Origin of the sequence: Lysinibacillus sp., assembly GCF_032093475.1 — a bacterium.
Lineage (GTDB): Bacteria > Bacillota > Bacilli > Bacillales_A > Planococcaceae > Lysinibacillus > Lysinibacillus irui.
The window spans coordinates 8834-62045 of record NZ_DAMDAY010000002.1; the positions used below are offsets into that span (position 1 = coordinate 8834).

At 36.0% G+C, this 53212-nt stretch carries 53 protein-coding genes; 15 read left to right on the top strand and 38 right to left on the bottom strand.

The window, feature by feature from the left end; all coding sequences use genetic code 11:
• The 4 genes from RT445_RS00750 to RT445_RS00765 form a co-directional block, all read right to left on the bottom strand.
• The coding region (locus RT445_RS00750) for an efflux RND transporter permease subunit (RefSeq protein WP_313469342.1) at positions 1 to 831 on the bottom strand (831 nt) is incomplete at its 3' end.
• A gap of 188 nt (positions 832 to 1019) precedes the next feature.
• A complete protein-coding gene (locus tag RT445_RS00755; protein WP_313469343.1) occupies positions 1020 to 2597 on the bottom strand; it encodes a peptide chain release factor 3 in 1578 nt (525 codons plus the stop codon).
• Between the two features lie 135 nt (positions 2598 to 2732).
• Positions 2733 to 4199 (bottom strand): UDP-N-acetylmuramoyl-L-alanyl-D-glutamate--2,6-diaminopimelate ligase, encoded by a 1467-nt coding sequence (locus RT445_RS00760; RefSeq protein ID WP_274795729.1) that lies wholly within the window; start codon positions 4197 to 4199, stop codon positions 2733 to 2735.
• 313 nt (positions 4200 to 4512) lie between these two features.
• Positions 4513 to 5901: an aldehyde dehydrogenase gene (locus tag RT445_RS00765; protein WP_313469344.1), complete on the bottom strand. Its 1389-nt coding sequence runs from the start codon at positions 5899 to 5901 to the stop codon at positions 4513 to 4515.
• A gap of 209 nt (positions 5902 to 6110) precedes the next feature.
• Between RT445_RS00765 and RT445_RS00770 the strand changes: the two genes are divergently transcribed.
• Entirely contained in the window at positions 6111 to 6266 is a 156-nt protein-coding gene (locus RT445_RS00770) for a hypothetical protein (RefSeq protein ID WP_274795727.1), read from the top strand.
• 333 nt (positions 6267 to 6599) lie between these two features.
• Here the strand turns inward: RT445_RS00770 and RT445_RS00775 are convergent, their stop codons facing one another.
• The 6 genes from RT445_RS00775 to RT445_RS00800 all read right to left on the bottom strand — a co-directional run bounded on the left by RT445_RS00775 (position 6600) and on the right by RT445_RS00800 (position 13301).
• Complete coding sequence (locus RT445_RS00775) at positions 6600 to 8666, bottom strand: catalase (protein ID WP_312504807.1); 2067 nt, start codon at positions 8664 to 8666, stop codon at positions 6600 to 6602.
• 141 nt (positions 8667 to 8807) lie between these two features.
• Positions 8808 to 9383, bottom strand: a complete 576-nt coding sequence (locus tag RT445_RS00780) for an RloB family protein (protein WP_274795725.1) — start codon at positions 9381 to 9383, stop codon at positions 8808 to 8810.
• The gene (locus tag RT445_RS00785; RefSeq protein WP_313469346.1) at positions 9380 to 10657 is read right to left on the bottom strand and encodes an AAA family ATPase; all 1278 of its coding nucleotides are present in this window, start codon (positions 10655 to 10657) and stop codon (positions 9380 to 9382) included. The genes RT445_RS00780 and RT445_RS00785 overlap by 4 nt, the downstream gene beginning before the upstream one ends.
• Before the next feature lie 103 nt (positions 10658 to 10760).
• Positions 10761 to 11702, bottom strand: coding sequence for an NAD-dependent epimerase/dehydratase family protein (locus RT445_RS00790; RefSeq protein WP_312504810.1), 942 nt, complete (start codon positions 11700 to 11702; stop codon positions 10761 to 10763).
• Positions 11703 to 11887: 185 nt separating this feature from the next.
• Positions 11888 to 12415: a YceI family protein gene (locus tag RT445_RS00795; protein ID WP_274795722.1), complete on the bottom strand. Its 528-nt coding sequence runs from the start codon at positions 12413 to 12415 to the stop codon at positions 11888 to 11890.
• A gap of 313 nt (positions 12416 to 12728) precedes the next feature.
• Entirely contained in the window at positions 12729 to 13301 is a 573-nt protein-coding gene (locus tag RT445_RS00800) for a manganese efflux pump (protein WP_274795721.1), read from the bottom strand.
• Positions 13302 to 13523: 222 nt separating this feature from the next.
• Here RT445_RS00800 and RT445_RS00805 point away from each other — a divergent pair, with 222 nt between their 5' ends.
• On the top strand, positions 13524 to 14399 hold the full coding sequence (locus tag RT445_RS00805) for a glycine betaine ABC transporter substrate-binding protein (RefSeq protein ID WP_312504814.1): 876 nt from the start codon (positions 13524 to 13526) through the stop codon (positions 14397 to 14399).
• 113 nt (positions 14400 to 14512) lie between these two features.
• On the opposite strand, the gene RT445_RS00810 is transcribed toward RT445_RS00805, so the two are convergent.
• A complete protein-coding gene (locus RT445_RS00810) occupies positions 14513 to 14692 on the bottom strand; it encodes a thermonuclease family protein (RefSeq protein ID WP_313469349.1) in 180 nt (59 codons plus the stop codon).
• A 305-nt stretch (positions 14693 to 14997) separates the two neighbouring features.
• Between RT445_RS00810 and RT445_RS00815 the strand changes: the two genes are divergently transcribed.
• Both RT445_RS00815 and RT445_RS00820 read left to right on the top strand, forming a co-directional pair.
• Positions 14998 to 15903 carry a PucR family transcriptional regulator gene (locus tag RT445_RS00815; RefSeq protein ID WP_313469351.1) on the top strand — a complete coding sequence of 302 codons (906 nt, stop codon included), beginning with the start codon at positions 14998 to 15000 and terminating at the stop codon, positions 15901 to 15903.
• 83 nt (positions 15904 to 15986) lie between these two features.
• Positions 15987 to 17084, top strand: coding sequence for an ABC transporter ATP-binding protein (locus RT445_RS00820; protein ID WP_313469354.1), 1098 nt, complete (start codon positions 15987 to 15989; stop codon positions 17082 to 17084).
• 450 nt (positions 17085 to 17534) lie between these two features.
• Here RT445_RS00820 and RT445_RS00825 read toward each other — a convergent pair whose 3' ends face one another.
• From RT445_RS00825 to RT445_RS00885, 13 genes are all read right to left on the bottom strand, one after another.
• Positions 17535 to 18410, bottom strand: a complete 876-nt coding sequence (locus RT445_RS00825; RefSeq protein ID WP_313469356.1) for an ROK family protein — start codon at positions 18408 to 18410, stop codon at positions 17535 to 17537.
• Positions 18411 to 18498: 88 nt separating this feature from the next.
• Positions 18499 to 19494, bottom strand: a complete 996-nt coding sequence (locus tag RT445_RS00830) for an SIS domain-containing protein (protein WP_313469358.1) — start codon at positions 19492 to 19494, stop codon at positions 18499 to 18501.
• Positions 19495 to 19534: 40 nt separating this feature from the next.
• On the bottom strand, positions 19535 to 20464 hold the full coding sequence (gene pfkB, locus RT445_RS00835) for a 1-phosphofructokinase (RefSeq protein WP_313469360.1): 930 nt from the start codon (positions 20462 to 20464) through the stop codon (positions 19535 to 19537).
• Positions 20461 to 21303: a class II fructose-bisphosphate aldolase gene (locus RT445_RS00840; RefSeq protein ID WP_313469362.1), complete on the bottom strand. Its 843-nt coding sequence runs from the start codon at positions 21301 to 21303 to the stop codon at positions 20461 to 20463. Before RT445_RS00840 ends, pfkB begins: the two co-directional genes overlap by 4 nt.
• 66 nt (positions 21304 to 21369) lie before the next feature.
• On the bottom strand, positions 21370 to 22101 hold the full coding sequence (locus RT445_RS00845; RefSeq protein ID WP_313469364.1) for a GntR family transcriptional regulator: 732 nt from the start codon (positions 22099 to 22101) through the stop codon (positions 21370 to 21372).
• Between the two features lie 69 nt (positions 22102 to 22170).
• Positions 22171 to 23349 carry an N-acetylglucosamine-6-phosphate deacetylase gene (gene nagA, locus RT445_RS00850; RefSeq protein WP_313469366.1) on the bottom strand — a complete coding sequence of 393 codons (1179 nt, stop codon included), beginning with the start codon at positions 23347 to 23349 and terminating at the stop codon, positions 22171 to 22173.
• Positions 23346 to 24011: a YesL family protein gene (locus RT445_RS00855; protein WP_313469368.1), complete on the bottom strand. Its 666-nt coding sequence runs from the start codon at positions 24009 to 24011 to the stop codon at positions 23346 to 23348. Before RT445_RS00855 ends, nagA begins: the two co-directional genes overlap by 4 nt.
• 216 nt (positions 24012 to 24227) lie before the next feature.
• A complete protein-coding gene (locus tag RT445_RS00860; protein WP_313469370.1) occupies positions 24228 to 25841 on the bottom strand; it encodes an extracellular solute-binding protein in 1614 nt (537 codons plus the stop codon).
• A gap of 19 nt (positions 25842 to 25860) precedes the next feature.
• Complete coding sequence (locus tag RT445_RS00865) at positions 25861 to 26739, bottom strand: carbohydrate ABC transporter permease (protein WP_313469372.1); 879 nt, start codon at positions 26737 to 26739, stop codon at positions 25861 to 25863.
• Between the two features lie 13 nt (positions 26740 to 26752).
• Positions 26753 to 27745 carry an ABC transporter permease gene (locus RT445_RS00870; RefSeq protein ID WP_313469374.1) on the bottom strand — a complete coding sequence of 331 codons (993 nt, stop codon included), beginning with the start codon at positions 27743 to 27745 and terminating at the stop codon, positions 26753 to 26755.
• A 19-nt stretch (positions 27746 to 27764) separates the two neighbouring features.
• Complete coding sequence (locus RT445_RS00875) at positions 27765 to 28916, bottom strand: Gfo/Idh/MocA family protein (RefSeq protein WP_313469377.1); 1152 nt, start codon at positions 28914 to 28916, stop codon at positions 27765 to 27767.
• A 568-nt stretch (positions 28917 to 29484) separates the two neighbouring features.
• Positions 29485 to 30267 (bottom strand): thermonuclease family protein, encoded by a 783-nt coding sequence (locus RT445_RS00880; protein ID WP_313469379.1) that lies wholly within the window; start codon positions 30265 to 30267, stop codon positions 29485 to 29487.
• 363 nt (positions 30268 to 30630) lie between these two features.
• A complete protein-coding gene (locus RT445_RS00885) occupies positions 30631 to 32370 on the bottom strand; it encodes an ABC transporter ATP-binding protein (RefSeq protein ID WP_313469381.1) in 1740 nt (579 codons plus the stop codon).
• Between the two features lie 121 nt (positions 32371 to 32491).
• Here RT445_RS00885 and RT445_RS00890 point away from each other — a divergent pair, with 121 nt between their 5' ends.
• Genes RT445_RS00890 through RT445_RS00900 form a run of 3 tightly spaced genes read left to right on the top strand, consistent with a single transcriptional unit; the run spans position 32492 to position 37256 of the window.
• Entirely contained in the window at positions 32492 to 33922 is a 1431-nt protein-coding gene (locus tag RT445_RS00890; protein ID WP_313469383.1) for an ABC transporter permease, read from the top strand.
• A 13-nt stretch (positions 33923 to 33935) separates the two neighbouring features.
• On the top strand, positions 33936 to 35432 hold the full coding sequence (locus RT445_RS00895; protein WP_313469385.1) for an ABC transporter permease: 1497 nt from the start codon (positions 33936 to 33938) through the stop codon (positions 35430 to 35432).
• Positions 35433 to 35444: 12 nt separating this feature from the next.
• Positions 35445 to 37256 (top strand): ABC transporter substrate-binding protein, encoded by a 1812-nt coding sequence (locus RT445_RS00900; protein WP_274795715.1) that lies wholly within the window; start codon positions 35445 to 35447, stop codon positions 37254 to 37256.
• A gap of 70 nt (positions 37257 to 37326) precedes the next feature.
• On the opposite strand, the gene RT445_RS00905 is transcribed toward RT445_RS00900, so the two are convergent.
• Entirely contained in the window at positions 37327 to 37908 is a 582-nt protein-coding gene (locus tag RT445_RS00905) for a phosphatidylglycerophosphatase A family protein (protein ID WP_274795714.1), read from the bottom strand.
• Positions 37909 to 38020: 112 nt separating this feature from the next.
• On the opposite strand from RT445_RS00905, the gene RT445_RS00910 reads away from it, so the two are divergent.
• From RT445_RS00910 to RT445_RS00920, 3 genes are all read left to right on the top strand, one after another.
• Complete coding sequence (locus tag RT445_RS00910; RefSeq protein WP_274795713.1) at positions 38021 to 38740, top strand: alpha/beta hydrolase; 720 nt, start codon at positions 38021 to 38023, stop codon at positions 38738 to 38740.
• An 83-nt stretch (positions 38741 to 38823) separates the two neighbouring features.
• Positions 38824 to 39339: a YjcG family protein gene (locus RT445_RS00915; protein ID WP_274795712.1), complete on the top strand. Its 516-nt coding sequence runs from the start codon at positions 38824 to 38826 to the stop codon at positions 39337 to 39339.
• A 3-nt stretch (positions 39340 to 39342) separates the two neighbouring features.
• On the top strand, positions 39343 to 39771 hold the full coding sequence (locus tag RT445_RS00920) for a GNAT family N-acetyltransferase (RefSeq protein WP_274795711.1): 429 nt from the start codon (positions 39343 to 39345) through the stop codon (positions 39769 to 39771).
• A 190-nt stretch (positions 39772 to 39961) separates the two neighbouring features.
• Here the strand turns inward: RT445_RS00920 and RT445_RS00925 are convergent, their stop codons facing one another.
• From RT445_RS00925 to RT445_RS00950, 6 genes are all read right to left on the bottom strand, one after another.
• Positions 39962 to 40210 (bottom strand): stage VI sporulation protein F, encoded by a 249-nt coding sequence (locus tag RT445_RS00925; RefSeq protein ID WP_274795710.1) that lies wholly within the window; start codon positions 40208 to 40210, stop codon positions 39962 to 39964.
• Between the two features lie 138 nt (positions 40211 to 40348).
• The gene (locus tag RT445_RS00930; protein ID WP_274795709.1) at positions 40349 to 40525 is read right to left on the bottom strand and encodes a YjcZ family sporulation protein; all 177 of its coding nucleotides are present in this window, start codon (positions 40523 to 40525) and stop codon (positions 40349 to 40351) included.
• A 65-nt stretch (positions 40526 to 40590) separates the two neighbouring features.
• Positions 40591 to 40950, bottom strand: a complete 360-nt coding sequence (gene spoVAE / locus RT445_RS00935) for a stage V sporulation protein AE (protein WP_274797271.1) — start codon at positions 40948 to 40950, stop codon at positions 40591 to 40593.
• A gap of 16 nt (positions 40951 to 40966) precedes the next feature.
• The gene (locus RT445_RS00940; RefSeq protein ID WP_274795708.1) at positions 40967 to 41962 is read right to left on the bottom strand and encodes a stage V sporulation protein AD; all 996 of its coding nucleotides are present in this window, start codon (positions 41960 to 41962) and stop codon (positions 40967 to 40969) included.
• On the bottom strand, positions 41956 to 42411 hold the full coding sequence (gene spoVAC, locus RT445_RS00945) for a stage V sporulation protein AC (RefSeq protein WP_274795707.1): 456 nt from the start codon (positions 42409 to 42411) through the stop codon (positions 41956 to 41958). The genes RT445_RS00940 and spoVAC overlap by 7 nt, the downstream gene beginning before the upstream one ends.
• Entirely contained in the window at positions 42412 to 42816 is a 405-nt protein-coding gene (locus RT445_RS00950) for a YhcN/YlaJ family sporulation lipoprotein (RefSeq protein ID WP_274795706.1), read from the bottom strand.
• A 133-nt stretch (positions 42817 to 42949) separates the two neighbouring features.
• Between RT445_RS00950 and RT445_RS00955 the strand changes: the two genes are divergently transcribed.
• On the top strand, positions 42950 to 43474 hold the full coding sequence (locus RT445_RS00955; RefSeq protein ID WP_008174263.1) for a CotY/CotZ family spore coat protein: 525 nt from the start codon (positions 42950 to 42952) through the stop codon (positions 43472 to 43474).
• A 63-nt stretch (positions 43475 to 43537) separates the two neighbouring features.
• Here RT445_RS00955 and RT445_RS00960 read toward each other — a convergent pair whose 3' ends face one another.
• The 6 genes from RT445_RS00960 to RT445_RS00985 all read right to left on the bottom strand — a co-directional run bounded on the left by RT445_RS00960 (position 43538) and on the right by RT445_RS00985 (position 48480).
• Positions 43538 to 43939 carry a hypothetical protein gene (locus RT445_RS00960; RefSeq protein WP_312504825.1) on the bottom strand — a complete coding sequence of 134 codons (402 nt, stop codon included), beginning with the start codon at positions 43937 to 43939 and terminating at the stop codon, positions 43538 to 43540.
• 53 nt (positions 43940 to 43992) lie between these two features.
• Positions 43993 to 45369, bottom strand: a complete 1377-nt coding sequence (mgtE, locus tag RT445_RS00965) for a magnesium transporter (protein WP_312504826.1) — start codon at positions 45367 to 45369, stop codon at positions 43993 to 43995.
• A 300-nt stretch (positions 45370 to 45669) separates the two neighbouring features.
• Positions 45670 to 46578, bottom strand: a complete 909-nt coding sequence (locus tag RT445_RS00970) for an RluA family pseudouridine synthase (protein ID WP_396631786.1) — start codon at positions 46576 to 46578, stop codon at positions 45670 to 45672.
• Position 46579: 1 nt separating this feature from the next.
• Positions 46580 to 47374 carry an NAD kinase gene (locus tag RT445_RS00975; RefSeq protein WP_274795702.1) on the bottom strand — a complete coding sequence of 265 codons (795 nt, stop codon included), beginning with the start codon at positions 47372 to 47374 and terminating at the stop codon, positions 46580 to 46582.
• Positions 47371 to 48042, bottom strand: coding sequence for a GTP diphosphokinase (gene yjbM / locus RT445_RS00980; RefSeq protein ID WP_274795701.1), 672 nt, complete (start codon positions 48040 to 48042; stop codon positions 47371 to 47373). The genes RT445_RS00975 and yjbM overlap by 4 nt, the downstream gene beginning before the upstream one ends.
• Positions 48043 to 48096: 54 nt before the next feature.
• Positions 48097 to 48480: a UPF0738 family protein gene (locus tag RT445_RS00985; RefSeq protein ID WP_274795700.1), complete on the bottom strand. Its 384-nt coding sequence runs from the start codon at positions 48478 to 48480 to the stop codon at positions 48097 to 48099.
• A 126-nt stretch (positions 48481 to 48606) separates the two neighbouring features.
• Between RT445_RS00985 and RT445_RS00990 the strand changes: the two genes are divergently transcribed.
• From RT445_RS00990 to RT445_RS01005, 4 genes are all read left to right on the top strand, one after another.
• Positions 48607 to 49194 (top strand): CYTH domain-containing protein, encoded by a 588-nt coding sequence (locus RT445_RS00990; protein WP_313469394.1) that lies wholly within the window; start codon positions 48607 to 48609, stop codon positions 49192 to 49194.
• Positions 49195 to 49226: 32 nt separating this feature from the next.
• On the top strand, positions 49227 to 50009 hold the full coding sequence (locus tag RT445_RS00995; RefSeq protein WP_312504830.1) for a lytic transglycosylase domain-containing protein: 783 nt from the start codon (positions 49227 to 49229) through the stop codon (positions 50007 to 50009).
• A 308-nt stretch (positions 50010 to 50317) separates the two neighbouring features.
• Positions 50318 to 50725: a globin domain-containing protein gene (locus RT445_RS01000; protein WP_012292959.1), complete on the top strand. Its 408-nt coding sequence runs from the start codon at positions 50318 to 50320 to the stop codon at positions 50723 to 50725.
• Complete coding sequence (locus RT445_RS01005) at positions 50718 to 51527, top strand: DsbA family protein (protein ID WP_312504833.1); 810 nt, start codon at positions 50718 to 50720, stop codon at positions 51525 to 51527. Before RT445_RS01000 ends, RT445_RS01005 begins: the two co-directional genes overlap by 8 nt.
• Before the next feature lie 399 nt (positions 51528 to 51926).
• Here the strand turns inward: RT445_RS01005 and pepF are convergent.
• Positions 51927 to 53212: oligoendopeptidase F (gene pepF / locus RT445_RS01010; protein ID WP_313469397.1), on the bottom strand; the 1286-nt coding region annotated here is incomplete at its 5' end.

Genomic DNA, 53212 nt, shown 5'->3' on the forward strand with positions numbered 1-53212 from the left:
TGGATACTCATTTGCGCGTGTTGTCGTACTAGATTGTTGCTCTGTTCTTTCCACTGTTGAAAGATCACCAACAGTTATGGCTTCACCTGTTAAAGGGTTTACCGAAACGATTAAATCAGCAATGCTTTCTGGTGAAGATAATGTACTTACAATACGTGTTGTTAACATCTTGCCATCATCTGTTGAGACAGGATCACCAGGAAGAGAAACATTATTGGCTTGAACTATTTGCACAATGTCTGTTTGTGTTAGACCTTTTTCTACTAGCTTTGCTTCATCTAATATGATTTGTATTTCCTCTATCAATTTGCCAGAAACATTTACACTAGCAACACCCTCTGTCCGTCGAAGCTCTTGCTCTAAGTCCTCCGCTAACAAACGCACATCTACATTTTTATTTTCAGCACGCAATGATAGTTGAATAATAGGGAATTGTGATGGATCAAATTTTAAGAAGCTAGGCTTCCCTGCATCATTTGGCAGTGGTGTCATATCTATTCTTTGAAGAATATCAAGTTGGACATCTTCCAGGTTCGTAGACCAATTGAACTCAAGTACAATTAAATTAGAACCTTCTTGAGAGGTTGATTGGATTTTTTTGATACCTGGTAAGGTGGCAAGTGTAGCTTCTAAAGGCTTTGTTATCTTCTCATTTACCTCTGCTGGACTTGCACCAGGATAAGAAGTGACAACAACACCAATAGGGGGATTTAACTCTGGAATTAGTGTAATTGGTATTTTTAATAAAGATACGCCTCCTAGTAAGATGACAAGAAGCATTGTAACAATAGTAAAGACGGGTCTTTTAATTGAAAAATGACTAATATTCATATAAACAAACTCCTTTTTCTACCTCTTCCTTTCAGGATAGCCGAAAAGGAGATTATTTTATAAATAGACTAAGCTCCCTTCGAGTAATTTGTGTAATATATTTCCTCATACTGTTTTATTCTACAAACAGTGTCAATTTCCCTTGCAAAAAAACACGAATCGCAAAATTGTCGACTCGTGTTTCACTATTATAAAAGACTATATAGTTTAATGTTTTCGTTTTTATCTGCAAACCAACGCATAGCAAATTCATTTTCAAATAGGAAAACAAGATTGTCAAATCGGTCTTTCACTAGCATAGATCGACCTGAAGACATAGACTCTTTCACGTCCTCTTCATTTTCAATCCAACGTGCAATTTTTGAACCAATTGGCTCCATCTTCACTTCAACATTATATTCATTCTTCATGCGATGCTCAAATACTTCGAATTGTAATTGACCAACTGCTCCAAGAATAACTTCCTCTGTATGCAATGTTTTATAATATTGAATGGCGCCCTCTTGTACCAGTTGTAAAATCCCTTTATGGAATTGCTTCGACTTCATAACGTTTTTCGCTGTGACACGTACAAATAACTCTGGTGTAAATTGTGGTAATTTCTCAAATTGGAATGTTTTCTTACCACCTACAACCGTGTCACCAATTTGATATGTTCCTGTATCATATAAACCGATAATATCACCAGCAACGGCTTCATCCACAGTCTCACGGTCATCTGCAAGGAATTGTGTAGATTGTGTTACTTTAAATGATTTACCTGTACGAGATAGTGTCATATTCATACCACGTTCAAATTTCCCTGAAACGATACGTACAAAAGCAATACGGTCACGGTGTGCAGGATTCATATTCGCTTGAATTTTGAAAATGAAACCTGAAAACTCTTCATGTTCAACAGGGTCAATAAATTGCTCATCTTCCGTAATTCTAGGTTGTGGTGTCGGTGCAAATTGTAAATACGTTTCTAAAAATGTTTGCACACCAAAGTTTGTTAATGCTGAACCAAAGAAAACAGGTGTCAATTCCCCACGACGAATTTTTTCCTCTGAATATTGATTCCCAGCCTCATCAAGCAACATAATATCGTCCATTGCTTGCGAATAGTAATAAGTTACTTTCATCGGGTGCTCCACAGCAAGCTCTCCATTGTCGTCAATTGGTAGGAAACGTTCAGCTTCTTCCGTACGGAATTGCTCTATGCGCTTATTGTATCGATCATAAATACCAAGGAACTCTTTACCCATACCAATTGGCCAGTTCATTGGATAGGCATGGATTCCAAGAACTTCCTCAAGCTCTTCAATTAGCTCAAGTGGCTCTTTCCCTTGACGGTCTAATTTGTTAATAAATGTAAAAATAGGAATACCACGCATTTTACAAACTTTAAATAGCTTTAATGTTTGTGCCTCGATCCCTTTGGCAGCATCTACTACCATGACAGCACTATCAACAGCCATTAATGTACGATATGCGTCCTCAGAGAAATCTTGGTGACCAGGTGTGTCTAAGATGTTTACTCGTGAACCGTTATAATCAAATTGCATAACTGAAGAGGTAACTGAAATCCCACGTTGCTTTTCAATTTCCATCCAGTCAGATGTTGCAAACTTACCTGTTTTTTTCCCTTTTACTGTCCCTGCGTCACGAATGGCGCCACCAAATAGTAAAAGCTTTTCTGTAATCGTCGTTTTCCCAGCATCAGGGTGACTGATGATGGCAAAAGTACGACGCGATAGTATATCTTTTTCTAAATTTGAATTCATCTCGTCATTCTCCTTTTTTCATACTTAATAATAATAAAAGAAGACTTGCCTTTCGTACAACCTTTTTACATGAAATCTCCAAAAAGAAAACCCTTTAGTTACAACTAAAAGGGTTTCCAAGGATTTTCTCTTTCATTAAACGAATTTTAATCGGCCAGCTTCTATTGCAATTTCTGCATCACTATGTGGGAATTTTGTATTCTCAATGATTTGATAATCCTCATGGCCTTTTCCAGCAAAAATAATCATGTCTCCAGGTTCTGCAACCTCTATGGCATGACGAACAGCCTCTGCACGATCGCCAATACATGCATAATTATCATGAAGCATCCCTTTAGCAAGATCACTTGTAATACTATCATAGTCTTCATAGCGTGGATCATCTGTCGTCAAAATAACATACTCCGCAGCTGACGCTTTCTCAGCCATCGCAGGACGTTTTGATTTATCCCGATTACCACCTGTTCCAACTAAGAATATTAATTTGCCCTTTTTATAAGGCTGCGCTGCTTCAATCGCTTTTTCAATCGCGTCTGGTGTATGAGCATAGTCAATAAACATTTGCACTGGAAGATCTGAACATACTTTTTCCATACGTCCTTTGACAGGTGGTAGTTGTTCAATTTGCTCAATAATAGTTTCCATAGAATAACCTCGTGCATAAAATGCAACCATTGCCGCCAACACATTGTAAATATTGAATTCACCAAGTAAATTCATTTTCACACGATAAATTCCCTCTGGCATTTCCACATCAAATGATGTCATATAATCGTGATATTCACAATTAATGGCACGGAAATCTGCCGTTTCGTTTTTTAAACCATATGTCCACACTGGAAATGGTGTCATCGCTGCATACCGCTCTGACCAGGCATCATCTGCATTTAACACAACAAATTTATTCTTTTCTAAATCTTGTCCAAGTTGGGAGAATAATAAGCCTTTTGCATGGCCGTATTCCTCCATCGTACCATGGAAATCAAGATGATCATGCGTTAGATTTGTAAAAATAGCAACATCATAATCAACACCTGCTAAACGTCCAAGTGCTAACCCATGTGATGAAACCTCCATTGTCATTAACCGACAGCCTTCCATTTTTGCTCGAAAAATCATTTGCTGTGTCGATAGCGCATCACTCGTAGTATTGGCTGATTCATATAAAATACCATTTAAATTAAAGCCAATTGTACCAGATAGGGCGGATTTTTCACCCATCCCATGCATGATATTTTGTATAATCCCTGTGACGGATGTTTTACCATTCGTTCCAGTTACCCCAATCATCGTAATGTCCTTAGAAGGATAATCAAAGAACTTTGCTGCAAGTAAGCCTACTGCGCGATCTGTATCTTTTACAATTACTTGTGCAATCGACTCTCCTAATGGTAATTTTCGTTCCGTTACCACAATTGTTGCGCCACCATCAACAGCTTTTTGTGCATAATCATGCCCATCCACTGTGTAGCCTTTGATACAAACAAACATGCTATTTGGTTGCACACTTCTAGAATCCACTACGATATCACTAACTTGATCTGGCAGTACGCCAATTATTTTTTTCAAAGGTAATGCGCTTAACAATTCCTCTGCATACATTTCATAGTCCTCCAATCAATCTCTACACTCATGTCATCATTTTTGAACATTCGACAAAAAACGACAATATGAATCCCCCCACGTTCTATTGAACTTATTTTACTACTTATTTCACGATAAATAAAATGCCTCCGGTCTGTTTTTTTAACGAAAACGCTTTCATTTGAAGAAAAAATCCTATTTTCCTCGAAATTTTCATTTATAATCACAAATCGGCATTTTTCGACATTTGAAGGATGGTTTATTAGAGAACAATTTTACATGCACATGAGGCTTATAAAGGGAGACATCCAAAGATATCTCCCAAATTAATCTATTTCATAATGGATCGTACAATTTTCACTTTTTGTTTATACGGTGGGAACAATACATTCGTCTCGAGCTTGGAGGATTTCTTTAAGATAGATTTAGGGTGTGTAAAGTTTTCAAAGCTCGCTTTCCCATGGTAAGCTTTCACGCCAGATGGTCCAACGCCACCGAATGGTAAGTGTAAATTTCCAACATGGGTGATGGTATCATTTATACATCCCCCACCAAATGGTAATTCCTCTAAAAAATATTGTATTGCTTTTTCATGTTCCGAGAAGAAATACGCCGCTAAAGGCTTTGGTAACTGACGAATTTGATGAATTGCAAGTGGTAAATCATTATACATCATCACAGGTAAGATAGGACCAAAGAGTTCTTCTTGCATAGATGGACTTGTCCATTTTACATATTCGATGATTGTTGGCTCAACATATAAATCATCACGATCAATTCTTCCACCAAATGTAATGGCATCGCGTTCTTCCCTAATAATTTGCTGTAGTCGATCGAATTGTCTTAAATTCACAATCCGACCGTAATCAGGACTTTTCAAAGGATTTTTGCCATAAAACGAACGGATAGTTTCTTTTAATATTTTCATAAAGCGGTCATAAACATCTTTATGAACAAGCAAATAATCGGGTGCCACACACGTTTGTCCAGTATTTGTGAATTTGCCCCATACTATTCGCTTCGCTGCTACTTCAAGGTTAGCTGTTTGATCGACAATCGCTGGACTTTTACCACCAAGTTCTAAGGCAACTGGTGTCAAACGTTCTGCCGCTGCCTTGGCTACTACTTTTCCTACAGCTACGCTGCCTGTAAAAAAGATATAATCAAATGAAGCATGAATCAGAGCTGTAACTTCTTCTTTCTCACCTTCAACTACACGTACAAAGGAAGGATGGAATGTTTCTTCAATTATTTTTTTGACGATAGAAGCTGTGTGTACAGATGTTTCTGACGGTTTCACAATTGCTGTATTTCCTCCAACAATGGCACCAATCAGTGGCTCCATTACGAGTTGAAAAGGATAATTAAAAGGTCCAATAATTAAAGTAACACCATATGGTTCACGAACGATAAAACTTTTACCCATCTGATATTGAATCGGTGTTTTAACTGCTGTTGGCTCCATCCATTCTTCCACATGCTTCACCATATATGAGATACTATCTAATACAATACCAATTTCTGTTGCATAGGTTTCGAATTCACTTTTACGCAAATCTAAATACAACGCGTTCAATATGTCCTTCTCATATTTTAAAATGGAAGCTTTTAATTTCTTTAACTGCTCTTTTCGAAATTTCGCACTTTTCGTTGCGCGAGAAAAATAAAATTGACGTTGCTCTGTTATCATATTTTCCACATCTTGAGACGTAAAATTCATCAATAAAGCACCCCTTTTTTAAAAATGGCATACATAGTTTTTTCGTTTTGAAACAAACTATCTTTGTCTATACGATACAACATCGAGAGGCAAAAATCCTCTTTCTGCATCAGGGGGTGAACTGGCTTTATGTCAAAATAAATGTTTTAGTTTTTTCATCTCGGGAAATATACAACTACATATTAAAACCGAAACGGGGGCGTAGATGAATGACAACAACAACTGGAACATGGTGGGAGTCCATTTTTTCTGGACCATTATCACATGGAATTTGTGAAGAAAAGATAGCGCTATTGCAAGATGAAGCTTTCTTATATCTCTCTACAACACCTGTAGAGAATGATGAAAATTCAGAAGTTAATTAAAAAAAGCGCATTATAGGGAGGACTATCCTTATAATGCGCTTTTATCATGTTTAAATACTGCTAATTCGATTGTGCGGGTATTCGCCTCGCTTCCGCGGGTATTCCCCTCACTTCCGCGCGTATTCGCTTCGCTTTCGCAGTATTTGCCTCACTTCCGCGGGTATTCACTTTACTTCCGCGCGTATTCGCCTCGCTTCCGCGGGTATTCGCCTCACTTCCGCGGGTAATTGCCTCGCTTTCGCGGGTATTCGCTTCGCTTCCGCGGGTATTCCCCTCGCTTCCGCGGTATTCGCTCCGCTTCCCCAAGTATCCAATCCTAACGTCTAAAGATATTTAATAAATATTTCGTTGCCAAAATCGTTGTTGAGCAATGGCATCTACAAACTTTTTTGCAAAATCTTTATTACCAGTAGCTAACACAATACCTGGCCCTACATTAGCATTCGACATATTGAAAAATGTTGTGCCAGTTGTAGCGAAACCTATTGGCTTATAATGACGATAGGCTTCATTTATATAATTGACGATATACGTATTGAATTTTGCTTGATTACTTCCCTTAACACCAACAACATATAACGAGTCAAATAATACTGCATCGGTTGTGATAAAGGTGTCACTTGCCGTTAATTGAACACCGTTATTACCTGTGACAACACCTAAACGATCAGAGATAATACTGTAGCGTACACCTTGTCTTGTTAAGTATTTTAATACTTCACCGACCTCATTGGCATCAAAGCCATCCCCAATTAAGACCCCTACTTTAAGTGTGTATGGTAATTTAATCGTATTGGCTTGACTAAGTGCAGGTGAGGAGGCTGTAACCTTAGACTGTTCTCCAGTAGGGCGATTTACACCGACATTGTCCGCAACAATTGTAGCCATTTCTTTATCCACACGGACAAACATATCGACTACCTGCTGTCGAACTGCTTTGCTTTTTACTTTTCCAACTTCAAAGCTAAAGGCATCGATAATATGTTGTTTTTCGGGTGGGGACATACTGTTCCAAAATAGTCTTGCTTGTGAAAAATGATCATCAAAGGATTTACTTCGTGCTCTTGTAATTCGTCCCTCAACTTTTTCCTCATAATGAACGTACCCTCCTTCTCGTGCAGTAGAGGTAGCAGGCGTATTATTTGCTAGGGAATTTTTATGATAACTAACTCTTCCTAAGTTAATTGTCTGTCGACTAAAGCCATTTCGCTGATTATTGTGAACGGGACAAATCGGGCGATTAATAGGAATTTCTGTAAAGTTAGGTCCCCCTAAACGAATCAACTGAGTGTCTAAATAAGAGAAGAGTCGACCTTGTAACAGTGGATCATTGGTAAAGTCAATGCCTGGAACAACATTCCCTGGATGAAACGCAACTTGTTCTGTTTCCGCAAAGACATTATCCACATTGCGATTTAATGTCATCTTGCCAATTTTTTTCACCGGTACAAGTTCCTCGGGCCAAAGCTTTGTCGCATCTAAAATATCAAAATCAAATTTAAATTCATCCTCTGGTTCAAGTATTTGTACACCTAACTCAAACTCCGGGTAATCTCCAATTTCAATGGCTTCCCATAAATCACGTCGTTGAAAATCGGGGTCCTTCCCAGCAATAATTTGTGCTTCATCCCACACGAGAGAATGCACACCTAACACAGGCTTCCAATGGAATTTAACAAATCTTGATCTTCCTTTATCATTAACAAAGCGGAATGTATGCACACCAAATCCTTCCATCATGCGGAAGCTTCTAGGAATTGTTCGATCAGACATATGCCACATAATCATATGGGCAATTTCCTGATTGTTCGCCACAAAATCCCAAAACGTATCATGGGCTGAGGCTGCTTGTGGCATTTCATTATGTGGCTCTGGCTTGACAGCATGAATTAAATCAGGAAACTTCATGGCATCCTGAATAAAAAAGACTGGAATATTATTCCCTACTAAATCATAATTTCCTTCATCCGTATAAAATTTCGTTGCAAACCCGCGTACATCACGAGCTGTATCCATTGACCCCAAACTCCCTACTACTGTCGAGAATCTGACAAAGACAGGCGTTTTCTTTTTGGTATCCTGTAAAAACTTTGCCTTCGTATACTCTTTCATCGATTCATACAATTCAAATTCACCGTGCGCCGCAAATCCTCTTGCATGCACGACACGCTCTGGAATACGTTCATGGTCAAAATGGGTAATTTTCTCTCGAAGATGAAAATCCTCCATAATGGTTGGTCCACGAACTCCAGCTTTAAGGGAATCCTCATCATTGGACACCCTTAGCCCTTGATTCGTTGTCATTTTTGTTCCATCGTTCTCAACACGAAACGGCTCTAATTGATGATCCTTGGCATTTCCCTCTATATTTTTACGTTGATTTGGCTTTGAGTTATCCACGCAATCCCCTTTCAGTCATTACTACTATCGCTCCATATCCACTATATGTTTTTAAAAAATAAACATGCCTTCATTCGACAAAGCTCTCCTTCAAAAATAAAAGAGTAGGTTTCTATTCAAAAATAGAAAACCTACTCATCCTTAAAATATGTATCGTATCATTTCATGTATGTTACAGTAGGGGTTATCACGGCTCTCCGTCTTTCGAAGAGCCATCATGTCTGTGCAATTTTTAATGGCTACCTCATGTCGTAATGCTATGGGCGCAATGACGGACTCATCAGCCTTATGACGAAAATAACGACTGACGCCTAGATGCTGTTCCATTTTGTCATTTAAGACCGCACGAGGATACTTTTCTGTACTGTCAACTTCCTCAAAGTGCAAGAGTAACCACAATTCAAATGCTTCATTTGTATAGGCAATATGAATATTTTTTTCCGCGCAAAATTGATTGACTTCCTCTAATTGCCTTTCGGTTAAATCATCCTTATCAAATACAATCCAAACCTCATCAAAATATTGATAGCTAGAATCTCGATAAGCATGTTGAGCAAGCTTAATTGCGGAACGTTTGACGTTTTTTATTTTGACACTTACCATTTTAGAGCGTTTTAATATACGCATTTGTTCAAAATAAATTCTTTCTGTTTCACCTTCACAATAAATTAAAACGGTTTTACGTAATGTTCGGCTCCCTTGTTGACGTATTCTCACGGCTCCGATACCTCCGCTTCTTTTAAGTATTGGTCAGATAAATACTCATTGATGATAGGCGTTGCACCAAATTCCCCTTTTAGATAACGTTTTGCATATGAAAGATCTCCACGTTTCTTTTGTAAGTCTGCAAAATCAAATAAAGAGTACAGCTCCGATTCATTTTTAAAACTTTTATTCACAAACCAAATTTGGTCTGAGCGCAGCGGCTGATCTAGCAGTTCTATTTCATGACTGGTCACAATAAATTGATTATTCCTATTACGATGGCTGTTCATAATAGCCATTAAAAACTCACAAATTGATACATGGAATGCCGTATCAAATTCGTCTATCAGAATCGTCTTTCCTTTATCGTAAGCATCCACCATTACACAAGCTAAATGTAGCATTCGCACTGTACCTTTTGAATCCATTGTCCAATTAATCGTTTCTGTCCCTAACGGTGCACCGACTTCGTCAAATGATAAATAATGTAAATCGATATCTACTTCTTGAATGACTTCTGATGAATCAAATTCATAGCCGATCGTATTTTTCTCTCTGCGTTCCACACGTCTAGCTGTGACGTCTTGGATTGACAGATCTGCAATTTTTAGTAGTTTGATTACTTCCTTTTTAAAGGGTTCTTCTTCAAGTTTACGAATCAGAGGATGACTTGATAACCGATTTGCTTCATCAAGAAACAGAATTTTATGTAAAAACCAATCGAATATTTTTAAAGCATCTGGATCATTAAATACATGTAATACTGACAAAAAGGCGGTATTGTTGCGAGTATATTTTGTCAATTCCTGTGCTGTTGTTTGGGCTGTTGTATACGCATACTGTGTACCATCCCATTGTCTACTAAACAACTCCTCTTTTAATGACTTGCTTGTTTTCACAAGACGCTCATAGAGAACTTGTGATGCATTGTACTGGATTTCATAATCATATAAAGCCCCGTCTAAAAAAAGTGATATCATAAATTCTGTTGGTTTACCTTGCTGCCGCCCTAGCTTAAATGGTTGATAGGGTAGACGTAACTGTTTTACATTATTTAAATTTTCAAAATTAAATAGTAAGGTACGTAACACTTTTATAGCCGTAAATAGATTAGATTTTCCACTGCCATTTGGACCAAAAATAAATGCACTTTTCACAAGGCGCAGTGATTCAAACTGCATTGTGTGGGTATCCTTCCATTTTCGCAGACGACTGCCCGCTACCATTGAAAATAATGTATCATCTTTATAACTTAAGCAATTTTTTACTCTAAAATCTACAAGCATCCGTAAACCTCCGTCCACAACCATTTCTTTAATGAATTATTATACTATAGACATTGAAAAAGACATATTACGCAATGTAATATGCCTCCATTTTGAAGCGCCTTTAGCCACTTTTTTGTTGAATTTCTGCTAGTCTTTCATTTTCGATTGCTTGCAATGTACGTTCAATTCCCTCTGCAAAAGAAGTTTTAGGTCTCCAACCAATGGCCTTGGCCAATTTATCATTATTTAAGAAAGAATGTTCAATATCTCCTTCTCGTGCTGGGGCATATTGAATCTCAAGTGGATGATTTAAATGTTGGAGAAGTAAAATAACTTGGTGAATAGACCAAGCTTCATTTGTGGAAACATTATACGTACCTTGTAAACGGGCGGATACACCAGCATAAATAGCATCTGCTATATCATCGACATAAATGAAATCACGCGTTTGTTCACCATCACCATAAATGGTAAAGGGTTTCCCCTCCATACTGCTTTTTAACATACTTGGGATCACTGCTGCGTCGCCTTGCATTGGTTGTCTTGGCCCGAAAACATTAGCGAATCTGTAAATAAGAATAGGTAAACGATAATCTTTTTGCCATTTTTCACAATAGGTTTCGCCAATGCTTTTATTTAATCCATACATAGATATTGGTTCACAGACATCTGATTCTTCTAATGGCGGATAATGACTATCCCCATAAACAGCTGCCGATGAGGCAAAGACAAAGTGCTGAATTTTATATTTGGATGATAAAAAAAGCATTTGGCTAAGTCCAACTATATTTGTCAAAATATCTTTTACTGGCTCTTGGATGGATTGTTGTACGCTCGTTTGTGCTGCACAATGGACGACCACATCAAAGTGAATTTCTTTAAAAAGGTGTTCACAAACCTCATCCTCTACATTTAAGAGATAGGATTTATGCTCAAAGTCAACATTTCGCAAATGACCCGTACTTAAATTATCAATAATATAAACCGTGGCACCTTCTTCAAAAAAACGCCTTCCTACCGCACTCCCAATAAAACCATAGCCACCTGTCACTAATACATTCATCCTATCGCCCCCAAAAACAATATGATGATTTATATGCAGTATTTACTAAAAATATGCAAGAAACTTATTTGATAGTAATTTTTCCCACAATAGTATTACTAGACATTTTATTTAATAACCTTCTATGTTTTTATATAAAAAAAGCATGCTTGAATATTATTTCAAGCATGCCCGAATCCCTATTATTAAGCTGGGTTAATTTCTAATTCAACAGATACTTTAATATCTTTACCAACTAGAACTCCACCAGTTTCTAAAGCTGCGTTCCAAGTTAAGCCAAAGTCTTCACGGTTAATTGTTGTTTCAGCTTCGAAACCATATACTTCTTGACCCCATGGATTTGTACCTTTTCCATTGAACTCTGTATCAAATGTTACTGATTTTGTAACGTCTTTAATTGTTAAATCACCAGTTACTGCATATTTATCGCCTGATTTTTTAGTAATGTTTGTAGATTTAAACGTAATTGTTGGATATTGTTCAGCATCAAAGAAATCTGCTGCTTTTAAATGATTATCGCGATCCTCACTACGCGTATTAATGCTTGCTGGATCAATTGTAAAGCTAATGTTAGCCGTTGTTAAATCTGCAAGATCTGTTGCTTCAATATCTGCTGAGTAGCTGTCAAATACACCTTTAACTTTTGATACCATCATGTGCTTCACTTGAAAGTTAATTGCTGAGTGTCCTAAATCAATATTCCATTTTGCCATTTTAAATTCCTCCAATAAGTTGATTTTATCTCGATTTCGAGATATATTTTAAAATATGAAGCAACTACATAATTTATGTTACCCAAAATTTAATAGGATAAACATTTGTAGTTACTTTATTGTAAGAAACGAATGTAATTAATTACTTTCTGTAACCTACTATATATTAATAATTAAGTTACGTCAAGTAATTAAATAAAATTATTTAAAAAGGATGTCCGAATTTTCGGTACATCCTTTATCTTAGATTTTATTGCCTTGTACTATGAGACGATTCTCACTTTCCATCTTTAAATTTAAAATGATACATTATTTACTTAGCAAAAATCTCAAAAATACCTATCATAATAAGCAACCATCCTGATATCGCTGTTGAATGCTTACCAATAAACGTTTTTGAAAGTAAAGAGCCGCATCGACTACCCACTCCCACCGTTATAAACGAGAACACACCAATCGAAATAACAGTCCAAAGGGCAGATATACCATTAGCTCCAATAGCAATGCCTCCTGCTAAACAATTCGCTGATAAAATGAAGCCTAGTGCCATCGCCTCTCGAGTTGAAATCACTAAGTTTTTATCTTCATCAAATAATTCAGGATTTCCAGCTATCCGTTGATTAGAAAAATTTTTGGACATCAAGGTCCATATACCAATTACACACAATAGTAAACTTCCTAATAAATTGGCAGTATGCGGTGAAATATATTCAACAACCGTGCTGCCAGCTGTTACTGCAACATATGTGATAATCATTGACATGATAGCAATCACAGCATTTGATAAAATCGGAATTTTAACTTGTTTAACTCCATAAGCCAAGCCAATCCCCAAATTATCTAAATTTGCTGCAATTCCTATTAGAATAATGGTAACCCAATGCATACTAAGCCTCCTCAAAGCCCAATCTCCATTTTCACCTATCATATGTTAACGCTTGAAATATTTATGGGCAGCCCAATATAGCTTTCGTCGAATCTCATCTTAAAGGCTGAGTTATTTGAAAATTGCAATTTGACAAAAGTAACAACTTGTATATAAACTTAAGTTGTTACTTGTTAATTTAATTTTCACTAGAAAGTAAGAAAGGATGGTAAGGGTATATTTATGAGATATTTGAAATTATGGAAAATAGGATTAGCTATAGCATGTCTACTAGTTTTAACTGCATGTAGTTCAGCAGGTGCAGATTCAAAAAGTAGTAATAAAAATGCAATAAACTTAGCCTATGTTGAATGGGATACTGAGGTAGCTTCTACCCATGTAATAGGACAAGTTTTAGAGGATTTAGGATATGAGGTGACATTGACACCACTCGATAATGGCATTATGTGGGAAGCACTTGCAAACGGAGAAGTCGATGGTATGGTATCTGCCTGGTTGCCCCAGACACATGCCCCACAAGTAGAGAAATACAAAACTAAGATTGATAATCTAGGAGAAAATCTAACGGGTGCAAAGATTGGCTTAGTTGTTCCGAGTTATATGGATGTAGATTCAATTGAGGATTTAACAAACCAAGCTAATCAAACTATTACTGGTATTGAGCCAGGAGCTAATATGATGGCCACAACGGAAAATGCTTATAAAGAATATAAAAATCTGGAAGGCTGGAATGTATTGACCTCTTCAGCTGGGGCAATGACGGCTGCCTTGAGTCAAGCCATCACTAATAATGAAGAAATTATCATTACTGGCTGGTCACCACACTGGATCTTTAATGCATACGATTTAAAATATTTAGACGATCCAAAAGGTTTATATGGTACGGAAGAGTATATTGGTACCTTTGCTCGCAATGGCTTAAAAGAAGATTCCCCTGAAGCCTACAATGTCCTTGATCGTTTCCACTGGACCCCCGAGGATATAGAAAGTGTGATGTTTGATATTATGGAGGGAATGAGTGCCACGGAAGCTGCAAAAAAATGGATTGACAACAATCAGGACAAAGTAGCCGATTGGACACAAGACGCAAAAGCATAAATGAAAAAATCCATTTACTAATCACTAGTAAATGGATTTTATGTTGTTAAAAAGGATGGTGTCACTAGCAAATAAAGAACGTTTGGCAAGGACTAGTTGATTTTTGTTCCTTTTTAGTCAATGACTTCTGGATGGAAGCCATCTTTTTGGAAGTAATCATCATGTGACCAAATATTTAACTTTGCCTCTTGTGCCTTTTGTTGAATAGCTCTGAAATCATCTTCAAATGTATTATTTGGTTTATGGATATAACGTACAACAGCAAGACCTTCATCTAATAAGGACTCCTGCAAGAGCTAATTTTCTGTTTCGGTTCCAACAACATTCGCCTCATTTTTTTTTACAGCATTTAGCTGGGCATCGCTTTTTTGAGGAAACAGTCATGAGAAGTTGAATTTTCCGTTTGGCACCATTAATATTAGTGGCTTTCTTATTAACTTTTTTTAACCCACCACTTATTATTATAGTAGGAAATTCTTTAAATAAATATTTTATATTTGTACATATTTTACCTAGACTATGCCCTTTATGATTTTTCAAGGTAAGAATTTTAATTGTTGTATATTTTTCTACATTTTAAAATGAAGAGGTGTATTTAATGAACCTAAATCTCAAAGCATTGTTTCCTTCATATCAGTATTATCGAACAAAACCAACTCAGCTACCAAATAGCACTTTCATTTTCTATCATCATCAAACTAAAGAATGGTTTTCTGTCTCCAAGCATGAGGTTACACAGCGAGATTACCAATGGCTTACCGTTTTCTATACTGAAGTTACCTCGTCACTATTTCAGTCATCGGATACTTGGTACAACTTTATTTATTCAAATGGTAACATACCATCTAATTTATCCTTTAACAAAGCTCGAATTATTCAACTAACTTTTATAAACGAAAACCCTCCTTTAGAGGAATTAAAAGAAGCACTTTATAATTTTTTTCAGGAAGATACGATATTAATACAAGTTGCTACTAATCATTTTTTACTTATGGAACCTGCGAGTCGTTCAATGAATGAGAAAGAAGATTTCATCGCACTTATTCGTACCATTGAAACAGATTTTTATATCAGAATCCATTTGTATGTGGGTGAGTATTATGAAATCAACAAAGAGTTCCCAATTAAATTCCAAAGAGAAGCTCAATGGTTCAAGGAATGCTTAAATTTAAGATTCGCTGAACCTTATTATTCATTTCAATCAATATTTCCTATTTTTTTAATACAACAATTGCCTGTTTCTATACTAAAATTTATAGAAGAACAAATTATTATACCTTTGAAGTCTGACAAAGAATTACTTGATACTGTTAAAACTTTTTATGAATGCGGTTTAAATATTACGTTGACATCCAAGGAACTACATATGCATCGCAATACATTAACTTATCGTTTATCAAAATTCCAAGAAATTACGAATATTAACACGAAAAATTTAGATGGTGCTATACTTGTTTACTTTGCTAGTTATCTTTGGTCATCTTTACAAAATGCACAAAATTAATTGACTGAAAATTATGCATTTTAAACATTGGTTTTCTTCTTCACTTTCTTTAAACTGTAAAAAAAGAACAAAGGGGATTGAACATGGAGAAGATTATACTTAATAATATTTATAAAATATATGACGGTGGTGTAACGGCTGTATCCGACTTTAATTTAACTATTCAAGATAGAGAGTTTATTGTACTTGTTGGTCCCTCGGGTTGTGGGAAATCAACAACATTGCGTATGATAGCCGGCTTAGAAGAAATTTCAGAAGGAGATTTTTTAATTGATAACAAGAAAATGAATGATGTGCCTTCAAAGGAACGTGATATTGCAATGGTTTTTCAAAACTATGCACTCTACCCACATATGACGGTATACGACAACATGGCATTTGGCTTAAAGCTTCGAAAATTTTCAAAACAACAAATTAAGGAACGTGTCCACAATGCTGCAGCCATTCTTGATTTAGAAAATTATTTAGATCGCAAGCCAAAAGCTTTATCTGGAGGTCAGAGGCAAAGAGTCGCCCTAGGTAGAGCAATCGTCCGAGATGCTAATATTTTCTTAATGGACGAGCCATTGTCCAATTTAGATGCAAAACTACGCGTACAAATGCGTGCAGAAATTACCAAACTTCATCAGCGTTTAAAAACAACTACAATTTACGTAACACATGATCAAACAGAAGCAATGACAATGGCAACACGCCTTGTTGTGATGAAGGATGGTATTGTTCAACAAATCGGTACGCCTGAAGAAGTATACGGCTTACCTGAAAATAAATTTGTTGGCGGTTTTATAGGCTCTCCATCAATGAACTTCTTTAAAGGGGTTTTCCATGAAAAGGGATTTCAAATAGGTAATATTTTATTAACTATTCCAGCAGAAAAATCTAAGTTATTAAAAGAACAAGGCTATTTACAAAAAGAACTGATTCTCGGCATTCGTCCGGAGCATATTTATGAAAATTCTTCAGTAATTTCTGAACTGCCCCTATCGTCTATCGAAGCTATTATTGAAGTATCCGAATTAACGGGTGCTGAGCTGATGTTACATGCACAGTTAAATGGACAACCCTATATTGCACGTGTTAATTCTGATAAAAAAATCACACAAGGTCAAGTCGTAAATCTACTAATTGATATGTCTCGAGCGCATTTCTTTGACTTAGAAACAGAAAAACGGATTCGTTAGGAGCAATAAATTGCACAAGTATTATCTTCAAAGATAGGGATTCAGACAAATTGTCTGTTCCCCTTCTTCGACTTTTTCAACTTAAACTGGTTTACAAGTTGTGCTGGTCCAATTTTAGAAAATAACCAATAATTATTTTCACAACAAATATTTTTCCCTTTCTAGATGAAACTTTGCTAGTACTTTTTATTAGAAAAGACAGAAATTAATCAACAAAAGCTTTGATAATAAAATTCTAACTATTTTAACAAAGATTCAAATGCTACCTCTTGTGAAATAAAATACAATTTTCTACACATTATAAAAAAAGATATAAATCCTATTAGCTTCAGCAATAAATAAAAAACCAACTTTCTCATTACTTTTGAAAAAGTTGGGTTAAATTTTCTTATTCGTGTAAATCTCTATTTTCCTTAAGTATCTTTAAGGTAAAATCTATACTATGCTTTTTTATTTCAAGGCTGCACCGTATAGTCCAGCATCACTTTTATGAATACTGCTACCTATAATTTGTTCTTTTCCCTCAAAAGGTGTGTTTAATAATCGTTGCTGAATCTTTTCTTTAATCTGCTCTATAATTTTCGGGTGGTGATTAAAAAAACCTCCACCTAACACTATGCTATGAGGGTCAAGCATCAAAATCATTTGATGCAATTGTTTAACCATGCAATAAATTAATTGTTGCAAAATCTTATCGATGATAGGGTCTCCTTTGTAATAGAGTTCCATCATATCTTTTAATCGGATTTCCGAATTCCCCAGTAACGTTCTTCCCAACTTTTCTATAGCAGGTCCTGCGACACTTTCTTCTAATGTTTCTCCATTTTTACCTACGATATTAAAACCTATTTCACCAGATAATCCTGTTCCTCTTAGAAATTCGCCATTTACTACAGTACAACATGATATTCCAGTACTTAATGTTACATATATCATTGTTTCTTTACTAAATCCTCTAGCATTATATTCTCCCCAGGTTGCCATGTTAACATCGTTATCAATCATTATCTGCGCATGTGCAAAAATTTCAAACAAACGCTCATAAATCGGGAAATTACTCCACGGTATATTATTTTGATAAACCGCTAGACCTTTTTGTATATCAACAATCCCAGGTACACCAATACATACTTTAGAGACTTCATTAAATGAAATTTGCTTCTCTAAACAGAGAATTTTAAAACTATCAATTAAACACTGGTATAAAGCTTCCCTATTTGAAACGTCACTAGGTACATCTCTTTTAATTACTAACTGCTGGTTTTGATTGAATAAAGCCGTGGCTAATTTTGTTCCACCAACATCTGCTACTAAGATATTACCCATTATTCCACCGCCAGTCCCTCGCTAGAAATTTCAATTTTCTGAAAGTAAAAGTTATCCTTATGCCTAAAATTCAATGACTATGCGTTTGTTATGATAGATTTACGACTTGCGTTAAGTTACGTGGCTTATCTGGATTACAACCTTTAAATATAGCACTTTGATAAGCTATTAGTTGGAAGTATGGAACAGCTTCTACTAGTCTATTCAAATCATCTACTTGATTTGATAAATTGAGAATTAAATCTGCTTGTAATTCTTTTGAAACTATACCTATGACAACAACAAAACCTCCAAGCTTTTGAATATCTTTTATTAATGCCTGATCATATTCCTTAGTTTCATTTTGTGTAAATAAAATCACAACTGTTTCATGATCTACAATAGAAATTGGACCATGTCGGAATTCTAAATTTGAGTAGCTTTCGCATTCAGTTTGTGTCATTTCCTTAAGCTTTAATGTCGCTTCTTTAGCCAACCCATTATATGCACCTGATCCTAAAAATATAAAACGTTTTTTTGTGGCATCCTCTGTTACCTGTAATAGCTGTTTTCCATTACCTAATGCCGATTTAACAAGTGCAGGAATTTTTTCTAGTTGTTCCATCATATCCGTTCGTCGGCTAATTTTCGCTGCATATAATTGGAGAGCATATAACATATTAGAAAATGATTGAGTCATTACAACACTTTTTTCTGATATATCATTTAAAGCGATTAATTCATCTGTCAATTTAGCCATAGGAGTGCCACCATTACATGTAACTGCCATAGTACGTATTTTTTCGTCACCTTTTAGATGTTCTAATGACATAATTATTTCCGAAGTTGTTCCGGAACGTGAAATTCCAATAATAAGATACTTTTTATTCTTTAGAATATACGTTTCAGTGTGTAAGAATAATTCAGATGCAGGTACTGCAATAGCAAACTCTCCAGTAACAGCTTGATAATAACGTGCTGCTGCAATAGCTAAATAAAATGATGTACCACATCCGGTGAATAGAACTACATCTACAGCACTTTCATTAAATGTAATTGATTGAACAATATCTTTTGTTTTTTCTAACTTTTGATCTTGTGTCATAATCTCATTGTAAGTGTACATAAACAAATCCCTACTTCTCTTATATTTTAGTTATTTGTATTTCGTCTAAGAGTCTTTCAACAGCCTCTCGTTGTACTTTAGCAATCTCTTTATTCTCTGCATTCGCAGAACCACATGCGACAGCCCATTTATATGCCTCTGTATGGTCTGCACCAAGAGAGAGTTTATAAATAAGCCCTCCTAAAAAGGCATCGCCACTTCCAACTGTATTTTCAACATGTATTTGTGGTGCATTAACTTTGTAAATCCCTAACGAATTAACAAATAAAGCACCTTGCTCACCCAATGAGAAACACACATGTTCAATTCCTAATTTTTGTAGTTTTATACCAGCTTGAACTAAGTCTTCTTGAGTCAGAACTGACTTACCAATCAATTGAGCAATTTCATCCTCATTAGGCTTAATAATGAATGGTAATGCCTTAACACCTTGTCTCAAAGCATCTCCACTTGTATCAAGTGCGACTCGAATACCCTTTTCCTTTAATAAATGGATAATTGTCGCATATGCTTTTTTTTGTACACCTTTAGGTAAGCTTCCTGACAACACAAAATAAGTGGCATGTTCGGCTTGTTTCACAACCCAATTAAGCATTTTCTGCCATTCATGTTCTTGAATAGTTGGTCCTACCTCTAAAAGCTCCGTCATTTCCTTCGTTTGCTGATTAATAATGGTTAAACAAATTCGATTTTCTTCCTCTATTTGTATGAATTCTGTTTGTAAATTTTCGTCCTGTAAAAGTTCAGTTATTTTACTCCCGTTTAATCCGCCTACAAAACCGCCAATAGTCACTTCACCACCAAGTGCTACGATAACACGGGCTACGTTAACACCTTTCCCCCCACCTTGTTGTGACTTCTGTAATACACGATTAGTCTGACCAACCATTAAAGAATTTACCTCATGCACTTTGTCAATAGCAGCGTTTAAGGTTAATGTAGTAATCATTTTTGTAACATCACAATCTTTTGCTCTACTAATTCAATTAAAGATTCACGTGCTGGAAGGAAATATTTTCTTGGATCATTTTCTGTTGGATTATCATTAAAAAAAGCTCTTAATTGCTCAGCAAACAAGTCCTTTAGTTCCGTAGAAAAATTAACTTTTGCAATGCCATAATTCAAGGATTTACGCACATCTTCTTCTGGCACTCCAGATGCTCCGTGCATGACTAAAGGAACATTTGTAGAACGATAAATTTTTTGTAAAAGATCAAATTGCAATTTTGGCTTTTGTTTATACTTACCGTGTGCTGTACCAAATGCTGGGGCAAATGATTGAATTCCTGTAACCTTCACAAAATGTTCTGCTTCCTTTGGATCAGTAAAGAATGCAGTCCCCTCATTTACGCTCAAACTATCTTCGACACCACTGATTGTCCCCAACTCCGCTTCAACAGGCACATTTAAAGCACTTGCAGCTTCTACTATTTTTTTAACCAATATAATATTTTCCTCATAAGGTAAGGAAGAACCATCAATCATCACAGAGGTATAACCTGCTCGTAAACATTCCATAACAACCTTATAAGACTCACCATGATCCAGATGTAATGCTACGGGTACTTTTGCCTGTTCAGCTGCTGTTTTTGCAAGTGCAATCATATAAGGCATCTCTACATATTTATAGGTACTTGAAGTTGTTTGCAAAATTACAGGTGCACCTACTTTTTCTGCTCCAGCAATTACTGCTTTTATAATTTCTAAATTATGTGCCCCAAAAGCCCCTATTGCATAGTTATTTTTATAAGCGTCTTCTAACATTTCTTTAGTTGTCACTAATGGCATAATAGAATTCCTCCCTCAATGGGTTGTTGGTATAATTGAAAATATAAAAAGATTAAGCAAGCTATATTAATTTAATTCCGTATAAAATCGACAACGGTCTCCTCTTACAATCGAAATACAGAATTCAACTGGTTTTCCTGAAGTATCAAATGCAGTCCGTTCCAATAATAAAGCAGGTTTTCCAACATCTGTTTTCAATAAGTGCGCTTCATCTTTATTAATAAGTACAGGTTCAAAAGCTTCTCTAGCTCTTACAACAATAACGTTAAACCGTTCTGCTAATAAGCTGTATAAAGAAGAAGTAGTTACTTCTTGTAATATTTCACTATCCTTAATAATGCTTAAAGGTAAAAATGATGATTCCAAAATAATGGGTTCATTATCTGCAAATCGCAAACGCTTCATTTCTACCACTTGTTCGTTTTCCTCTAATTCTAAATTGATTCTAACCTTAGTCGAGGGATAAACCTTCTGTATGTCTAACACTTCATCTCTAGGATTTAAACCTTTTTCCTGAATCATGCGACTAAAACTGTAAAATCCACCAAGAGATTGTTCAAGTCTTGGCTTCGAAACGAAAGTCCCTTTTCCTTGTATACGATATAATTTCTCTTCCTTTACTAATTCCTCAATTGCTTTTTTTACTGTATTTCGGCTAACTCGAAACATTTCCATTAACTGATTTTCTGAGTCAATTTTATCACCCGGTTTCCATTCACCTGATTGAATTTTCGCAAATAAAATTTGTTTTAATTGGTGATAAAGTGGGATTACACTGGATTGATCTAACAAATGCATCTTTTTTCCTTCCTTCTCTAGGTTTTGTAATCAATATACCATCTATATAAAAAGATGCCTATTGATATATCAATCCTTTTCAAAGGCAAGTTTCCCTAAGCAAAAAGTTTTCTCCACTTCTCCTTCTTCATTCAACCAAACAACATCTGCATCTTTTCCAACAGCAATAGACCCTTTACGATTGTCCAACCCTAAATGGACTGCTTGGTTCAAAGAAACAAGACGAATTTGTTCAACGATTGAAAGTGAAAGACACTCTTCTATGTTTTTCCTTGCCGTATTCATATTCAATACACTCCCTGCTAAGGATCCCGTTTTATGTTGAATACATTGATTATTGATTACTTCTACTTCATTGCCGCCTAAATCATACATACCATCTGGCATTCCCTTTGCACGCATACCATCTGTAATAACTAGCAAACGGTGTAAGCCTGTCATTTTGTAAACCATTCGTAGTAAATCTTTATGAAAGTGGATATTATCTGGAATTACTTCAATATACACATCTTCTGATAAAAGTACTGCTCCTACAACTCCCGGATCACGATGATGAAGACCACTCATACCATTAAATAGGTGTGTTACATGAGTAATACCAGCTTTTAATGCATGGATTGCTGTATTATAATCGGCGTCAGAGTGACCAATAGATGCAATAACACCTATACTGTTTAACTCTTGAAGTAATGCAAAGTTGTTATCTTCCTCAGGTGCAAATGTAACAAGACAAATTAATTGAGTGGACTTATCGTACAAATATTTAAATTGTTGTACATTTGGCTTTAAAATAAATTCTTCTGATTGAGCGCCTTTTTTAGCTCGATTAATAAATGGACCTTCTAAGTGAATTCCTAACATTTCAGCTACTGCTGTAGGTTGATTGTTATAATAATAGGAAAGCGCCTCAATAGCCGCTTCAATTTCTGACAAAGGGCCAGTCATCGTTGTTGCTAAAAAAGCTGTTACACCTTCACTTGCTAAATGCTTTGCAATTTTAGAATAACAAATATGGTCAGCATCCATAAAATCATGTCCTAAAGCACCATGTACATGGATATCGATCATTCCTGGAATAATATAGCCTTCTAGTCGACAATCTATCACATTCTCTATCGATGCTAGTTGAGGACAGTTTTCCATTATATCAATTTCAGCGATTTTTCCATCTAATAATTCAAGGAATGCATTGTTTAAAATTTGATTTTCCAAAACAATATTAGCATTAATAATAAATGTGCTATTCATGAGGTTACCCCTCCCCCAGAACAGTTTGATAGATGGGTTTGTTCCTCTAATTCTAATTCTTTCTTAAACATCTGGGATGATATCCAAGATAAAAATAATGCAGTTAAACTAATACCAAAAAACGGTAATAGGCCAGGAATCAAACTATAAATTTTATATAATATAGCAAGTCCTACGATAGTGCTAATCATTTGTAATGGATAAGCTATACTAAATATGATCGAAGCAGTAAAGTACCGTAATGTTGGCAAATCATAATAGGTGTATAATTGGAAAATATTAACTATAATAATACCGAAAAGAATACTAATTGTAATAATCGAAGTTAGTAACAATAAACCAAGTATGCCATGAAATGATGTGATAATTTGGAAGTTAATAGATAAAAAATATCCAAAAACCAGTAAGATAATACCTATTTTATTGGATGGAATAAATTCTACTTTATATGTATTCCAAAAGATTTTAACTAATCGTTTTAAGACATCTTCCCCTTGTAACCTTTTACGTAAAGTGGTAAACATTGCGACGGTTGCTGGGGATATTCCAAATAAAACAAGTCCAAGTAAAGTGAGGCCTGTCCATAATAACTGTAACACTGCTAACAATGTGATCCACTCTACTACCCAGTACAATTTTCCTTTCCATCCTCCAAATACCATGTACTTTACCTCCTAACGATAGAGATTCAATTCAAACACAACTTTATATCATGCATATTATATTTTAAGTCTGAAAAGCTATAGCTTATCAACCACTAGATACACCAATAATTGAAGGTTTAGAAAATGAGGGTCACATAGGCCTTATTAACAAAAGTGAACATTTGGCTTATGCGACCTACTACATCTTGAGCTTGAAGGAAAACCTGTACCTAGTTATTTTGAACGGTCATATGCCCCCTGTGCTACTTCTAGATATTCTTGTAATCCCATCTTCTCAATTGTTTTCTTGTAGTCATTCCATTTATCAAAGCTTTCTTTACCTGTAATAAAGCTTGCCGTCATTTCATTTACATACGTTTGAATGTCTGTTAAAACTGCCGACACTCGATCATTTTCTTCTACTGTATAATTCAACCCTGGAATAATTTCCTCATCCTTCAACGCATATGGCATTACTTGATTAGCATTATTAATAGAATTTTCTTTCGCCTCTGCACCTTGGAAATATTTTTGTGTTACAATTCCAGGATAATAACCGCCCGGCCATGTTAAATAATCACTGATCGCTTGATCTAAGTTTTTGCCATCTGGATTGTTCGTAATATCCTTTACGTATTGAATAGTACCATCGGCATTTTCTTCATAAGTGACACCCTCAAAGCCCATAAAGAACATTTTAGTCCCTTCATCACCATATAAATGATCAATCCAGCGTACCATCGCTTCTGGATTTTTTGCTTTATCTGTTAAGACAAACATTCCTAAATTCCCAAGACCATTAGTCATCGCAGTAAATTGTCTATCTCCATTCGGTCCTTCTAAAACATGTGCACCAGTATAACCATCTAATTTAAATAACTCTTTTGGGTCCACTTCACTAAGCATACCAAACGTTCCTTTAGCTGCTTCTGCCGCAAATTTCTGAGGCTCTGTCGTAAATACATCTTTATTAATTAAACCTTCTTTGTAAAGTTTATTTAAGAACTCAAGTAATTGTTTATATTCGTCTGTCGTTGGCACGAAACGAAATTCCTCAGTACCTTCTTTAAAGTCTAAGTTCACATTCATCGTTCCTTGTTTATTCAAACCAAATGAACCTCTTAAATAATAAATAATTTGTTCGATACCATAGCCAGTCCCCCAGCCTTGTTCATCCTGTAAACCATTTCTATTTGGGTCATTTTCTTTAAATGCTTTCAATACTTTATACAAATCATCTGTTGTTTCTGGGGATTGTAAACCTAGATTATCAAGCCATTTCTGGTTAATCCATGGTGCCCCTACACGCAGTGATGTAAATTTCGGATCGTAAATTGTAGGGAAGCCATAAATTTTTCCATCTGCCATCGTCACACCTTGTTTTACAGATGGGTATTCATCTAATAGCTTTTTAAAATTTGGAGCATATTGTTCAATATAATCATTTAACGGTAAAAATACGCCTTGTTGACCATACTTGATTAAATCAGTTTTCGAAAATGCTGATGCAAAAAATATTTCTGGATAATTTCCCGCAGCTAAAAGCAAGTTCTTTTTGTCCGCTAATACTTCTGTTTGAACCGTTGTCCAATTAATATGGATGTTAGACATTTTCTCGTATTCTTCCCATAACATTAGATTGTTCCAATCTTGCGATGCGAAAAATTTTGCAGCAAAACCGTCTACTTCTATTTTCTCTTTTGTAATCGGCATACCCGTTGCATTCAAGTTATCAATATTGCCGGTTTTTTCTCCAGTTTCTTTTGTGTCAGAACATGCTCCTAGTAAACTCGTAGCTAACAGCAGGCTTGCAGCTAAACCATAAACATGCTTCTTCTTTATTTTCATTTTAATTCGCTCCTATTCTTTAACCTTTTAATGAACCAATCATTACACCTTTTACAAAATATCGTTGTAAGAATGGATAAAGCATTAACATTGGTAGGTTAGCAACGATTAAAACTGCGTACTTTAACCCTTCAACGCTAAGTTTTTGAGCTAAAAAGCTTTCTGACGTGGCTTTAATCATATCGTCAGCTTGTCCTTGAATTAAAATTTGCCTTAGGATAAGTTGAAGTGGAAACTTATCTTGATCTTGTAAGTAAATCAATGCTTGAAAATAAGAGTTCCAATGTCCCACTGCATAAAATAAAACCATGACAGCCATAACAGGTAATGATAGTGGTAGTACAATACTCCATAAAATACGGAAATTCCCCGCTCCATCAATCATGGCAGATTCCTCTAACTCATAAGGAATGGACTGGAAAAAAGTCCGCATAATAATGATGTTCCATACAGCTACAGCATTCGGAATAATCATGACCCAAAAAGTATTAATCATGCCTAAATCACGAATTAATAAATATGTTGGAATAAGTCCCCCACTAAAGAACATTGTGAATACCATAAATGCCATAATAAAGCCTTTTCCTTTTAAATTTCTACGAGAAAGTGGATAGGCTGCACAAATTGTCATGAAGATATTTAACAATGTTCCAAAAAATGTGTACTTCAGTGTGTTAACAAATCCATTGGTAATATCAGGATTTTGAAATACTTTTTGGTACGCCTCCACTGTAAATTCCTTTGGCCATAACCATATATCTCCCGAGATTACGTACTCTGGATTACTTAGGGAAGCACTCAAAACAAAAATAAGTGGGTACAATACAACAAGTGCTACAATTGCTAAAAAAATATAATTAAAGATTGTAAACGCTCGATCGCCCTTTGATTCTTTCATTTTAATCTCTCCTTTACCATAAACTTGTATCACTCACTTTTTTAGCTATCCTATTAACCATAATAAGGAGGATAAAATTAATGATAGAGTTGAATAGACCTACAGCTGCTGAAAAACTATACTGCGCTTCTAAAATCCCACTACGATAAACAAATGTTGATATAACATCTGACGCCGACATATTTAAGTCATTTTGCATTAAAAATACCTTCTCAAATCCTATTGCCATTACAGATCCTACATTTAAGATAAATAAAATTACAATCGTCGGCATAATTGCAGGAATATTAATATGAATGATTCTTTGGAATTTTGATGCCCCGTCTATCATTGCCGCTTCATGCTGTGCTGGATCTACGGCGGCTAGAGCTGCAATATATATGATAGAACTCCATCCCATCGTTTGCCAAACATCAGATAGTACGTATATTGATTTAAACCATGCTGGTTCTGATATAAAATCGATTGGTGTACCGCCAAACAACATAATTACTTGATTAATCATCCCATCTGACTTTAAAAATAGTAACAGCATACCAACAACTACTACTGTAGATAGAAAATGAGGGGCATAAATAACTGTCTGTACAAATTTTTTAAAACGAAGGCTTTTTACTTCATTTAAAAGCAACGCAATAATGATTGGTACTGGGAAAGATATGAGTAAAGTGAATACACCAATCCCTATTGTATTTTTTATTAAACGCCAAAAATAATAACTATCAAAAAAACGTTCAAAATGCTTAAACCCTACCCACGGACTCCCCATAATTCCCTTTGTAGCAATAAAGTCTTTAAAGGCAATTTGCAACCCATATAGTGGATAGTAATGGAAAACCAAAAAGTAAAGTATGACAGGGGCTAGTAATAAATAAAGCTCCCAATTTTTTTTGATAGATCTTTTCCATTCTACCAAGTGATTTTTCTTTACTTTTGATTGCTTTTTGAAAAAACGTTTTGTTTTAGATGATTTTTCTTCAACAGTTGTTTTATCTAAAAGCGTCATAAACTACACCCCCTATTTATCAATGTTGCAGAATTGTAGATTCCTGTAAGATCTCAATAACTTTACCTCCATTACGAATAGATTCTGTTGCCGCGCAACCTACTGCAACACTCATCCGTCCTGCAAATGGCGTAGTTAAAGGCTCTTTATTATAGAGGATGAGCTCTACAAAATCTTGAGCAATTTTTGGATCAGCCCCCCCATGACCTCCTTCCTCAGGCTTCATCTCGTAAACAACATTACTAAGTTCTTCCCAAGTATTCGACTTTCTCGTTTTTAAATAAATTTTATTATTTACATCATCATTTTCGATACGCCCTTTCGTACCAATGAAAGTATAATTTCGTGAATAGTCGGGGGTGAAGTGACATTGTAGATACGAAGCTTTTATGCCACCTTCCAATTCCATAATGAGCATATTATTATCCTCTACATCTATTTCTTCACGGAAAGCACATTCCGTAAATGTATGGGGAACATATTCTGGGCAAGTTTTTTTCTTATCACATGTCGGACACGTTAACGTATTTGGATTATCTCCACCATAATAATCCAAGCTCCCAAATGCAGATACCTTCGTTGCATATTTCCCAGAAATCCAATGAATTACATCTAAATCATGTGAGCCTTTTTGAAGTAATAGAGATGTTGTATTTTTTGAATTTCCGTGCCAATCGTGATAGTAGAAATAACCTCCGAATCCAACAAAATGACGCACCCATATAGCCTTTAATTCTCCAATGGCACCTGAGTCAATTAAGCCTTTCATCGTTTGATACATAGCCATATAGCGCATATTAAAGCCAATCATTAGATGCTTCCCTGATTTTTTCCATGCATCTAATATTCGATCGCAACCTTCCACTGTTATGGCTAATGGTTTTTCAGCATAAACGTGCTTCCCTGCTTTTAAGCAAGTAATAATATGTTCTTCATGCAAATAATCTGGCGATAAAACAGCTATTGCATCAATATCATCTCTTGATAATAATTCCTTATAATCCTTCGTTAAAAATAAAGGAGTATCGAATTTTTCCTGAAACTTATCTAATCGTTCTTGAGAGATATCAGCTAATGCCACTACTTCCGATTCCCCGTCAGGTTTATGCCAGTATTGTGCCAAACCCCCTCTTAAACCGGCTCCAATTACACCAATTCGTAATTTTTTCATTATAATTCCCCCTTTTATCTTACTTTTGCCCATGTATTTCGAAAACGTTTACAAATTAGACTAACTATCCATAACAACACAACTACACGTCAACACGTTGTAGGTACAAGTTAAATTATAAGTATGTAATGAATATTCTAAAAATTTAACTGGAATAAATATATAATTCTAACACTTAATATGTCAATACCCCAGGTTTTATCCGCCTGTATAAACTATTTGGTATCAATATGAGTTAACTCATTCAAAAAATTAGAAAGTATATCACTTCTTCAATAGCTCAATCCATTACACTTTTCTTTTAAAATAAATAAAAAATTCCGAAAATAAAGACTTCTATTGCCTTCATATAAAAGTATCCTATCTAGGAAGCTTTTAATTTAGAGACAGAACCTCTCCAATTGTTATTTTTTATAGCATCTACTTCCTTTTTGCAAGTTTTGAGTGCTAAATAGTTAACTTGAAATGTCGTTTTATTTGTATTTAAATCTACTAATTTACAAAAATAAAAATAGCAGAGTTTAGTGAAATACCAAACTCAGCTATTGAATTAGTGATGAACTTCATATTATCTTTCTGCTGCCTTAAAACCTGCATTTTCAGCCTCGACTACAGAACAGAATAGCTCCTCTGCTTTTACATCTTCGTAATTCTGTTGGCCAGGTAAATGATAAATTTTAGCACCTTTAGCATTGATATTCCCTTTTATATTACATTGTGATTTATTATTGTAGTTATTATTTTTATTTTCATCCTTACTATTAAATACTTCTTTTCTAAATCCTCTATCCGTTACATAATTCTCAACTGACCATATACCTATTGCCTGTTGTTGAGCAGTTCTTTGTACTGTTTCAAACCAATCAACATGTTTAGTATTTGGTTCGTATATATAAGCTACACGGGCAAGTCCATTTTTCAAAAGTTCTTCTTGAATATTAATACCTTCATCTGTGTAAACGTAAGCTAAAAGTCTCTTATATTTATCTCTATATGAAACATCAAATTCTAAGTATACTGTTTTTTTATCTTTTAATAATTGCTTAGTAAATTCTTTGGCTTCTTGGCCGAAAGGTTGTTCCCCTAAACTAGGATGATTAGTTTCAGGTGTATCAACTAATAGTAGCCTTACCTTCTCAGTTGAACCATTATATTGTATTTTCAATGTATCTCCATCTATTACCCCTTCAAGTGGAAATTCTTCAAAGGATTTTATATCGTGCTTTGAACCTGCTTCTTTAGAGGTTTCTGATACAATCTGATTCTGGTTGTCATTACGTATTGTAGTTTCTTCTGTACAAGCACTTATTAGTAGTGTTGAAAGCAATAATAAAAAGAAAACTTTTTTCATAAATTTATTCCTCTTTCCATATAAAAATGTTACTGTAATAAAAAATCTTCAGCCATTGTAACAACTGAAGATTTTCATACATATATTTATTTAAATATTAAATATAAAACAACAGCCAAAATTATTGTTCCACTAGTTATTAGTGTCTTAATATCTGATTGCTTCACTATTATCTCCCTCAGTTATTTATTTAAACTAATAATAACATGCCTTAGTTCCTTTTAGATAGATTCAGGAATTTTTCAAAATAAAAAGATTATGTACTGTAAATACATAATCTCTTAGGTATAGATATACGATATTTTACACATAAAACAAACGAAGATTTCTGAATAAAATTGGAGACATTATCTTTCCAAGCTATCACATTGATACAGCTACCCAATGATTCGGAGAGACCTCTACTAGTTGACTATTTTCTACTTCGTATCGAACTTTCATATCTTCTGTATGTTCTGCGTCATTATATTTCTGTTTCTCAATTTTCGGATCTGGAATTGGAATAGAGCGTAATAATGCTTGTGTATAGGGATGCTGAGGGTTAGCATACAACTCCTCGCTTTCCGCTAATTCTACAATTTTACCACCATACATGACTGCTACACGATCACTGATATGTTTCACCATTGATAAATCATGTGCAATAAATAAATACGTCAAACCTAGTTTATGTTGTAATTCCTTCAATAAATCAACAATTTGTTTTTGAATCGAAACATCTAGTGCTGATAAGGGCTCATCACAAACGATAAAATTTGGTTCCACTGCTAATGCTCTAGCAATACCTATACGTTGTCGTTGACCACCTGAAAATTCATGAGGATAACGCATAGAATGTTCTTTCTTTAAACCAACAAGCTCTAGCAATTCCTCTACTCGTTGTCGTCTCTCTTCATGGTTCTTTACTAAGCCATGAATATCAAGAGCCTCCCCAATAATATCTAGAATTTTTTTGCGAGGATTTAACGATGAATATGGATCTTGGAAAATAATTTGCATATGTCGGCGCATGGCCTTTAATTGCTTTTTCGTTAGCCTTGTTACGGGTATCCCCTGATACAAAACTTCACCGTTTGTAGGCTGATGAAGCTGTAGTATTGTTCGACCAGTGGTAGATTTACCAGAACCCGATTCACCCACCAGGCCTAGTGTTTCACCAGGGTATATATAAAATGATAAATCATTAACTGCTTTCAGCGTTTGACCTCGGCCTAATGAGAATTCCTTTGATAAATGTGTTACCTCGATTAGTGGCTTATGTTTATCAATACCCGCCTGAATATTGGCCATTTCTTTTGGCTGCTTTTTCTCATGTAGCTTTGGCAACGCATTCAATAATTTTTGGGTATACGGATGTTGAGCATTTGCAAAAATCTCTTCTGTTGTACCCTGTTCAACAATTTCCCCCTCTTTCATCACAATGATTCGATCACACATACCGGCAACAACGCCCAAATCATGCGTAATTAAAATAATAGATGTACCCATTTTCTTTTGCATATCTCGCATCAATTTTAAAATTTGAGCTTGAATGGTTACATCGAGTGCTGTTGTTGGCTCATCTGCAATAAGTAGTGAGGGGTTACATGCGAGGGCCATGGCAATCATCACGCGCTGACGCATACCACCTGAAAATTCATGAGGGTATTGTCGATACCGTTCTTCTGCATCTCGAATGCCAACAAGTTTTAATAATTCTATTGTTTGCTGATAGGCTTCTGTTTTTGACATGGACTGATGTTTGATTAAACTTTCAGCAACTTGATCCCCTATTCGAATAGTAGGGTTTGTAGAGGTCATCGGATCCTGAAAAATCATACTAATATCTTGTCCACGAATCCCCTCCATTTGTTTTTCACTTAATTCAGTGAGTTCTTGCCCTTTAAACACAATCGTGCCAGATTTCAGAAATGATGGTGGTGATGGCAATAAACGCATAATGGAACGTGCCGTTACACTTTTCCCACTACCTGACTCTCCCACAATTCCGAGTGTTTCACCCTTATTTAGATGGAAGCTCACGTCCTTCACCGCTTCAAATTCTGTCTCTCCTGTGATAAAGGACACGCGCAGATCATTGATTTCTAAAAGCTTTTCACTCATTCGACCCATCCTTTTTAAAATTAGTGATTGACTTACTTTCAAGTATAATCCATACTTTACAATACTGATAGGAATTATACAATATACCACTGAATATTTTATTTACGTTTGGAGGAAATGCATGGTTACTTCAAAAATTCATCTAAAACCAAAAGAATTTATTTTCTTTTCTATGGTTTATCAAAAACTAATGCATCAAAAGCCTTATCAATTCATTCTTTTTCTTTTTAGTATTTTAGTCCACCCTTTTACATACTTTATTTATCGGAAAAGGAATCATTCTAATACCTTTGATCAGGCTTTTGCATTGCGTAGTCAGCACTACCTGGAGAATGGATTGGTTGCCCATTGGCAAAAAGATTTCGAACAACAAGAAATAGCAAAGGCCAATTTTTTTAAAGAGGCAGTAGCAGCGTCACAAATTCAGGCAACAGCTAAGCAATTAGCTCAAGGAAAGCTCCAACAGCAAGTAGAGCAAGATTTACTTAAAGATGGCATAAAACAATTAACTTATGACCAATTTTTTATTCATCTACTAACAAACAAACGATTTGTTGCTCTTACCTTTCTACCAGCTGTTTTATTTTATGTAGTACTTATCTTATTTGCGAATCCATTCCTGCAATTTATCATTGAACGTATTTTGCAAAGCTTCATTGTTATTGTTGGTGTGGCTACTTTAGTATTTACTATTTTGTATTTATCACCATTCGATCCAGCAAGAAATCTTCTTGGAGTCGAAGCAACACCAGAGCAAATTGCAAACTTTAATCGGATTCACGGTTTGGATCAACCTTATTTATCTCAGCTATGGAACGCATTATCAGGCCTATTTACATTTGATTTAGGCACATCCTTTGCAGGTAAAGAAGATATTACGCACAGCATTGCTACTAAATTTCCTGTCACATTGGAAATAGCCGTTTTGTCATTATTAATGGCTATTGCAATTGCCATTCCAGTCGGTATTATTTCAGCAGTTCGTCCAAATTCCTATTTGGATTATACATTTATGTTCATTGCTTTAATCGGATTATCTATCCCAAGCTTTTGGCAAGGTTTAATTTTTATTTTGACTTTTGCATTAAAGCTACAGTGGTTTCCAGCAACCTATAATCCTCATAATTGGTTATCGCTCATCATGCCAATTATCGTCTTGGGAACATCTATTACGGCATCCATTGCCAGAATGACAAGATCGAGCATGCTTGAGGTAATACACGAGGATTATATTATTACTGCAAAAGCAAAAGGCTTAAATGAATTTAAAGTGATTTCAAAACATGCCATTCGTAATGCCATGATTCCGATTATTACGGTGATTGGACTTCTTTTTGGGGGTATGTTGGGAGGCGCATCTGTAACGGAAAAGGTATTCAACATTAGTGGGATTGGGAGCTATATCGTCGATAAACAATTTATCCCCGATATTCCGGCCATTCTTGGAGGCGTTGTTTATATTGCCATCACGATCTCAATTGTTAATTTAGTAATTGATATCATGTATGCCTTTTTTGATCCACGCATTCGCTCAAAAATGAAGAAGTCTTAAAGGAGGATCACCTGTGAAAAACATCTTACATGTCAAACTACTCTTGAAGATCACACAGGAATATGTCAATTCTCATTTTACTTTTGTCTTTTCCTTACTGTTTTCTTTATTGTTTCTAGCTTATAGCTATAATTTTTCAACCAATAGCTGGCGACAGGTAGTTCTGCTCTTTTTTATTATTTACGCTATTACAACGGCATATGTTGCCATCATCAATTTACGAATTAAAAAGGATTTGGCAAAGCATGGAGACATTCAAAAAAGCACCCGTCTACTTGGCTATCCACTGTTAGTAACTATTCTGTCAGGCAATATTTTTTCGACATCTTTTGCATTTATGCTTGTTTCGAAAAGAAAGACTGCAGAATATACTTTTGCTGCCTATGCCTTTATTACACAATTATTCATCATTGGTATTGCAGCGTTGAATTTATTTAAACCGTATGTAACAGATACCTTTTTACTTGCTATGGGTCTTTTCTTAGTACTTGCACTTTTTTATATCGTGATGGCTCTTGTATGTACAAAATATGTCACGCCGACTGAGGCACCAAAATGGATGCTCATCCCAGGTATTATTCTGCTATTAGCTACTTTTACTGGCAATCTATTTGCAACATTACTAGGCTATAGTCTTATTCAAAAGGCTCGAAAGGCAAACCCATCTTCTATAGAAAAGTGGCAAAAAATCTGGGAAAAAATCTTACGTAATACGATGGCGGTATTCGGTTTATTCTTCATTATTTTTATGTTTTCATTGTCCATTACAAGCTCTTGGACTTTTGATTATGACTTCGCAACAGAAAATAACTATGGTGCATTACTGCAAACTCCATCTTTAGATTATCCGCTAGGCACAGATAATTACGGACGAGATTTATTTTCACGTATTGTATTTGGGGCCCAAATATCATTAATCGTCGGATTTTTCTCAACAATTATACCAGCAATTGTTGGAGGCGCATTAGGAGCATTTTCTGGCTATTACGGTAAATCAACTGACAATATCATCATGCGAAGTCTTGATATTTTATATGCCATTCCTGGTATTTTATTAGCTATTGCTATTATCGCTGCATTTGGTGCTAATACGGTAAATCTTATTATCGCACTTAGTGTTGGAGCCATTCCAACCTATGCTCGTACAATGCGGGCCAATGTGATGCAGCTCGCTAATTTTGAATTTGTGGAATCCGCTAGAGCTTTAGGGGCATCTGATGCTGCGATTATTTTCAAGCACATCGTTCCCAATTCATTAGCCCCGATGATTGTAAAAGCAACATTAACAATCGGTGGAGCTGTTATTTCAACAAGTAGCTTAAGTTTCTTAGGACTTGGTATTGAGCCACATATTCCTGAATGGGGCAACATTTTAAAAGTTGGTAGTACGTACCTGGAGACACATTCATATGTCGCAATTTTCCCAGGTCTTTGTATTATGCTTCTTGTTCTCTCCTTTAACTTCTTAGGAGACGGTTTACGAGATGCTTTAGATCCAAAAACAAATTAATTGGAGGTAACTATGAAGAAATTACTTGTATTTTTATTCGTTGCAGTACTAGCTTTAGCTGGCTGCGTACAAACAAAAACTGACGTAGAAGGCAGTAAAGATTCAAAAGATAGTGACAAGAGCAATGGCAAGGTTGCTATTGAAGTATTAGGAATGGCAGCCTCTGAAGAAGATATGAATATTGTCCGCGACCAATTAGTTAAAAATGGCTTTGATGTGAAACTAAATATTCAACCAGACTACGGCTCATTCTCAGCTCAAAAAGAAGCTGGGAACTATGATCTGGCACTCTCAAGCTGGACGACAGTTACAGGGAACCCTGACTATGCTGTTCGTGGTTTATTTAAAACTGGTGGGGATTACAGTGTTGTAGCCGACTCCAAATTAGATGCTTTAATCGATGAAGCGAGCACTTTAACAGGCGAGGAAGCAGCAGCTAAATATAAAGATTTAGAGCAATTATTAGTTTTCGATCAAGCTTATATTGCACCTTTATATATTTCCAATAAGTATCAAGGTATTTACTCTGAACTAGTAAATCCTAAAACGGTTCATTTACCAAAATCTCGTGCACAAGTATGGGAACAAATCGAATTTAATGATGCATCTAAAAATGCGACAGAACCTTTAATTTTACACCAAACAATTAATTCTCTAACTTCACTTGATCCAATTAAAGGGAATGATGGTTCCATCAACACATTAAATACAAATATGTATGTTCGTTTAGTTAACTTAACAGACACTGATGAAGTTGTTTCAGATGGTTCATTATCGTATAACCATGTAATGGCTGAAGGTAATCAAGAATATTACTTTATTTTACGCGATGATATTAATTTTGCAGCTGTCAAGGAAGGTGCAGCAGTTGATACGGGCGAATTAGTGTCGGCTGAAGATGTGGTCTTCTCATTAAACCGTGCAAAAGATGCAAACTCAGTACCAGATCATCGTACTTATAGCATTCACGAAAACATTGAAACAGTTGAAATCGTTTCTGATTTAACTGAATTACAAAATAAAAAGGTAGCAGGCTCTGAGCAATCCGTTTTAGAAGCATTATCTCAAAACTTACCTGCTTCTGTTGCCCAGTTAGCAAAGGATAAAGGGGCTGTAAATAACGCGGCAGGTGCATATCAAGTTGTCAAAATTACAACACCAACACCATTCCCTCAAGTGTTAAATTATTTAGCACACCAATCTGGTGGTATTGTATCTGAAAAACAAGTAACAAGTATTAATACGTACGATGTGGCTAGCTACGACCCTGACAAAGACATTGCCTATGGTGATCAAGCTACTGTCACGGAAGGTTCAGCAACATTCAACAACCAGCTATATGCAAGTGGACCATATATTTTAGTAAAGAAAAACGATTATGAAGCACAATTTGTGAAAAACCCTGCTTACCGTGCTGGCAGTGAATATGAGCCAAAAATTGCTAAAATCAATGTCCGTTTTATTTCTGATGTTGATAGTGCTCTATCTGCATTACGCAATGGTGAAATTCATGTTCTTCAAACAGTACCAGAAACAAAACTGGATATTGTTAAATCAGACGCTAAATTAACATTAAATACAGCAGATAGTAATGCAGTAGCTTACTTACAAATGAATACTTCTGGACGTGCAGTTTCTGATTCAGCAGATTTACGTAAAGCGATTCTATACTCCATTAACCAAGATGAATTCATTAGCTATTACCAAGGCAATAAAAAACCAGCTGTATCTACAGTTTCTCCATTAATTGATACTGGCTTGAAACTTGAAGCGGATAGTGAAAAAGTAAAAGAATTTGTAAAAGCGTATAACGATAAAAAGTAAGTCAATATCACATACTAAAGGAGCCTTCTCAAAATGTGAGAAGGCTCCTTTTATTATAGAAGAAACTCTTTTATATTTCGTTATGTGATTTTGGTTTTGGACCTAGCTCTTCCGGCTCGATATCAGCAAATGTTTCGCCCTCTTCTTCTAAGTCACGCATACGGTGCGCAATTCGAGAAGCTGCTGATGCTGCTATACTGCCAACTAAATCATCTAAAAATGTATTAACGTGATGCCCAGGTTCTGTATCGAGTTTTTTGATAATCCCTACTTTTTGCTTGTCTAAATGGCCGAAAGTGGTAACTGCAATGCTGCCATATGTAAAAACGGATCCTAGGGCAATTGTTTCGTCTACACCAAATAACCCTTCATCTGATTCTATAATTTGTTGTAGTGGTGAAGATAATAATTTCTTTTCTGCTAGTTCATCTAATTCAATTCCTACTAGTAAAGCATGTTGCACTTCTCGTTTACGTAATACACGCTCAACAGAATGAACACAATGCTCCAATGTTAAACCTTCATTATAGGTTTTTTGCATTTCGTAAACAATTTGAGCGATATCCTCTATCGCTACACCTCTACGAATTAACGCGGCTTGAGCTGCCTTCGCTACTTCGTCAGAGTGCACACGTATACTTTTATTATGCATAATTAACCCTCATTTCGATTTTATTGCTAGTATAACGCTAGCCCAACCTATTATACCTTTACTTTCGTAATATGGTACAATTTTGTTACAAACATAAGAAGGAGTGTCATCATTGGATAAGGGAACAGTACAGGATTTAACATTTTATAGTGAAGCATTACAGGAAGAATTACAGCTCTATATTTATGTTCCTGCAAATTATTCTCCACTTTATAAATACAATATTTTAATCGCATCAGATGGTAAAGATTATTTCCAACTTGGCGGCATTACAAAGCTAGCTGATGAACTGATTGATGACTATGAAATCGAAAATTTAATTATAGCTTTTGTTCCTTACAAAGATATTAAAGATCGACGTCATAAATATATTCCAAGCGGTGTGCAACACGAAGCCTATCTGCGCTTTTTAGCGCATGAGCTAGTACCCTATTTAGACAGTGAATATGCTACTTACCAGATGGGTATGAGTCGTGGTGTAATTGGTGATTCTATGGCCGCTACGGCTTCCTTAATGGCTGCCCTAAAATACCCAAGTATCTTCGGCAAAGTCATACTACAATCACCATATGTGGACGAAGATGTATTAAAGGCTGTAGAAAATTTTAAAGATCCAGGCTCTATTTCTATCTACCATATCGTAGGTAAAGGTGAAGATCAGGTTGTAACAATGGATAAAACGATCAAAGACTTTTTAACACCTAATCGTCAATTGCATGAGCTAATGATTCGGAAAGGGTTTACTACATTTTATGATGAGTTCGATGGCAATCATACATGGAAATACTGGAAACCAGACCTTCGCCGTGCATTAATTGAAAATTTCAATTAATATTGGGTGATTAAAATTACGAAAACTGAAATTTCTGTTATACTTAAATAGAAAAATTGTTTATTTTCGGGAGGTAATGGACTATGAAGTACGGTATTGTGGCATTTCCATCAAAAAAATTGCAAGATTTAGCGAACACTTATCGCAAACGATATGATCCACACTATGCGAAAATTACACCGCATATAACGTTAAAGGATAGCTTCGATGCGTCTGAAGAAGAGATTCAAACCATCGTCAAGCAATTAGATGAACTTGCTGCTAAATATGCACCATTAAACATTCATGCATCTCGCATAAGTTCGTTTTTCCCTACAACCAATGCAATTTACTTCCGCATTGAACCAACTGAACAATTAGCAGCATTCCAACATGCTCTGCAAGAGAAAATCCCTTATGGGGAAACGAAACATGTATTTGTTCCTCATATTACAATCGCTCAAAAAATGTCAGACTCCGAGCATGACGACATCTTCGGACAATTACGCATGACTGGCGTTGATGAAAAGGATACAATTGATCGCATTCATCTTTTATACCAATTAGAAGATGGTTCATGGACAACATACGAAACATTCCGTTTGTCTGGAGCTGAGTGATGATTGTATAACGTTAAAATTGTTGAAACAAAGCACGAATACGATGATGCCTTCGCTATTCGTAAAAAAGTTTTTGTTGAGGAGCAGGGTGTTCCGCTTCATCTAGAATGTGATGCAGAGGATGCAACAGCAACACATTTCATTATGTATAATCATGATGAACCAGTCGGAGCAGCACGTTTACGTAGTATTGACAATACTACAGCTAAAATTGAACGTGTTTGTATTTTACAATCTCAGCGCGGCAAAAAATTAGGAGCATTAATTATGAATGAAATGGAGAAACATGCCATTTCCATTAATAAAAAAACTTTAAAGCTTCATGCCCAAAGCTATGCGATTCCCTTCTACGAAAAGCTTGGCTATACGGTAACCTCTCCTGAATTTATGGATGCAGGCATTCCACATCGTGCAATGGAGAAATTAATTTAATCAATCTCTCGGTTACAATTGGCCAGAGGTGCCATCCTGCTTTTTTTAGTACCTAGCAAGTTGAAATGGTGTTACGATATGCACTTTTGCATTTATCGTAACACCATTTTTTATAAAGAGACGAATTCGCTTGCCACCATTTATCTACTCTATCGTAACAAGCTGCTTTGCCAAGTAGATATGCCATGCGCTACTTCATCATTCTAGTGATTTTATCGAAATCTAGTGATCCACCATCTTGAATAATAGATTGCACTAATTTATCTTCTAACTCTTGAGTAATGGATCTATTAGATATTTTAGCAACACGTCGTACAATTTTTCTTACTTGCTTTTCATTGGTAAAATCCGCATGTTGAATGGCATTGGCTAATGCGAAGATTTCATCCATCGATACACCTGTTTTTTGCTCAATCGAATTAAAAAACGAGCGATGCATGTTTTCCCTCCTATCATTAAACTCAAATTGACCTTGCATCTTGCACGAAACATTTCACAAATGGTGGAGGCCTTAACTTTATTTAGTTTTAAGCTCCCACTAAATAAAAGTTAAAGCCTTAACTATATGTTTATCAAATTAGATATAAGTAGCGCCAACAATAATTAATAGAATAAATAGGACAACAATTAGAACGAATGTAGAACCATAGCCATAGTTGTTGCCTCCGCCTCCAGAGTAACCCCCACAATAGCTATTATTCCAGCCACCAACATTATTTCCATACGGTTGTGAGCACCAGCCTTGATATCCCATAAAAGCACCCCTCCCTTCTACAACCTATAATATGTTTCGGTTGTAAAAATGGGAGGGGTATTCGTCTAGTCAATATTTCCTTTTGGTTTAAAAATTAATGCACCAATAAAGCCAAAAACAATAGCTGCGCTGATTCCCGAGCTTGTTACTTCAAACATTCCTGTTAATACACCCACCAGTCCATGTTTTTCTGCCTCAGCTAATGCCCCATGTGTTAAAGAATTACCAAAGGAAGTAATAGGCACTGTCGCACCTGCACCAGCAAAATTGATCAATGGCTCATATAGGCCCATACCATCTAATATGGCCCCAACAACAACTAATGTGCTGAGTGTATGCCCTGGGGTTAATTTGCCAACATCCATTAATAATTGGCCAATGACGCAAATAATGCCTCCAACAATAAATGCAAATACAAATGTCATTACCATAGTTTTTGCCTCATTTCATCGTAATTTCTATCGCATGTGCTGTACAGGGGATGGTTTCACCTTGCTGATACGATAATGGAGATAATAACGCTCCTGTTGCGACAAGTAATACTCGCTTATAGCTGCCTGCACGCAGTTGTTGAATAACATAACTAAAAAAAACAGCTGCTGAACAGCCTGCCCCACTTGCACCAGATTGGAATGCCTCATCTTGTCCATAAAATTCGGCACCTGCATCACGTAATAATGTTAGCTCTTCATTCTTCACACCGTTTTCAACAAGCATTCCCTTCAATAGTTTTAAACCAAGCTGACCCAAATCACCGGTTAAAATTAAATCATAATGATAAATTTTTTGGTTTCTTTGCTGTAGGTGAGATTGAATAGTTTGGAAGGCAGCTGGTGCCATTGCTGCGCCCATATGAAAAGGATCATCCATACCATAATCTACTGATTTTCCAATCGTTGCTGCTTCTATTGTAGGATACTCCTCACGATGCTTACCGATTAGCGCATAGCCAGCAGCTGTTACAGTCCATTGAGCAGTTTTTGGCTTTTGTGCACCATAATTGATAGGATAGCGGAATTGACGTTCAATTGAATTATGCTGACTAGAGGCACCCGCTAGTGAAAAATTAGCAGCTCCCATCTCTGTTAACAGACACGCAATAATCACTGAAGATACGGATGTGGCACAGGCAGAAAACAATCCAATAAAAGGGATTTCTAAATCTCTTGCTGCAAAATTGGTTGGCGTCATTTGATTGACCAAATCTCCACCCATGAAATAATCGATTTCTCCTTTTTGTACACCAATCTTCTTCATTGCAAATTCACAGGCCTCTTCGATCATTTTGCGATGACCTTGTTCATTGGTTTTCATATCCCAGCGTTCATCATCATAGACGGAGTCGAAATACTGACTAAAAATACTCCGGTTCTCTAAAGGACCAGCTACAACACCACCAGCTAATAGAGATGGCTTCGATTGAAAAACGATTACCATGAAACCACTCCTATCGTCACAAGGATATATTTAATGAGGGCTACGAAAAAAGCAGATACTACCCCAAATAATACGACTGACCCTGCTAATTTAAATAAATTTCCGCCTACTCCTAGGACGAGCCCCTCTGATCGATGTTCGATAGCTGCCGAGATAACGGCATTACCAAAGCCTGTGACAGGTACAGCCGTTCCAGCCCCAGCAAATTGACCAATTTTTTTATAAAGGCCAAGACCTGTTAAAATCATGGCAAAAAACACCATTGTTGCAACAGTTGGATTTCCTGCTGTCGCTTCTGTAAAATTGAAGAAAATAATATAAAAAAGGGACACAGCTTGACCAATTACACATATAAAACCACCAACAAAGAATGCCTTTGCAACATTCTTTAAATAGGGAGGCTTTGGCGTAACATTTTGCTCTAACTGTTGATATTGCTCTTTTTCCATTTAGGTCTCCTCCTTTGCAAGCTCCTTAAGTTCTGTAATTTTATCGCTCAATTTATTATCTTCAATCTGATCCTTTTTTATTTTATTGGCTTCATAAAAAATTTTATAATCAGCTGAGACAAACACTTCTTTGTTTGGATATTTCTCATCAAACTTCTTTTGTAGCTTTTTCTCTAACTTAGTCTTTTTCCACTTTTCCCATGGTTTAATTTGTACTGCAACAAGCATACTATCGTCATATTGGATAACTGTTGAACGATCGACATAGTCTTCCTCTTTAATAAGGGCTTCGACTTCACTTTCATTTTGTAGTGATCCATAGACAATAAATTTTTCTTTTTCAGCACAACCATTTAATAGTGATAAAACGACTAAAAGAGGTAACGACATTCTTAGTAGCCTCAAGTTTTACCCTCCTTTTCTTTACAGTTTCTCCACACATAAAAAAACTATTCATACGAAGATATATACGAAAGCCCGAGTCCAATTTTCAAAAGTACATATTGTAGAAGTAGTAACGAGGAAAGGAGGTGACAATATGGGTTGTGGTAAGCCAACAAATCCTATTGGACCAATCCATTCAGCAGGCTGCGTTTGTGACGTAGTTCGCGCTATTTTAGATATTCAAAATCAAGCGGTGCGAGATGAGTGTTCTCCATGTACAGCTAACTGTTTCTTAGAACCACTAGGCGGGATTGTTAGTCCTGCACGCTCACAAGCAGATACACGTGTATTCATGTTAATTACAAAAGATGGTACTCCTTTCAAAGCATTCTTTAATTCACCAACAGCAGATCCTTGTATCTGTACATCCGTATTCTTCCGCGTAGAAGATATGTTTGATGAGTGCTGTGCGACTTTACGTGTTTTAGAGCCATTATGTACATTTGACTCTAGTGAAAGTACAGTAGACTTATTAAGTCGTGACGGCTGTTGCGTAAACATGAAGAAAATCTGTAAAGTAGATGACTGGAACTCAACAGATAGCTGTATTACTGTAGATTTATCTTGCTTCTGCGCTGTACAATGTATCGCTGATGTTGACTTAGGGATTTGTGACTAATTCTTTCACCTTTGACACACACACATAAAAAAAGTGTACAGCATCCTCTGCTGTACACTTTTTTTATAATGTTGGCAACTTTCTTCCACGCCAAAGTATTTGTTGTATATCTTCAAAATAAATGATTTCCTGTGATTTTAATTCTAATGACGTCAGCATTAAAGAATCACTCTGTACATCTGAAGCAGTACCAGTTAATTTTCTACCATCCTTTAAACAAACTAATAATGGCTGGTAGGCTCTCTGACGAAATGGCTTTTCTAAAAATTGGAGTTGTTTCAGTAAATACGGATCAATTTGTACATCTTCTACTACATCTTCTTTTTCTTCAACTGTTTCCTCTTCGAAAATGTGATCCTTTACATATACAGATGTACTTTCATCCAAATCAAGTTCATGTAACACCTTAGAAATATTTAAAAAATATGATGGTGATTTTATAAACAAGCGTGGTTCTCGATCCACTTTACTCACTTCCCTTTTTTCCATACAATATGCGGAAGTAAGCAAATTGGTTCTTAGCCTATTTGACTTAAGAAAACTGTCGCTAGCCCTAAGTAAATCAAAATACTTGTAATATCATTTAAAGTTGTAATAAACGGCCCTGATGCTACCGCTGGATCTATTTTCAAACGATGCATTAACAACGGTATAAATGAGCCTGCTAATGTCGCTACTAAAATGGATCCACAAAGGGCTGCTCCTACTAGCATTCCTAGAACGAGTTCATGTTTCCAAAAATAAACGATACCAATAACAATTAATCCACAAACAATACCAGACATTAAGCCTGTACCCGCTTCACGAAGTAGTAACTTAAATTTACTATGTTCCTCCACGTCTCCTGTGGCAATACCTCGGATCGCTACAGCTAATGCTTGTGTTCCACTATTTCCGGAAGTCCCTGAAATTAGCGGAATAAAGACAGCTAATAAAGCTACTTTATCTAAAGTATCCTCAAATTGGCCCATTAAATTGGCCGTAAGCATACCTAAAAACAGTAGTACCACTAACCAAGGCAGACGTTTTCTAGCTGCTTGGAATGGAGTTACATCAAACTTATCCATATCCGAAATACCGGCTAATTTTGAGTAATCCTCCGACGCTTCTTCATCAATAACATCAATAATATCATCAACTGTGATAATACCAAGAAGTTCACCTTTATCGTCAATAACCGGTGTTGCTAAGAAATTATAATCCTTCATAATTTGTGCAACCTCTTCTTGGTCATCACCTACATGTACCATGACAACACGTTCGTTCATAATGGAACGAATAAGTGTATCCTCATCAGCAATGATTAAATCACGTAATGAGATAACACCTGTCAAACGGTGTTCTTCATCTACTACAAAAATATAATAAACAGTTTCTGCATCTGGTGCCTCTTTACGTAAAATGGCCATCGCTGAACGTACGGTTGAATTTTCTGGTATAGCGACATATTCAGTGGTCATGATAGAACCAGCTGTATATTCATCATAGCTTAGTAGCTCATTAATTTCTTCAGCCGTTTCCTCATCCATCATTTCTAAATAACTTTCGCGTTGGGCCATATCCAGTTCATTCAAGACATCAGCCGCATCATCAGCATACATATGAGAAAGCATTTCTGCACCATATGAAGGATCCATTTCAGCAAGATATGCTTTATACTCATCATCTTCGATATCGATTGCCTCAAAAATATCAGCCATTTCCGTCGGAGACAAGAACGAATAGATAATCTTCCTTATATCAGGTTCCACCTTTTCGTAAAACGTTGCCTGATCATATGGATGAAGTTCTAAAAACTCATCACGGAATGCGTCAATATTATGTGCTTCGAGCATTTCTCGTAGATGTGCCTCATCAAATTGCACATCATCCTTTTCATTTCTTTCCTCTATCATGCTTGTCCCCTCCTTCCGAGCTTTCATTTATTTTACGGGCAATGCCGTAAATCTACCTTCTATATAATAGAGGGTATTATACCCTTTCTGCAAACCCTTTTTTATATCTTTTCAATGCGTATTTTCATGAACTTCCTTGAAATTGGATATTGCCCCCAAAAAAGTGAAGATTTCTATATTACTATACCTTATATTTGTCATTTATTTATGAAAAAGATGTAAAGAAAATCTCTCCATCCTAATTCTATAACAAAAATGAAGGAGATGCCCGTTGTGCGAACATCTCCTTATGTCATTAATTTAAGCGGAAGATTCATTTAGCAATCTTTGCATATCTTCAGTGAGCAAACTTGAGAACCGTAATGTTTGATTTGTTAAAGGATGCTCCATATCTAAAGACACACAATGCAATGCTTGGCGGCCAATATATTGGCGATTTCCTCCATAAAGTTCATCTCCAATAAGTGGATATCCTAAATAAGACATATGAACACGAATTTGATGCGTACGTCCTGTATGGAGTCGAAGCTTTATATGTGTCATTGGTTCATTATTAAAATAAAACCTTTTTAACACCGTTACATCAGTATGTGAATATTGCCCATCTTGACGTACCTCTCGCTCAATAATGCTGGTTTCTTTGCGTCCAATAGGGGCCACAATTGATTGGACATCTTGTACAACATGTCCATGCACAATGGCTTCATATTGTCTTGAAATTTGACCATGACGTTGAGCAAGCCCCGTTAAATGATGAATATGTGCATGCTTGGCAATACAGAGTAAGCCTGATGTATCTCGGTCTAACCTTGTGACAATATGAGCAGTGGAAGCTAATCCTTGTTGCTGAAAATAACCACAAACTACATTTGCAATGCTATTGGTTGGATGCTCTCGTGAGGGTATCGTACTTTGATGAGCTGGTTTATCAAGGACGAGGATTGCGTCATCCTCATATACGATGGTCAAATCACCATTTTCAATAGCAAGCCCGTCACTTCTTTCCTCAGGGGGAAAGGTCACTTCCACACAATCACCAATATCAAGAACATGTCTTACATTACGTTCAACACCATTCACAGTCAACAAGCCGCCATCAAATTTAATGGCGGTTAAAGCTCGCTTAGAAATACGCCATTCTTGAAGAGCTTCTCGTAATAATTGGCCCTTTTTGTTAGCAATAAAGCGTAGTTTAAATCTTGTATCCATCTTACTCATTCGCGACGAAGGACTCATGCACACGTTCCCAAAATGGGAAGGGGCGGAAACGAGCAAAGCGTACTCTTTCATTTGCTACATTAAATACAATGGCCTTCACATCACCTTGTGTAATTTGTAAATGATCAACGGTCATATTAAAATTCTGATCATTTACTGGACGTAAGACACAATGATGATGCGCTGGTAAAATTAATGGTGAACCAACAGTCCGAAACACACGATTATTAATCGACGCAATTTCTGTGATCTGCAGTGCCGCTAACGTAGGATGGATAATCGCCCCACCGAGCGCTTTATTATAAGCTGTACTACCAGAAGGAGTTGACACACAAAGACCATCTCCACGGAAACGCTCAAACTGATTACCGTTGAGTTCGACATCCATAACAAGTGTTACATCTGGCGATTTGACTGTTGCTTCATTTAAAGCAAGATACGTGTTGGATTCAGCATTATGATGCTCTACCTTTACTTCTAGCAGTGGATACTCTACAACATTAAAGTCTTTTTTAGCAATGGACAAAACTAACTTTTCTAACTCTGATGGCTTCCAATCCGCATAAAACCCTAAATGACCCGTATGAATACCTACAAAGGCTACTTGATCTAATAAATGAGAATATCGATGAAAGGCATGCAACAGCGTACCGTCTCCTCCAATAGAAACTACGATTTCTGGTGTTTCCTCATCATATGTTAAGCCAAAGTCCTGTAAATAGGTTTTAGCTAGCTCCATTAGCTCATTGGATTGTGCATCTCTACGTGATTGTATCGAAAACTTCATTGTGCGTCACGCTCCTTCTCCGATAGTAAATTAGGATTCGATGCCTCTTTGTATTCACTAAAGTAAGCCTGTGCCTCTTGAATTTCACTACGAATTGATGACATTTCCTCATCCAATCGAAATGCTGCCTCTGCTGCACTTTGCAGGCGGTTTTTAATTTCCTCTGGGAACATGCCCTTATATTTATAATTTAAAGAATGCTCAATAGATGCCCAGAAATTCATGGCCAATGTTCGTATTTGAATTTCAGCTAATACTACTTTTTTCCCTTGAATCGTTTCAACCGGGTATTCAACAATCATATGATAAGAGCGATACCCACTTGGTTTATTATGTGTAATATAATCACGTTCTTCTACTACACGCATATCTTTCCTCTGACGAATAAGCTCTGTTACCGTTGCAATATCATCAACGAATTGACACATAATACGAAGGCCAGCAATATCGCCAAGTTCATCACCAAGTTGTTTAGAAGGTTCAAAAGCTAATCCTTTTTCTAACGTTTTATCATATATACTTGCTAAGGGCTTTACACGTCCAGTTACAAATTCAATTGGAGAATTGGCATTCACAATTCCAAATTGAGAACGCATGCCCTTTAATTTTACTTTTAATTCGTCTACTGCTTGTTTATAAGGACTTAAAAATATTTCCCATTGTCCCATTGTAAAAACCTCCCGACATTCGGTCGAACATCACCGTCTGTTCGTTTTGTCTTTCTATTCAGCGAGAATTGTCTTGAAGTGTTGTTCCACCGCTTGGACAAATTCTGCCCCGTAATTGAAATTTCCTTCAATATTATACACGAGCATTTCCAATTCTTCGTAAAAATTTGTCAGTTCAATCGTTTCTTTCCCTATTCGTAGTATTGGATTTTTCTTTTTTTGTAAAATATGTACAAGATTCTCCCAACTACTCGGCGGAAAACGCAAGTAATGATAGTCTTCACCTGCATCAAGTAAATAAATAAATGCAAAGTCATCTGAATCTGCAATGAGTTGTCCAGCAGGTTTTAACTGTAAATTTACTTCATTGTCGTTTAAACTAAAATGAAGTTGATCTTGTTCAAAATTCGATGTTTCTATTGTATAAATTTTACGCACTGCGGTTCCCCTTTTCGTTGTACTCTTCCTCTTATTTTATCACACAGGGTAAATAGTTGCAGTGTGTAAATATTAATTCAAGCGAAACAACGAATGAAAAATAAAAAAATAAATAGGTGAATATAAATGACACAAGAGATTGAAATTGAATTTAAAAATCTATTAACAAAACAACAATATGAGCAGTTATTAGAAGACTTCCACATAAGTCAAAATGCTATTCATCGACAAACAAATCATTATTTTGACACACCTACTCAGGCTATTCGCAAACTACAGAGTGGACTGCGTATTAGACAAATTGGGGATTATTATGAATTTACCCTCAAAGAGAAAAATGCCGAGCACGCTCATCTTGAAACGACGGATGAACTTACAGCAGCACAAGCACAGCAAATGCTAGATGGTAAAGGGTTTTATGCCATAGAGGTAGCTAAAAGATTGGACTTCTATCAAATTCCTTTGGAACAATTGCAGGTTTTTGGTTCTCTCACTACGGATCGTGTCGAAATTCCTTATAAAGAGGGACTTCTCGTTTTTGACCATTCTTACTATTTGCAGTGTGACGATTATGAGGTAGAATATGAAGCAAAAGATGCAATAAAAGGAAATACAATTTTCGACGAATTTTTACAACAATATGGAATTAAAAAACAAGCTACAGATAAAAAAATAGCGCGCTTTATGAAGGCCCTACGAGCACAAAATTCATAATAGTATAAATATAACGGAAGGTGACTAACTCCTTGGATATTCAATCACTAAAATCTTTACTAGAAATTCAAGCATTGCAAACACTTGGCGCTGCTGAAAATTCATCACCAAACAACCTGACTGACAATAATTCTATTTTTTCTGACATGATCAATGAGTTATTAGGAGATGCCTCGACTGCAAGCAATGCCAAATTATCTAGCTTGCTTGCAACAGGGACAGCTAATAATTCAGATTTCGTCAATCAGCTGGCAATGTTAGCAAATACATCCGAATCAAGTCCATTGGAATCATTGCTTTACCAAGGCTCTAATGCTGTTTTTATCCCTGAATCTGTCAAACATGCATTAGCTAACACATCTACTAGTAAAAAGCTTGATTCCTATGTTTCGGATGATGTAATAGGCTCTACCGCTTATGCCAATTCACTAGCAGGAGCTAATCAGTATGCCGCTATTATTGAAAAAGCAGCTGCTACTTATCAAGTACCTGCAAAGCTTATTGCAGCTGTTATAAAACAAGAATCTAATTTTAATCCAACCGTAGTAAGCCATGCGGGAGCACAAGGCTTAATGCAATTAATGCCTACAACTGCTCAATATTTAGGCGTGACAAACGCTTTTGACCCAGAACAAAATATTATGGCTGGAGCGAAATATTTGCGTCAAATGCTAGATAAATTTAATAATGATCCTACACTTGCATTAGCTGCCTACAATGCTGGCGCATCACGTGTTACAAAATATGGAGGTATCCCTCCTTTCAAGGAAACACAGAATTATGTCAAAAAAGTGATGAATTACTTTACGGTGTAAACCGCATATTCCCTGTTCTCTATGCCTTTTCCAACAAATTTCACCCTCTGTGGTGAAATTTGTGCTTTTTTAGCGAACAACAATTCGAAAGAGCTCTTTGTTTGTGTTAACGAAAAGACGTTGATAGAATGAAGGTAGTCACAAGAAATTCACATTTTACTGATGACGAAGTATATCAATTTGCCTCGCTGATAAAACAAGCATTCATAGTCTTCTGTGCCTGACGCTTCGCATTAGGTACAAAAACATTTGTTGGATCAGAAAAAATGATACTTTACGATATAAAGAATTAAAGGAGCATATAACTTATGAGTCGAAAATACACTGTTCCTTATGAGGAGCTGGGAGCTGAAAAACTGGAAGAACTTATTCATGCGTTCTATAAAAGAGTTGCTCAGCATCCTGATCTTATTCCAATCTTTCCAAAGGATTTGACAGAGACAGCCCGTAAGCAAATTCAATTTCAAACACAGTATTTAGGTGGACCCAATCTTTTTACTGAAGAACATGGACATCCAATGATGCGTGCACGTCACATGAATTTTCCGATTACACCTGACCGCGCTCAAGCTTGGCTAGAGTGTATGTCAGAAGCAATGGATGAGGTAGGTTTGGAAGGGAAGTTCCGTGAAACTTATTATCAACGTTTAGTATTAACAGCTCATCACATGGTTAATACGCCTAATGACGATGAGGGGGAATTGTTACGTGAATAATATTCAAATGCTACAAGATCCGACGCCAACGATTTCTACTGCTAATAAGCCAATTGAATTGTATATTTTCGTAGATCCACTTTGCCCTGAAGCTTTCAGTATGCAAGCGACTCTTCGTAAATTACAGCTTGAATACAACCATTATTTTACATGGCGCTATGTTTTAAGCACAGAGCTTACTTCATTAAACTGCTTAAGTAAGCGTGTCAAAGGTTGTATTTCAGGAATCGAACTTGATATTAATCACCCTGTGTTACCTTCTATTGCGATTAAAGCAGCTGAATTACAGGGAAAACGTGCAGGTGCACGCTATTTATCGAAACTACAAGAATATGTTTTATTAAGCCATCAAGATGTAAACTCCTATGCTACTCTTTTAAAAATTGCAGAGGATGTTCAGCTTGATATGAATGAGTTCACTGTAGACTTTGGCTCAAAGGAAGCAGCACGAGCCTTCCAATGCGATTTATATATTAAACGTGAAATGGAAGTTGACGAAGTGCCAAGCATCGTATTTTTCAATGAATGTATTGAAGATGAGGGGCTTAAAGTTAGTGGCAGCTATTCCTATGAAGTTTATGAACATATTTTACAAGAAATGCTGAGCGAACAACTTGTACGCCAGCCATTACCATCAATAGAGGACTTATTTTCTAAATTCCATACTCTTTCTACAAATGAAATAGCTTTTATCTATTCATTAACAGAGCAAGCAGCAGAGCGTGAACTAAAGAAACGCATGCTACAACAAAAACTTGAACGAATTCAGACAACTCACGCTACGTTATGGCGTCTTAAATAATACAATAAGCAACAAGGAAGGGACTCCACTAATTTATAATGGGGTCCCTGTTGCTTTTAATTACTCAAAAAACAAAGAAGCGCCTCTATCCTCGACCGATAGAGACGCTTCTTTTTCACAAAGGGGATGGGAGAAATGTTCACGTTCAAACAAAGGGGTGTATGTTTGTTTTGTGATTTATTTCACAAGAATTACTCTATCATGGAATAATATATTTAGCAATGAAACTAATAGTAGATTCACAAATTTGTCAAATAGAAAGCGATTACAAACAGTATTTATCCAACATGCACACTTTTAAACTGTTTATAAATCAAAAAAAATCATTATTCTTTTATTTCAAATTACACTGACAATAACTAAAAAAGGACTATAGGAATATTCCTACAGTCCTTTTAATTAATTATTTAACAATAATTTTTCCAATTCAGTTAAACGCTCTTCAAAAACCTTACATGCATCGTCAATTGGCTTAGCAACGTTCATATCTACACCTGCAGCCTTTAGTACTTCAATTGGGAAATCAGAGCATCCTGCTTTTAAGAAGTTATTAATATAACGTTCTACAGCTGGTTGACCCTCCTCTAAAATTTGTTTACTTAACGCTGTAGCGGCTGATTTACCCGTCGCATATTGATATACATAGTAATTATAGTAGAAGTGTGGAATACGTGCCCACTCTAAACCAATTTCCTCATCCACAACAATATCATCACCAAAGTACTTTTTGTTTAATTCATAATAAACTTCAGTTAAACGATCTGCCGTTAATGACTCACCATTTTTATCCATTTGGTGAATAAGATGTTCGAACTCCGCAAACATTGTTTGTCTGAATACCGTACTTCTAAAACCATCTAACCAATGATTTAGTAAGTATATCTTTTGTTGAGGATCATCAATTGTTTTCAGTAAATAGTCATTCAATAGCTCCTCATTACATGTAGAAGCAACCTCTGCCACAAAGATTGAATAGTCTCCATATACAAATGGCTGATTGTTTCGTGAATAATAACTATGAACACTATGGCCAAATTCATGTGCTAATGTAAATAGATTATTTACATTGTCTTGCCAATTCATTAAAATATACGGATTCGTACCATATGCACCTGATGAATAGGCTCCACTTCGTTTACCTTTATTCTCTAAAACATCTACCCAACGATTATCCAAGCCGTTTTGCACGATGCTTTGATATTCCTCACCTAATGGTGCTAATGCTTTCACTAAAATATCTTTCGCCTCATCATAAGTAACCTTCATTTCCACTTCTTTAACAAGAGGAGCAAATAAATCCCACATATGCAATTCATCCACACCTAATAACTTCTTACGCAATGAAATATAACGTTGCATTGCTGGTAAATGCTTATGAATCGTTTCAATTAACTGATCATAAACATTTTCTGGAATGAAGTTATTAGACATCGCTGCATGGCGAGCAGAATCATAATGACGAATACGAGCATTTACATTATGCTTCTTTACATTACCAGTTAATGTGGCTGAAAACGTATTTTTAAATTTACCATAAGTCTCGTACATGGCTTTAAACGCACCCTCACGTACAGAGCGATCCTTGCTCTCCAAAAACTTGATATAGTTACCATGTGTAAGCTGTACCTCTTCGCCCTCTTCATTTTTCACATGAGGGAAAACCATATCGGCATTATTTAACATGC

What these genes read in the sequence shown, in the direction of transcription:
- RT445_RS00900 (WP_274795715.1), top strand. Translation starts at nt 35,445, where the DNA reads ATGAAGAAATTACTTGTATTTTTATTCGTTGCAGTACTAGCTTTAGCT.
- mgtE (WP_312504826.1), bottom strand. Translation starts at nt 45,369, where the DNA reads ATGATAGAGGAAAGAAATGAAAAGGATGATGTGCAATTTGATGAGGCA.
- RT445_RS00990 (WP_313469394.1), top strand. Translation starts at nt 48,607, where the DNA reads ATGACACAAGAGATTGAAATTGAATTTAAAAATCTATTAACAAAACAA.
- RT445_RS00955 (WP_008174263.1), top strand. Translation starts at nt 42,950, where the DNA reads ATGGGTTGTGGTAAGCCAACAAATCCTATTGGACCAATCCATTCAGCA.
- RT445_RS00855 (WP_313469368.1), bottom strand. Translation starts at nt 24,011, where the DNA reads ATGGTATTTGGAGGATGGAAAGGAAAATTGTACTGGGTAGTAGAGTGG.
- RT445_RS00925 (WP_274795710.1), bottom strand. Translation starts at nt 40,210, where the DNA reads ATGCATCGCTCGTTTTTTAATTCGATTGAGCAAAAAACAGGTGTATCG.
- RT445_RS00815 (WP_313469351.1), top strand. Translation starts at nt 14,998, where the DNA reads ATGAACCTAAATCTCAAAGCATTGTTTCCTTCATATCAGTATTATCGA.
- RT445_RS00805 (WP_312504814.1), top strand. Translation starts at nt 13,524, where the DNA reads ATGAGATATTTGAAATTATGGAAAATAGGATTAGCTATAGCATGTCTA.
- RT445_RS00800 (WP_274795721.1), bottom strand. Translation starts at nt 13,301, where the DNA reads ATGCATTGGGTTACCATTATTCTAATAGGAATTGCAGCAAATTTAGAT.
- nagA (WP_313469366.1), bottom strand. Translation starts at nt 23,349, where the DNA reads ATGAATAGCACATTTATTATTAATGCTAATATTGTTTTGGAAAATCAA.
- RT445_RS00930 (WP_274795709.1), bottom strand. Translation starts at nt 40,525, where the DNA reads ATGGGATATCAAGGCTGGTGCTCACAACCGTATGGAAATAATGTTGGT.
- RT445_RS00830 (WP_313469358.1), bottom strand. Translation starts at nt 19,494, where the DNA reads ATGACACAAGATCAAAAGTTAGAAAAAACAAAAGATATTGTTCAATCA.
- RT445_RS00905 (WP_274795714.1), bottom strand. Translation starts at nt 37,908, where the DNA reads ATGCATAATAAAAGTATACGTGTGCACTCTGACGAAGTAGCGAAGGCA.
- pfkB (WP_313469360.1), bottom strand. Translation starts at nt 20,464, where the DNA reads ATGATTACTACATTAACCTTAAACGCTGCTATTGACAAAGTGCATGAG.
- RT445_RS00820 (WP_313469354.1), top strand. Translation starts at nt 15,987, where the DNA reads ATGGAGAAGATTATACTTAATAATATTTATAAAATATATGACGGTGGT.
- RT445_RS00755 (WP_313469343.1), bottom strand. Translation starts at nt 2,597, where the DNA reads ATGAATTCAAATTTAGAAAAAGATATACTATCGCGTCGTACTTTTGCC.
- RT445_RS00915 (WP_274795712.1), top strand. Translation starts at nt 38,824, where the DNA reads ATGAAGTACGGTATTGTGGCATTTCCATCAAAAAAATTGCAAGATTTA.
- RT445_RS00795 (WP_274795722.1), bottom strand. Translation starts at nt 12,415, where the DNA reads ATGGCAAAATGGAATATTGATTTAGGACACTCAGCAATTAACTTTCAA.
- RT445_RS00975 (WP_274795702.1), bottom strand. Translation starts at nt 47,374, where the DNA reads ATGAAGTTTTCGATACAATCACGTAGAGATGCACAATCCAATGAGCTA.
- RT445_RS00845 (WP_313469364.1), bottom strand. Translation starts at nt 22,101, where the DNA reads ATGCATTTGTTAGATCAATCCAGTGTAATCCCACTTTATCACCAATTA.
- RT445_RS01000 (WP_012292959.1), top strand. Translation starts at nt 50,318, where the DNA reads ATGAGTCGAAAATACACTGTTCCTTATGAGGAGCTGGGAGCTGAAAAA.
- RT445_RS00870 (WP_313469374.1), bottom strand. Translation starts at nt 27,745, where the DNA reads ATGACGCTTTTAGATAAAACAACTGTTGAAGAAAAATCATCTAAAACA.
- RT445_RS00865 (WP_313469372.1), bottom strand. Translation starts at nt 26,739, where the DNA reads ATGAAAGAATCAAAGGGCGATCGAGCGTTTACAATCTTTAATTATATT.
- RT445_RS00875 (WP_313469377.1), bottom strand. Translation starts at nt 28,916, where the DNA reads ATGAAAAAATTACGAATTGGTGTAATTGGAGCCGGTTTAAGAGGGGGT.
- spoVAE (WP_274797271.1), bottom strand. Translation starts at nt 40,950, where the DNA reads ATGACATTTGTATTTGCATTTATTGTTGGAGGCATTATTTGCGTCATT.
- RT445_RS00885 (WP_313469381.1), bottom strand. Translation starts at nt 32,370, where the DNA reads ATGAGTGAAAAGCTTTTAGAAATCAATGATCTGCGCGTGTCCTTTATC.
- RT445_RS00825 (WP_313469356.1), bottom strand. Translation starts at nt 18,410, where the DNA reads ATGGGTAATATCTTAGTAGCAGATGTTGGTGGAACAAAATTAGCCACG.
- RT445_RS00860 (WP_313469370.1), bottom strand. Translation starts at nt 25,841, where the DNA reads ATGAAAATAAAGAAGAAGCATGTTTATGGTTTAGCTGCAAGCCTGCTG.
- RT445_RS00790 (WP_312504810.1), bottom strand. Translation starts at nt 11,702, where the DNA reads ATGAATGTATTAGTGACAGGTGGCTATGGTTTTATTGGGAGTGCGGTA.
- RT445_RS00970 (WP_396631786.1), bottom strand. Translation starts at nt 46,578, where the DNA reads ATGGATACAAGATTTAAACTACGCTTTATTGCTAACAAAAAGGGCCAA.
- yjbM (WP_274795701.1), bottom strand. Translation starts at nt 48,042, where the DNA reads ATGGGACAATGGGAAATATTTTTAAGTCCTTATAAACAAGCAGTAGAC.
- RT445_RS00880 (WP_313469379.1), bottom strand. Translation starts at nt 30,267, where the DNA reads ATGAAAAAAGTTTTCTTTTTATTATTGCTTTCAACACTACTAATAAGT.
- RT445_RS00760 (WP_274795729.1), bottom strand. Translation starts at nt 4,199, where the DNA reads ATGTATGCAGAGGAATTGTTAAGCGCATTACCTTTGAAAAAAATAATT.
- RT445_RS00840 (WP_313469362.1), bottom strand. Translation starts at nt 21,303, where the DNA reads ATGCCATTAGTGACAACTAAAGAAATGTTAGAAGACGCTTATAAAAAT.
- RT445_RS00765 (WP_313469344.1), bottom strand. Translation starts at nt 5,901, where the DNA reads ATGAATTTTACGTCTCAAGATGTGGAAAATATGATAACAGAGCAACGT.
- RT445_RS00890 (WP_313469383.1), top strand. Translation starts at nt 32,492, where the DNA reads ATGGTTACTTCAAAAATTCATCTAAAACCAAAAGAATTTATTTTCTTT.
- RT445_RS00940 (WP_274795708.1), bottom strand. Translation starts at nt 41,962, where the DNA reads ATGGTAATCGTTTTTCAATCGAAGCCATCTCTATTAGCTGGTGGTGTT.
- RT445_RS00770 (WP_274795727.1), top strand. Translation starts at nt 6,111, where the DNA reads ATGACAACAACAACTGGAACATGGTGGGAGTCCATTTTTTCTGGACCA.
- spoVAC (WP_274795707.1), bottom strand. Translation starts at nt 42,411, where the DNA reads ATGGAAAAAGAGCAATATCAACAGTTAGAGCAAAATGTTACGCCAAAG.
- RT445_RS00785 (WP_313469346.1), bottom strand. Translation starts at nt 10,657, where the DNA reads ATGCTTGTAGATTTTAGAGTAAAAAATTGCTTAAGTTATAAAGATGAT.